The 56,687-nt window shown below is 72.0% G+C and carries 52 protein-coding genes (1 of these 52 running past the window's edge); 28 read left to right on the forward strand and 24 right to left on the reverse strand.

Annotation, left to right across the window (positions count from 1 at the left end; all coding sequences use genetic code 11):
• The coding region (locus AB0G20_RS00005; RefSeq protein ID WP_350710297.1) for a cbb3-type cytochrome c oxidase subunit I at positions 1–288 on the reverse strand (288 nt) is incomplete at its 3' end.
• Positions 285–1,250, reverse strand: coding sequence for a cytochrome c oxidase subunit II (gene coxB / locus AB0G20_RS00010; protein WP_107454510.1), 966 nt, complete (start codon positions 1,248–1,250; stop codon positions 285–287). The genes coxB and AB0G20_RS00005, both read right to left, overlap by 4 nt.
• A 264-nt stretch (positions 1,251–1,514) precedes the next feature.
• Here coxB and AB0G20_RS00015 point away from each other — a divergent pair, with 264 nt between their 5' ends.
• Entirely contained in the window at positions 1,515–2,894 is a 1,380-nt protein-coding gene (locus tag AB0G20_RS00015; RefSeq protein ID WP_361293303.1) for an aminotransferase class V-fold PLP-dependent enzyme, read from the forward strand.
• Between the two features lie 85 nt (positions 2,895–2,979).
• Here the strand turns inward: AB0G20_RS00015 and AB0G20_RS00020 are convergent, their stop codons facing one another.
• Positions 2,980–3,954, reverse strand: coding sequence for a carbohydrate kinase family protein (locus AB0G20_RS00020; protein ID WP_361293306.1), 975 nt, complete (start codon positions 3,952–3,954; stop codon positions 2,980–2,982).
• A gap of 132 nt (positions 3,955–4,086) precedes the next feature.
• Here AB0G20_RS00020 and AB0G20_RS00025 point away from each other — a divergent pair, with 132 nt between their 5' ends.
• The gene (locus AB0G20_RS00025; RefSeq protein WP_361293309.1) at positions 4,087–4,296 is read left to right on the forward strand and encodes a hypothetical protein; all 210 of its coding nucleotides are present in this window, start codon (positions 4,087–4,089) and stop codon (positions 4,294–4,296) included.
• Positions 4,297–4,442: 146 nt separating this feature from the next.
• Positions 4,443–6,476 (forward strand): hypothetical protein, encoded by a 2,034-nt coding sequence (locus AB0G20_RS00030; protein ID WP_361293312.1) that lies wholly within the window; start codon positions 4,443–4,445, stop codon positions 6,474–6,476.
• Positions 6,477–6,562: 86 nt separating this feature from the next.
• On the opposite strand, the gene AB0G20_RS00035 is transcribed toward AB0G20_RS00030, so the two are convergent.
• Positions 6,563–6,919, reverse strand: a complete 357-nt coding sequence (locus tag AB0G20_RS00035) for an iron-sulfur cluster assembly accessory protein (RefSeq protein ID WP_031109243.1) — start codon at positions 6,917–6,919, stop codon at positions 6,563–6,565.
• A gap of 283 nt (positions 6,920–7,202) precedes the next feature.
• On the opposite strand from AB0G20_RS00035, the gene nadA reads away from it, so the two are divergent.
• Positions 7,203–8,387 (forward strand): quinolinate synthase NadA, encoded by a 1,185-nt coding sequence (gene nadA / locus AB0G20_RS00040; protein ID WP_361293314.1) that lies wholly within the window; start codon positions 7,203–7,205, stop codon positions 8,385–8,387.
• A gap of 18 nt (positions 8,388–8,405) precedes the next feature.
• Here the strand turns inward: nadA and AB0G20_RS00045 are convergent, their stop codons facing one another.
• The 6 genes from AB0G20_RS00045 to AB0G20_RS00070 form a co-directional block, all read right to left on the reverse strand.
• Positions 8,406–10,610: a serine/threonine-protein kinase gene (locus AB0G20_RS00045; protein WP_361293317.1), complete on the reverse strand. Its 2,205-nt coding sequence runs from the start codon at positions 10,608–10,610 to the stop codon at positions 8,406–8,408.
• 115 nt (positions 10,611–10,725) lie between these two features.
• Positions 10,726–13,845, reverse strand: coding sequence for an efflux RND transporter permease subunit (locus AB0G20_RS00050; RefSeq protein WP_361293320.1), 3,120 nt, complete (start codon positions 13,843–13,845; stop codon positions 10,726–10,728).
• Between the two features lie 159 nt (positions 13,846–14,004).
• Entirely contained in the window at positions 14,005–14,688 is a 684-nt protein-coding gene (locus AB0G20_RS00055; RefSeq protein WP_361293323.1) for a response regulator transcription factor, read from the reverse strand.
• Positions 14,685–15,905, reverse strand: coding sequence for a sensor histidine kinase (locus tag AB0G20_RS00060; RefSeq protein ID WP_361293326.1), 1,221 nt, complete (start codon positions 15,903–15,905; stop codon positions 14,685–14,687). The genes AB0G20_RS00055 and AB0G20_RS00060 overlap by 4 nt, the downstream gene beginning before the upstream one ends.
• 73 nt (positions 15,906–15,978) lie before the next feature.
• Positions 15,979–16,257, reverse strand: a complete 279-nt coding sequence (locus tag AB0G20_RS00065; protein ID WP_361293329.1) for a hypothetical protein — start codon at positions 16,255–16,257, stop codon at positions 15,979–15,981.
• A 23-nt stretch (positions 16,258–16,280) separates the two neighbouring features.
• The gene (locus AB0G20_RS00070; protein WP_361293332.1) at positions 16,281–17,066 is read right to left on the reverse strand and encodes a PspA/IM30 family protein; all 786 of its coding nucleotides are present in this window, start codon (positions 17,064–17,066) and stop codon (positions 16,281–16,283) included.
• Between the two features lie 316 nt (positions 17,067–17,382).
• Here AB0G20_RS00070 and AB0G20_RS00075 point away from each other — a divergent pair, with 316 nt between their 5' ends.
• Positions 17,383–17,982, forward strand: a complete 600-nt coding sequence (locus AB0G20_RS00075) for a DUF3043 domain-containing protein (RefSeq protein WP_361293335.1) — start codon at positions 17,383–17,385, stop codon at positions 17,980–17,982.
• Positions 17,983–18,065: 83 nt separating this feature from the next.
• Positions 18,066–18,767: a methyltransferase domain-containing protein gene (locus AB0G20_RS00080; RefSeq protein ID WP_361293338.1), complete on the forward strand. Its 702-nt coding sequence runs from the start codon at positions 18,066–18,068 to the stop codon at positions 18,765–18,767.
• 81 nt (positions 18,768–18,848) lie between these two features.
• Here AB0G20_RS00080 and AB0G20_RS00085 read toward each other — a convergent pair whose 3' ends face one another.
• The gene (locus AB0G20_RS00085; RefSeq protein ID WP_248501155.1) at positions 18,849–19,061 is read right to left on the reverse strand and encodes a hypothetical protein; all 213 of its coding nucleotides are present in this window, start codon (positions 19,059–19,061) and stop codon (positions 18,849–18,851) included.
• A 219-nt stretch (positions 19,062–19,280) separates the two neighbouring features.
• On the opposite strand from AB0G20_RS00085, the gene AB0G20_RS00090 reads away from it, so the two are divergent.
• A complete protein-coding gene (locus tag AB0G20_RS00090) occupies positions 19,281–20,480 on the forward strand; it encodes a bifunctional adenosylcobinamide kinase/adenosylcobinamide-phosphate guanylyltransferase (protein ID WP_361293341.1) in 1,200 nt (399 codons plus the stop codon).
• A gap of 33 nt (positions 20,481–20,513) precedes the next feature.
• Here the strand turns inward: AB0G20_RS00090 and AB0G20_RS00095 are convergent, their stop codons facing one another.
• Positions 20,514–21,560, reverse strand: a complete 1,047-nt coding sequence (locus tag AB0G20_RS00095) for a class I SAM-dependent methyltransferase (protein ID WP_361293344.1) — start codon at positions 21,558–21,560, stop codon at positions 20,514–20,516.
• Positions 21,561–21,743: 183 nt separating this feature from the next.
• Between AB0G20_RS00095 and cobT the strand changes: the two genes are divergently transcribed.
• Positions 21,744–22,844, forward strand: a complete 1,101-nt coding sequence (gene cobT, locus AB0G20_RS00100) for a nicotinate-nucleotide--dimethylbenzimidazole phosphoribosyltransferase (protein WP_361293347.1) — start codon at positions 21,744–21,746, stop codon at positions 22,842–22,844.
• 134 nt (positions 22,845–22,978) lie between these two features.
• Positions 22,979–23,719, forward strand: coding sequence for a hypothetical protein (locus AB0G20_RS00105; protein WP_361293350.1), 741 nt, complete (start codon positions 22,979–22,981; stop codon positions 23,717–23,719).
• On the opposite strand, the gene AB0G20_RS00110 is transcribed toward AB0G20_RS00105, so the two are convergent.
• Positions 23,617–24,381, reverse strand: a complete 765-nt coding sequence (locus AB0G20_RS00110) for a hypothetical protein (RefSeq protein ID WP_361293353.1) — start codon at positions 24,379–24,381, stop codon at positions 23,617–23,619. The two genes, AB0G20_RS00105 and AB0G20_RS00110, sit on opposite strands and share 103 nt — an antisense overlap.
• Before the next feature lie 60 nt (positions 24,382–24,441).
• Here AB0G20_RS00110 and AB0G20_RS00115 point away from each other — a divergent pair, with 60 nt between their 5' ends.
• Positions 24,442–25,224: an adenosylcobinamide-GDP ribazoletransferase gene (locus AB0G20_RS00115; protein ID WP_361293356.1), complete on the forward strand. Its 783-nt coding sequence runs from the start codon at positions 24,442–24,444 to the stop codon at positions 25,222–25,224.
• Between the two features lie 82 nt (positions 25,225–25,306).
• On the forward strand, positions 25,307–25,927 hold the full coding sequence (locus tag AB0G20_RS00120) for an RDD family protein (protein WP_361293359.1): 621 nt from the start codon (positions 25,307–25,309) through the stop codon (positions 25,925–25,927).
• Here the strand turns inward: AB0G20_RS00120 and AB0G20_RS00125 are convergent.
• From AB0G20_RS00125 to AB0G20_RS00145, 5 genes are all read right to left on the reverse strand, one after another.
• Positions 25,887–26,711 (reverse strand): endo alpha-1,4 polygalactosaminidase, encoded by an 825-nt coding sequence (locus tag AB0G20_RS00125; protein ID WP_361293362.1) that lies wholly within the window; start codon positions 26,709–26,711, stop codon positions 25,887–25,889. The two genes, AB0G20_RS00120 and AB0G20_RS00125, sit on opposite strands and share 41 nt — an antisense overlap.
• Positions 26,663–27,322 carry a spherulation-specific family 4 protein gene (locus AB0G20_RS00130; protein WP_361293365.1) on the reverse strand — a complete coding sequence of 220 codons (660 nt, stop codon included), beginning with the start codon at positions 27,320–27,322 and terminating at the stop codon, positions 26,663–26,665. Before AB0G20_RS00130 ends, AB0G20_RS00125 begins: the two co-directional genes overlap by 49 nt.
• The gene (locus tag AB0G20_RS00135; protein WP_361293368.1) at positions 27,319–28,827 is read right to left on the reverse strand and encodes a hypothetical protein; all 1,509 of its coding nucleotides are present in this window, start codon (positions 28,825–28,827) and stop codon (positions 27,319–27,321) included. Before AB0G20_RS00135 ends, AB0G20_RS00130 begins: the two co-directional genes overlap by 4 nt.
• The gene (pelF, locus tag AB0G20_RS00140) at positions 28,824–30,347 is read right to left on the reverse strand and encodes a GT4 family glycosyltransferase PelF (RefSeq protein WP_361293371.1); all 1,524 of its coding nucleotides are present in this window, start codon (positions 30,345–30,347) and stop codon (positions 28,824–28,826) included. The genes AB0G20_RS00135 and pelF overlap by 4 nt, the downstream gene beginning before the upstream one ends.
• A gap of 264 nt (positions 30,348–30,611) precedes the next feature.
• On the reverse strand, positions 30,612–32,645 hold the full coding sequence (locus AB0G20_RS00145) for a hypothetical protein (RefSeq protein ID WP_361293374.1): 2,034 nt from the start codon (positions 32,643–32,645) through the stop codon (positions 30,612–30,614).
• A 56-nt stretch (positions 32,646–32,701) separates the two neighbouring features.
• Between AB0G20_RS00145 and AB0G20_RS00150 the strand changes: the two genes are divergently transcribed.
• From AB0G20_RS00150 to AB0G20_RS00185, 8 genes are all read left to right on the forward strand, one after another.
• Complete coding sequence (locus AB0G20_RS00150) at positions 32,702–32,827, forward strand: hypothetical protein (RefSeq protein ID WP_361293377.1); 126 nt, start codon at positions 32,702–32,704, stop codon at positions 32,825–32,827.
• A 164-nt stretch (positions 32,828–32,991) separates the two neighbouring features.
• Positions 32,992–34,518, forward strand: coding sequence for a leucyl aminopeptidase (locus AB0G20_RS00155; RefSeq protein WP_361293380.1), 1,527 nt, complete (start codon positions 32,992–32,994; stop codon positions 34,516–34,518).
• A gap of 286 nt (positions 34,519–34,804) precedes the next feature.
• A complete protein-coding gene (gene lpdA / locus AB0G20_RS00160; protein ID WP_361293383.1) occupies positions 34,805–36,193 on the forward strand; it encodes a dihydrolipoyl dehydrogenase in 1,389 nt (462 codons plus the stop codon).
• A 63-nt stretch (positions 36,194–36,256) separates the two neighbouring features.
• On the forward strand, positions 36,257–38,041 hold the full coding sequence (gene sucB, locus AB0G20_RS00165; protein WP_361293386.1) for a 2-oxoglutarate dehydrogenase, E2 component, dihydrolipoamide succinyltransferase: 1,785 nt from the start codon (positions 36,257–36,259) through the stop codon (positions 38,039–38,041).
• Between the two features lie 255 nt (positions 38,042–38,296).
• Positions 38,297–38,920: a GntR family transcriptional regulator gene (locus AB0G20_RS00170; RefSeq protein ID WP_248501128.1), complete on the forward strand. Its 624-nt coding sequence runs from the start codon at positions 38,297–38,299 to the stop codon at positions 38,918–38,920.
• A 269-nt stretch (positions 38,921–39,189) separates the two neighbouring features.
• Positions 39,190–41,892, forward strand: coding sequence for a pyruvate dehydrogenase (acetyl-transferring), homodimeric type (gene aceE / locus AB0G20_RS00175; RefSeq protein WP_361293390.1), 2,703 nt, complete (start codon positions 39,190–39,192; stop codon positions 41,890–41,892).
• 55 nt (positions 41,893–41,947) lie between these two features.
• Positions 41,948–42,934, forward strand: a complete 987-nt coding sequence (locus AB0G20_RS00180) for a WYL domain-containing protein (protein ID WP_361293393.1) — start codon at positions 41,948–41,950, stop codon at positions 42,932–42,934.
• A gap of 56 nt (positions 42,935–42,990) precedes the next feature.
• The gene (locus tag AB0G20_RS00185; protein ID WP_361295737.1) at positions 42,991–43,509 is read left to right on the forward strand and encodes a DUF4240 domain-containing protein; all 519 of its coding nucleotides are present in this window, start codon (positions 42,991–42,993) and stop codon (positions 43,507–43,509) included.
• Here AB0G20_RS00185 and AB0G20_RS00190 read toward each other — a convergent pair whose 3' ends face one another.
• Both AB0G20_RS00190 and AB0G20_RS00195 read right to left on the reverse strand, forming a co-directional pair.
• Positions 43,510–43,746: a hypothetical protein gene (locus AB0G20_RS00190; RefSeq protein ID WP_361293396.1), complete on the reverse strand. Its 237-nt coding sequence runs from the start codon at positions 43,744–43,746 to the stop codon at positions 43,510–43,512.
• Between the two features lie 53 nt (positions 43,747–43,799).
• Entirely contained in the window at positions 43,800–44,663 is an 864-nt protein-coding gene (locus AB0G20_RS00195; RefSeq protein ID WP_361293399.1) for a peptidoglycan recognition protein, read from the reverse strand.
• A 192-nt stretch (positions 44,664–44,855) separates the two neighbouring features.
• Between AB0G20_RS00195 and AB0G20_RS00200 the strand changes: the two genes are divergently transcribed.
• Complete coding sequence (locus tag AB0G20_RS00200; RefSeq protein ID WP_361293402.1) at positions 44,856–46,040, forward strand: MarP family serine protease; 1,185 nt, start codon at positions 44,856–44,858, stop codon at positions 46,038–46,040.
• A 7-nt stretch (positions 46,041–46,047) separates the two neighbouring features.
• Here AB0G20_RS00200 and AB0G20_RS00205 read toward each other — a convergent pair whose 3' ends face one another.
• Positions 46,048–46,545 carry a GNAT family N-acetyltransferase gene (locus AB0G20_RS00205; RefSeq protein WP_361293405.1) on the reverse strand — a complete coding sequence of 166 codons (498 nt, stop codon included), beginning with the start codon at positions 46,543–46,545 and terminating at the stop codon, positions 46,048–46,050.
• A gap of 72 nt (positions 46,546–46,617) precedes the next feature.
• Between AB0G20_RS00205 and AB0G20_RS00210 the strand changes: the two genes are divergently transcribed.
• Positions 46,618–47,520: a TIGR01777 family oxidoreductase gene (locus tag AB0G20_RS00210; RefSeq protein WP_361293408.1), complete on the forward strand. Its 903-nt coding sequence runs from the start codon at positions 46,618–46,620 to the stop codon at positions 47,518–47,520.
• Positions 47,521–47,803: 283 nt separating this feature from the next.
• The gene (locus AB0G20_RS00215; protein WP_361293411.1) at positions 47,804–49,210 is read left to right on the forward strand and encodes an NAD(P)/FAD-dependent oxidoreductase; all 1,407 of its coding nucleotides are present in this window, start codon (positions 47,804–47,806) and stop codon (positions 49,208–49,210) included.
• Positions 49,211–49,297: 87 nt separating this feature from the next.
• Here AB0G20_RS00215 and AB0G20_RS00220 read toward each other — a convergent pair whose 3' ends face one another.
• Entirely contained in the window at positions 49,298–50,776 is a 1,479-nt protein-coding gene (locus AB0G20_RS00220; RefSeq protein WP_361293414.1) for a regulator, read from the reverse strand.
• 237 nt (positions 50,777–51,013) lie between these two features.
• On the opposite strand from AB0G20_RS00220, the gene lipB reads away from it, so the two are divergent.
• The 4 genes from lipB (at position 51,014) to AB0G20_RS00240 (ending at position 54,141) form a co-directional block, all read left to right on the forward strand.
• Positions 51,014–51,832 (forward strand): lipoyl(octanoyl) transferase LipB, encoded by an 819-nt coding sequence (gene lipB, locus AB0G20_RS00225; RefSeq protein ID WP_361293417.1) that lies wholly within the window; start codon positions 51,014–51,016, stop codon positions 51,830–51,832.
• A 74-nt stretch (positions 51,833–51,906) separates the two neighbouring features.
• Positions 51,907–52,896, forward strand: coding sequence for a lipoyl synthase (gene lipA / locus AB0G20_RS00230; protein WP_361293420.1), 990 nt, complete (start codon positions 51,907–51,909; stop codon positions 52,894–52,896).
• A 263-nt stretch (positions 52,897–53,159) separates the two neighbouring features.
• A complete protein-coding gene (locus AB0G20_RS00235; RefSeq protein WP_361293423.1) occupies positions 53,160–53,363 on the forward strand; it encodes a hypothetical protein in 204 nt (67 codons plus the stop codon).
• Between the two features lie 76 nt (positions 53,364–53,439).
• A complete protein-coding gene (locus AB0G20_RS00240; protein ID WP_361293426.1) occupies positions 53,440–54,141 on the forward strand; it encodes a DUF4191 domain-containing protein in 702 nt (233 codons plus the stop codon).
• Positions 54,142–54,221: 80 nt separating this feature from the next.
• Here AB0G20_RS00240 and AB0G20_RS00245 read toward each other — a convergent pair whose 3' ends face one another.
• Complete coding sequence (locus AB0G20_RS00245) at positions 54,222–54,689, reverse strand: RDD family protein (protein WP_361293429.1); 468 nt, start codon at positions 54,687–54,689, stop codon at positions 54,222–54,224.
• Positions 54,690–54,899: 210 nt separating this feature from the next.
• Between AB0G20_RS00245 and glnA the strand changes: the two genes are divergently transcribed.
• Positions 54,900–56,309, forward strand: a complete 1,410-nt coding sequence (gene glnA, locus AB0G20_RS00250; protein ID WP_361293432.1) for a type I glutamate--ammonia ligase — start codon at positions 54,900–54,902, stop codon at positions 56,307–56,309.
• A gap of 111 nt (positions 56,310–56,420) precedes the next feature.
• On the forward strand, positions 56,421–56,687 hold the full coding sequence (locus AB0G20_RS00255) for a hypothetical protein (RefSeq protein WP_189594574.1): 267 nt from the start codon (positions 56,421–56,423) through the stop codon (positions 56,685–56,687).
• Positions 56,684–56,687 carry the end of a GNAT family N-acetyltransferase gene (locus AB0G20_RS00260; protein ID WP_361293435.1) on the reverse strand. The gene runs 866 nt beyond the window's last position, so 4 of the gene's 870 nt are visible here — the last part of the coding sequence; its start codon lies off the right edge, out of view — the gene reads right to left on this strand; its stop codon occupies positions 56,684–56,686. The genes AB0G20_RS00255 and AB0G20_RS00260 overlap by 4 nt on opposite strands.

Genomic DNA, 56,687 nt, shown 5'->3' on the forward strand with positions numbered 1-56,687 from the left:
CAGCAGCATGATCGTGCCGTGCATCGTGAACGCCTGGTTGAACTGCTCGTTCGACATGATCTGCAGACCCGGCCGGGCCAGCTCGGCGCGCATGAGCAGCGCCATCACGCCACCGATGACGAAGAACGCGAAAGACGTGGCCAGGTACATCGTGCCGATCGTCTTGTGGTCCGTCGTCGTCAGCCACTTGACCACGACACTGCCGCGGTTCTGGCGCCTGACCGGCAGCTCGTCCTGGTAGTGGGACCCTGCTGCCGCGGCACCCTGGGGTTCGTTGAGGATGCTCACAGGTTGTTCGTCTCCCGGTTCTTCTCGTGGCTCGTCTGCGCGATGCCGGCAGGAACGTAACCGTTCTGCTGCTTGTCCACGAGGTCCTTGAGGTGCTGCTCGTAGCGCTCGGGGGAGACGACCTTCACGTTGAACAGCATCCGAGAGTGGTCGACGCCGCAGAGCTCGGCGCACTTGCCGAGGAAGGTGCCCTCCTTGTTGGGGGTCACCTCGAAGGCGTTGGTGTGGCCCGGGATGACGTCCTGCTTCATCAGGAACGGCACCACCCAGAAGGAGTGGATGACGTCACGCGAGGTGAGGACGAAGCGGACCGTCTTGCCCTTGGGCAGCCAGAGCGTCGGGCCCGGGTTGTTGGTCTGCGGGTTCCGCGTACCGGGAGTGCCGCAGTCGTAGACGCCTCCGGCGTTCGCCGGGAAGTCCTCCTTGAAGCGGTCCGGGATCGCGTCCAGGTCCTTGGAGGTCTTGGCGTCACCGGTGGAACCGGCGACCGGCTCGATGTAGTTGAAGCACCAGCTCCACTGGAAGCCGACCACGTTGACCGTGACGTCGGGCTTCTTCTTGAGGCTGAGCAGCTCGGACTCGTCACGGGCGGTGAAGTAGAACAGCACCGAGACGATGATGAGCGGGACCACCGTGTACAGCGCCTCGATGGGCATGTTGTACCGGGTCTGCGGAGGAACTTCGACCTTGGTGCGGCTGCGCCGGTGGAAGAAAGCACTCCACAGGATCAGACCCCACACCAGCACGCCGACGGCGAGCGCAGCCGCCCAGGACCCCTGCCACAGGGAGAGGATCCGCGGAGCCTCTTCCGTGGTCGGGGTGGGCATACCAAGGCGGGGGAAGTCTTCCCAGTTGTACGAGCAACCGGTGGCTGTCGCCAAGACCAGGCCCGCGGTCAGTGCCTGCAGCAGCTTCCGCCGCATCGGGCGCCGCGGCGAGCGGTCGGAGCCGTTGGGACTCACGTAGCGCCTTCCCGAGAGTCTCGCCCGCGCGGATCGGCTGCGGCCTGGCCTTCTCGCTGGTCGGTCGCGGCCCTGCGTCGGGCAGGGGTTTGGATGTTTATGCGGACCAAACCCTAGCCGACGCCCTCCGGGGGTTCTCGGGGAGGGGTGCCTACTCACTCGGGTGGTTCGCTGAATTGGCGGCTGCGGGCTGTTTGTGGCTGTTCGCGCAGTTCCCCGCGCCCCTGAGGACCGCTGCCCCCCGGGACGTTCTAGCGTTGCTGTGTGCCCTACTTCGATGCTGCTTCCGGTGTTCCGCTTCATCCTGTCGCCCGGCAGGCTCTGCTTGCCTCACTCGACGAGGGGTGGGCGGATCCCGCACGTCTGTACAGGGAAGGACGCCGGGCCCGGATGCTGTTGGACGCGGCGCGGGAGGCCGCTGCAGAGGCGGTGGGGTGCCGGGCGGACGAGCTGGTGTTCACCTCGTCCGGAAGCCGTGCCGTGCATACGGGGGTTGCCGGGGCGCTGGCCGGGCGCAGACGCGTCGGGCGCCACCTGATCGTGTCAGCGGTCGAACACTCTTCTGTCCTCCATTCGGCCGAGCTGCACGAGGCGGACGGGGGGTCCGTCACCGAGGTGACCGTCGACCGGGGCGGGGCGGTGGATCCGGTCGCCTACGGGGATGCCCTGCGCGGGGACACGGCTCTGGCCTGTCTGCAGTCCGCCAATCACGAGGTCGGAACCGAGCAGCCGGTCGCTGCGGTGGCGGAGCTGTGCCGGGAGGCCGGGGTGCCGTTGCTGGTCGACGCGGCGCAGTCGCTCGGCTGGGGGCCGGTGGACGGGGGCTGGTCGCTGCTGACGGCCAGCGCGCACAAGTGGGGCGGGCCGTCCGGGGTCGGGCTGCTCGTGGTCCGCAAGGGTGTGCGGTTCGCGGCGCAAGGGCCGGTGGACGAGCGGGAGTCGGGGCGGGCGCCCGGTTTCGAGAACATCCCGGCGATCGTGGCGGCCGCCGCGTCGCTTCGGGCCGTACGGGCCGAGGCGGCCGAGGAGGCCGTACGCCTGCGGGAGCTGACGGACCGGATCCGGGCGCGGGTGCCGCGGCTGGTGCCCGACGTGGAGGTCGTGGGCGATCCGGTGCGCCGGCTGCCCGGGGTCGTCACCTTCTCCTGTCTCTACGTCGACGGCGAGGCGCTGCTGCACGAGCTGGACCGGGAGGGTTTCTCGGTCTCGTCCGGATCGTCCTGCACGAGCAGCACGCTGACGCCCAGCCATGTACTGCGGGCGATGGGCGTGCTGAGTGAGGGGAATGTGCGGGTTTCCCTGCCGCCGGGGGTGGCGGAGGAGGATGTGGAGAGGTTCCTGGCCGTCCTTCCCGGGGCTGTGACGGCCGTGCGGGAGAAGCTGGGCGCGCCGGTCGCCTCCCGGGTCGCCCGCGAGGAGGACGTCCTGGTCGTGGACTCCCTCGGCAAGCGCTGCCCGATTCCGGTGATCGAGCTGGCGAAGGTCATCGGTGACGTGCCCGTGGGCGGGCTGGTCCGGGTCCTGTCGGACGACGAGGCGGCCCGCCTGGACATCCCGGCGTGGTGCGAGATGCGAAGCCAGGAGTACCTGGGCGAGGAGCCGGCGGAACAGGGGACGGCGTACCTGGTCCGCCGGGCGAGCTGAGCGTCCCGGGGGCGCGGGGCTGTGCCGATGTGCGGCCCCGCCGCGTGCGCGCGACCAGCCCCCACGCACCCGTGGTCGGCGACGGTCAGGCGAGATGCCCTTGGACCTCCGTCGCCGCCTCGTCGCCGTACGCTTTGGTGAACCGCTCCATGAAGTGGCCCCGGCGCAGCTGGTACTCCTGCGTGCCCACCGTCTCGATGACGAGGGTCGCCAGCATGCAGCCGACCTGCGCGGCCCGCTCCAGGGAGACACCCCACGCCAGACCGGAGAGGAACCCGGCACGGAAGGCGTCGCCGACGCCCGTCGGGTCGGCCTTGCGCTCCTCGTCGGGCGTGCCGACCTCGATCGGGTCCTCACCGGTCCGCTCGATGCGTACGCCGCGCGCGCCCAGGGTGGTCACCCGGTGGCCCACGCGGGACAGGATCTCCGCGTCGTTCCAGCCGGTCTTGGTCTCGATGAGGCCCTTCTCGTACTCGTTGGAGAAGAGGTACGTCGCCCCGTCCAGCAGGATGCGGATCTCCTCGCCGTCCATCCGGGCGATCTGCTGGGAGAAGTCGGCGGCGAACGGGATGGACCGGGAGCGGCACTCCTCGGTGTGGCGGAGCATGGCCTCCGGGTCGTCGGCGCCGATGGAGACCAGGTCGAGGCCGCCGACGCGGTCGGCGACGGTCTTCAGCTCGATGAGGCGGGCCTCGCTCATGGCGCCGGTGTAGAAGGAGCCGATCTGGTTGTGGTCGGCGTCGGTCGTGCACACGAAGCGGGCGGTGTGCAGCGTGTCGGAGATGCGGACGGAGTCGGTGTCGACGCCGTGCCGCTCCAGCCAGGCCCGGTACTCGTCGAAGTCCGCGCCCGCGGCGCCGACCAGGATCGGCCGGGTGCCGAGCTGCCCCATGCCGAACGCGATGTTCGCGGCGACGCCGCCGCGGCGGACGTCGAGCTTGTCGACCAGGAACGACAGCGAGACCGTGTGCAGCTGGTCCGCTACGAGCTGGTCGGCGAAGCGGCCGGGGAAGGTCATGAGGTGGTCGGTGGCGATGGAGCCGGAGACTGCGATGCGCACGGCGTGGACTCTCCTGAGGGAGGCGGACCTTGACGGTTCACGCTATCGGGTGGGCGGGGCGGCTCTGACGGCATCAAAACTACCCGATAGTAGATCTTTCTCCGTGAGCTCGGCCGTGCCTACGGTGCCGCTATGACGAACCTCAAGGTCCATGCCCCCGCTCCGGTCGATCTGGAAGGCGAGCTGGCGTCGCTGCCGGGTGACGGGGCCCGGATGGCTCCGCACTGGGCGGCCCCCGACCGGATCGCCTCGCGGCCGGTCTCCCCGGCCCTGATCCACGGCGTCTCCGTACCCCTGGCGTCGGCGCGGCTGCTCGACGCCACGGAGGAGTACGGGGACTGAACGGCGCACTCGCGGGAACCGTGTGCTCCCCCGCTGCGTCCCATCGCTGTCCCCCGTAAAGGGGAGGCGGGATACGACCCACCAGCGGTCCGTGTGTGACCGGGCCGGGTCCCATGGGACAGCTGTGCAGCCGAAGGAGCGATGCGGTGAACACCGAGCGACCCGACAACGACGACGACGCCAGGGACGCGGGCGGCGCCACCGCCGACGCCCCGGAGGTCGAGGAGCCGGGTACGGCGGATGCCGGGACCCCGGCCGAAGCCGAGGTGCCGACGGAAACCGAGGCGTCGCCGGGTGCCGCTGAGTCCGAAGAGGCCGACGAGACCGGGGAAGCCGCCGAGGCCGAAGAGACCGCCGAGGCCGCTGAGGTCGCCGAGGTCGAAGACACCGCCATGGCTTCCGAGACTTCCGGGACTTCCGAATCTGAAGGTGAGGACACGCGGGCAGCCGAGGGCGGCGCAGGCGGGACGACGGTCCCCGCCGCCGAAGAGCCCGGTACGCCGGAGGCCTCGAAGACGGGCGCGCCCGAAGACCGGCGGGCCGGCGGCGAGCGGGCAGGCGCGGCCGGGGCCCCCGAAGCCGCCACGGAAGGCGCGGGCGACGAGGAAGCCCACGCCGGATCGGCACCGGCACCGGCACCGACCCGCGACGTCACGGCCGGCGACACCGGCGCCGAGAAGGCCCGCTCCGGTGCCACCCCGGCAGCGGACGGCGACCTCCCCCGCGACGAAGGGGACCTGGTCCACCACGGCGGAGGGCGCCCGCGTACGCCCGCGATCATCGCCTCCGTAGCCGCCGCCGTGCTGCTGATCGGCGGCGGCGGGGCCTGGCTCGCCTCCAACGCGTCCAATGGACCCGGCGGCGGCCAGACGTCCGGTGCGCCCGGCGGGGACGACACTCCCCCGCCGCTCGCGCTCGACGGCTACTCGGAGTCCACGGCGGGCGGCGGCAACGGCATCGCGCCCGGCGAGCCCAACCCCTACGGCGCCACCTACCGGGTCGACGGCACCCTCCCCGACGGCCCCGGCAAGGCGCCGGTGTACCGGGCGCGGGGCGAGGTCACCAAGGCGGACGTGGCCCGGCTGGCGAAGGCCCTCGGGATCGAGGGGGCGCCGGTGGCGCAGGGCGAGGCCTGGAAGATCGGGGGCCAGGACGGGTCGGGGCCGAACCTGCAGGTGAACCGGCAGGCGCCGGGGTCCTGGACGTTCAGCCGGTACGCCCCGGGCACCGACAACTGCAAGGGCACTGACACCTGCACCGCTCCGCAGTCCGGTGGCACACCGGTGAGCGAGGACGTGGCCGAGAAGGCCGCGGCGCCCGTACTGAAGGCGGTGGGTCAGGACGACGCGAAGCGCGACGCGAGCCAGGTCATGGGGGCCCAGCGGGTGGTGAACGCCGCTCCCGAGGTCGGCGGGCTGCCCACGCACGGCTGGACGACCGGGATCACGGTCGGTGCGGGCGGCGAGGTCGTGGGCGGCAGCGGTCAGCTGAAGACTCCGGTGAAGGGCGACACGTACCCCGTGGTCAGCGCCGGGAAGGCGCTGGAGCTGATGAACGGGCAGCCGAAGAGCGATCACCGGATGGGCATCGGCGGCTGCGCCAGCCCCGTGCCGCTCGAGGACAAGCTGGAGCAGCCGTGCGAGCAGCCGGCGAGCGGTGCTCCCGAGCAGGACACGGTCACGGTCGAGAACGCGGTGTTCGGGCTGGCCGCGCACGTCGTGGACGGGCGGCAGGCGCTGGTGCCGTCCTGGTTGTTCGAGGTGACGGCGCCGGGCGCGAAGGACCCGTTCACGGTGACGTACCCGGCGGTGGAGCCGAAGTACCTGGCCTCCCCCGAGCCGAGCGAGCCGAGTGATCAGCCGACGTCGGCTCCCGGTCCGCGCGAGGTGAAGGTGGACGGCTACCGGGCCGAGGGCTCGGAGCTGACGGTGACGTTCACGGGCGGGGTGTGCGCCGACTACGACGTGAAGGCGGACGAGAAGGGCGACGAGGTGACGGTCACGGTGACGTCGACACCGTGGCCGAAGGCGGTCTGCATCATGATCGCCAAGCAGTTCCAGGAGACCGTGCAGCTGGACGAGCCGCTCGGTGACCGAGCCGTCGTGAATGCGGACGGCAAGGCGGTACCGCTGGCCAAGGAGGGCGCGCGGCTGCCGGCTCCCCCCACGCAGGAGCGCTAGAGCCGCACAGCGCGAAGGCGGCGGCCCCGTCGGAGGGGGCCGCCGCCTTCGTCGTGTCCGCGGCCGCCGGTGGCGGCTCGGCAGGCTCAGCTGAAGGAGTCGCCGCAGGCGCAGGAGCCCGTCGCGTTCGGGTTGTCGATCGTGAAGCCCTGCTTCTCGATGGTGTCCACGAAGTCGATCGTGGCACCGCCCAGGTACGGGGCGCTCATGCGGTCGGTGACGACCTTCACACCGCCGAAGTCCTTCTCCACGTCGCCGTCGAGGGCGCGCTCGTCGAAGAAGAGCTGGTAGCGCAGGCCGGAGCAGCCGCCGGGCTGGACGGCGACGCGCAGCGCGAGGTCTTCGCGGCCTTCCTGGTCGAGCAGCGCCTTGACCTTGGACGCGGCGGCGTCGGTCAGGATGATGCCGTCGGTGACGGTGCTGGTCTCGTCCGATACGGACATCTACATCTCTCCCGGGTTGTACGGAGACTGCTTGCCGACGGTTGCAACCGGCGGGGCCTCGGATTCATTCCGGGGCCGGGCGCTCGATCTCGGCTCCTTTTCATGCTCGCACACGCGCCGGGAACCGGAAAACGGCTCTTTCCGGGTCTTCCCGGGAATGAACGGCGACTCACCGGGATTCACGTCACACCGACGCTATGGCCATCGTCAAAGTGACGTGAAGCGGTTATGATAGATAGCGTCAAATCGACGAAAAGTCGCAGAAACAGAAAAGGTGCGTGTCGTGACCACCGCCCAGACCCAGGAGCTCGACGTACAGCCGACGCCCCTCGCCCTGCTGCTCCTCGGCCGTGAGGCCGACCCGAAGAGCGAGCGCGGTGTGGAGTGCCCCGGCGACCTGCCCTCGCCGTCCGACCCGGACCTGGTGGAGCGCGCCCGCAAGGCGAAGGAGAAGCTCGGGGACAAGGTCTTCGTGCTCGGCCACCACTACCAGCGCGACGAGGTCATCCAGTTCGCCGACGTGACGGGTGACTCGTTCAAGCTGGCCCGCGACGCGGCCGCCCGCCCGGAGGCCGAGTACATCGTGTTCTGCGGCGTGCACTTCATGGCGGAGTCCGCGGACATCCTGACGTCCGACGACCAGAAGGTCGTCCTGCCCGACCTCGCCGCCGGCTGCTCGATGGCCGACATGGCGACGGCCGAGCAGGTCGCCGAGTGCTGGGACGTGCTGACCGAGGCCGGCATAGCCGAGCAGGTCGTGCCCGTCTCGTACATGAACTCCTCCGCCGACATCAAGGCGTTCACCGGGAAGCACGGTGGCACGATCTGCACCTCGTCCAACGCCAAGCGCGCCCTGGACTGGGCCTTCGAGCAGGGCGAGAAGGTGCTCTTCCTGCCGGACCAGCACCTGGGCCGCAACACCGCCGTGCGCGACATGGGCATGTCCCTGGAGGACTGCGTCCTCTACAACCCGCACAAGCCGAACGGCGGCCTGACGGCCGACGAGCTGCGCGCGGCGAAGATGATCCTGTGGCGCGGCCACTGCTCGGTGCACGGCCGCTTCAGCCTGGACTCGGTGAACGACGTGCGCGAGCGCATCCCGGGCGTGAACGTCCTGGTCCACCCCGAGTGCAAGCACGAGGTCGTGGCCGCTGCGGACTACGTCGGCTCCACGGAGTACATCATCAAGGCCCTGGAGGCCGCCCCGGCCGGCTCCAAGTGGGCCATCGGCACGGAGCTGAACCTGGTCCGCCGCCTGGCGAACCGATTCGCGCCCGAGGGCAAGGAGATCGTCTTCCTCGACAAGACGGTCTGCTTCTGCTCGACCATGAACCGCATCGACCTCCCCCACCTGGTCTGGGCCCTGGAGTCCCTGGCCGACGGCAAGCTCGTCAACCGCATCGAGGTGGACAAGGAGACGGAGGCCTTCGCGAAGCTGGCCCTGGAGCGGATGCTGGCGCTGCCGTAACCCGCCCCCTGCCCGTCGTCACCCCGAGTGCGGTTTCCGCTCGGGGTGCGCGGGGTCGAGGCTGAAGACGGTGCCGCCGGGGGTGGTCGCGACCAGGGCGCCTTCGAGGAGCCGCACCCTGCCGGCGCCCCAGTCGGTGTCGTTCCTCTGAGCCCGCGGCAGCGTCTCCCACAGCAGCGTGCCCTTCTTGGCGTCGAGCGCCCCGACGCGGCCGCTGGCACTGGCGAGGTACACGGCCCGGGTCCGCGGGTCGTACGTCGCCTCACTCGGTTGTTCCAGGCTGGTCGGGGTCTGCCACAGCGGTTGTCCCGTGCGGGCCGACACGGCGGTGACCCGTCCGCTGGAGGTGGCGAACCACAGGGTGCCGTTCGCCAGCGTCACCTGTCCCGCGTACTCCTCGGCCAGCTTCGTCGTGCTGTCCGCACCCGTGGCGGGGTCCACCAACCGGATTGCCGCATACGGCGCCTCCTCCCCGAGGCGTGTGTTTCCGTCCTCGTCCTGGGTCAGGTCCAGGAACAGGAGCCGGCCGTCGAAGGTGCCGAAGTAGATGGCCTTACCCGGTACGGGCAGCCGGCGTGCCGGGCCGGCGGCCGGGCGCAGTTCCATCACCAGGCTGTTCTGGGGTGTCTCCTCCGGGCTGCAGTGCAGGTACAGCTTCCTGGCGGCCTCCGCGATCCCGCAGGCGTGCCTCGCGGGCAGCCGTTCCTTCCAGCGCGAGGCGCCGGTGCGGGGCGAGCGGGCCGTCACCGAGGTGCCGTCGCCCTCCGGGATCACGACGAGGTCGCCGGAGACGAACACATCGGCCCACGCGTTGTTCACCGCGCGGTCCCAGAGCCGGTCGCCGGTCGCGGTGTCGAAGGCGAAGACCCGGGTCGCCCCTTCGCCCGGGGGCTCCTGCTGGACCAGGACCGCGTCGTCCCGGATGCCGATGACCTCGAACCTGGAAAAGTCGTCGCCGGTCACGGATGCCGGCGAGCCCGCACGCCAGACGGTCTCGCCCGTCCTCCCGTCCAGGCGTACGGGCAGGATCCCGTCGCCCGCGCAGTAGACGGCGCCTTGGTCGACCTGACACACCGGCCCGCCCCGCAACCCGTCGGCCTGCGCCTTCGGCGTCGTGCGCACACCGCGCCCGGCCGTCTCGTACACCGTCGTCTGCCAGGGCTTCCAGCCGGAGGGCGGTGCCCCCCATCGGTCCTCGCTCTGCGCCCAGCCGGGGCCGAGCGTCAGATAGGCCGTCAGGCCGAGGACGACCGCGCCGACCGTGCCCGTCGCGGCGAGCAGCGGGCGGACGCGGCGGGGGCGAGTGGGGCGGGTGGGGCCGGGCGGGTCCACCACCGTCACGGGGCGGGTGACCTCGACGGGCGGGAGCCGGTCCGCGCGCAGGGCCAGGGTGGCGGGATCGCCCTCGGCCGGCTCGGGCAGGACCGTCGTGAACTCCCGGGCCAGCTCGTCGAGTCCGGGCCGGTCCACGGGGTCCTTGGCCAGGCAGCGCTCCAGGAGTCCGCGCAGCGGCGGCGCGACCCCGTCCAGCACCGGTGCGTCGTGGACCACTCGGTAGGCCGTCAGATACGGGCTGTCCGTGTCGAAGGGGCCCCGGCCGGTGACCGCGTACACCAGCAGGGAGCCGAGGGAGAAGACGTCCGACGCCGGGCCGACCGTACGGGCGTCGACGAGCTGCTCCGGGGACATGAAGGGCGGGGTGCCGATCATCTGGCCGGTCTCGGTCAGCGTCTGGTGGTTCTCCGCCGCGCGGGAGATGCCGAAGTCGATGACGCGAGGCCCGTCCTCGGCCAGCAGGACGTTGGCCGGCTTCAGGTCCCGGTGCACCACCCCGGCCCGGTGGATGTCGCGCAGTGCCTCGACCAGGCCCAGGGCCAGCCGGCCCAGTTCGGCGTCGGGAAGGGCGCCCCGGTCGCGGATCCGCCGGGCGAGCGAGGGCCCGGGCACGTACTGGGTCGCCATCCAGGGCCGCGCCGCCTCGGGGTCCGCGTCCAGGACCGGCGCGGTGAAGGCACCGCTGACCTTGCGGACGGCCGCGATCTCCTGCCGGAACCGGGTGCGGAAGACGGCGTCCGCTGCGTACTGGGCGTGGACGACCTTGATGGCGACGTCCCTGCCCGAACGCGCCCTGGCCCGGTAGACGACGCCCATGCCCCCGGCCCCGAGCCGGTCGAGCAGCCTGTAGCCGCCGACCGACTTCGGGTCGTCGCTGTGCAGCGGCACGCCCGAATCCCCTTCCCCCGTGGAGCAGTTCGAGGCCACAGGATACGGAACGCACATGCAGGCGGCCGGGCCCGGCCGTGGAGGTCCGGTGCCCGGCCGCCGCCGGATCAGGCCGTCACACGCCCGCGTGCTCCGGCTCCTGCGCGGTCTTCTCCTGGGCCGACAGGCCCTTCTTCGCCGCGCGCTTCTTCGCCCGGCGCTCCTTGCGGAGCTCGACCATCGCGTAGAGCGTCGGGACGAGCAGGAGGGTGAGCAGGGTCGACGTGACCAGACCGCCGATCACGACCACGGCCAGCGGCTGGGCGATGAAGCCGCCCTCGCCGGTGATGCCGAGGGCCATGGGCAGCAGGGCGAAGATCGTCGCCAGGGCGGTCATGAGGATCGGGCGCAGCCGGTGCCGGCCGCCCTCGATCACGGCCTCGACGACGCCGTAGCCCTGCTTGCGGTACTGGTTGATCAGGTCGATCAGCACGATCGCGTTCGTCACCACGATGCCGATCAGCATCAGCATGCCGATCATGGCCGGTACGCCCATCGGGGTGCCGGTGGCGATCAGGAGGCCGATCGCGCCGGTGGCGGCGAACGGGATGGAGACGAGCAGGATCAGCGGCTGGACCAGGGACCGGAAGGTGCCGACCAGCAGCATGAAGACGATCGCGATGGCCGCCAGCATCGCCAGGCCCAGGTTGGCGAACGCCTCGTCCTGGTCCTCGGAGACACCGCCGATCGACGCCGTGGCGCCGTCCGGGAGCTTCAGCGCGTTGATCTCGGACTGGAGCTGGGTGCTGACCGCGCCGGTGTTGTCGCCGGTCGGCTTGGCGGTGATGGTGGCCGCCCGCTGGCCGTCGATGCGGGTCATGGAGACCGGGCCGTCGACCAGCTCGACAGTGGCGATGTCGCCGAGCTTCACCGCGCCGCCCAGGCGCATGTCCTGAAGCTGCTTCAGGGTCTTGGCGGGCTTCGCCGAGCGGATGACGATGTCGCGCTCGGTGTCGTCCAGGACCGCCTTGGCCGCGGTGGTGCCGCGGACGGCCTGGGCGACGGCCGCGCCGAGGGTCTGGTCGTTGAAACCGGCCGCGGCCGCCTTGTCGTCGGCCTTGACCGAGATGCGCGGCACGCTGGTCGCCAGGTCGCTGGAGACGTCCGTGACGTCGTCGAGGGAGGCGACCGCCTTGCGGACCTCCTCGGACGCCGTGCGCAGGACGTCGGCGTCGGCGGCCTTCACGACCACGCTGAGGTCCTGGCTGCCGAAGCCGTCACCGGCGGCGACGGTGGTCGTGCCGATGCCCTTGAGACCGGCCAGGCCCTTCTCGATGTCGTCCTGGACGTCCTCGTAGGACGCCGAGTCGTCCAGCATCACCTGGTACGAGGCCTGGTTGCTGTCCGTGCCGCCGCCGAAGGCCGCCATGAAGCCGGACGAGCCGATGGTGACCTGGTAGTCCTTCACGCCCTTGGTGCCGGAGAGCAGCTGCTCGACCTTCTTCGCCTGGGCGTTCGTCGCGGCCAGGCTGGTGCCGGGCTTCAGCTCCTGCTTGACGGTGAGGACTTCCTGCTCGCCCTGGTCGAAGAAGTTCGTCTTCAGCAGCGGCGCCATGCCGAACGTGCCGACCAGGACCACGATCGCGAGGGCCACGCTGGTGAGGCGGCGCCGGGTCGCGAAGCGCAGGACCGGGACGTAGAGGCGCTGCAGGCGGCTCTTGGCCTCCTTCTCCTCGGCGAGCCGGCGTGCCTCGTCCGCGTCCTCGGGGGTGCCCTTGGGCGGGCGCAGGAACCAGTACGACAGCACCGGCACGACGGTCAGGGAGACGAGGAGGGACGCCAGCAGCGCGGCCGTCACGGTCAGGCTGAACGAGCCGAACAGCTCGCCCACCATGCCGCCGACCAGGCCGATCGGCAGGAACACCGCGACCGTCGTGAGCGTCGAGGACGTCACCGCGCCCGCGACCTCGCGGACGGCGTTGAGGATGGCCGAGTGGCGCTCCTCGCCGTAGCCGAGGTGGCGCTTGATGTTCTCCAGGACCACGATCGAGTCGTCGACGACGCGGCCGATGGCGATGGTCAGCGCGCCCAGCGTGAGGACGTTCAGCGACAGGTCGCGGGTCCACAGCACGATCAGGGCGAGGACCACGGACAGCGGGATGGACACCGCCGTCACGAGGGTGGAGCGGATCGAGGCCAGGAAGACCAGGATCACCAGGACGGCGAAGAGCAGACCGAGCGCGCCCTCGGTGGTCAGGCCCTTGATGGACTTGGACACGGCCGGGCCCTGGTCGCTGACGACCGTGAGGGTCGCGCCGGAGCCCAGGTCCTGCCGCAGGTCCGGGAGCTTGTCCTGGACGGCGTCGGAGATGGCGACCGCGCTGCCGTCGCGGTCCATCGTCACGGCGACGGCGAGGCTGGGCTTGCCGTCGGTGCGGGTGATGGAGTCGGCCGTGGCCTCCTGCTGCTTCACCGTGGCGACGTCGCCGAGGCGCACCGGCTTGCCCTTGCCGGGCTCGCCCGTGACCCTCAGGTCCTTGATCTGCTCGATCGAGGTGAAGCCGCCGCCGACCTGGACGGTGCGGTTGGCGCCGTCCTCGTCGAAGGAGCCGGCCGGCACGGTCGCGCCGCCCGCCTGGAGCGCCTGGGAGAGGGACTGCGAGGTCAGGCCCGCCTTGGCGAGCTTGGCGTCGTCGGGCGTGACGGTGACCTGGAGGTCGCGCACACCGTCGACGGTGACCTGGCCGACGCCGTCGATGCTCTTCAGGTCCGGCACGACGGTCTTGTCGAGCTGGTCGGCCAGGGCCTGCTGGTCCCGGCCGGAGGTGACGGCGAGGACGACGGTCGGGATGTCGTCCGTGGAACCGGCGACGACCTGCGGGTCGACGTCGTCCGGGAGCTGGACGCGGGCCCGGTTGACGGCCTGCTGGACGTCGGCGACGAGCTGCTTGGTGTCGTTGCCGTAGTCGAAGGACGCCATGATCACGGCGTTGCCCTCGCTGGCGGTGGAGGTGACGCCGCTGATGCCGTCGACGGCTTCGAGGGTGTCCTCGATGGGCTCGACGACCTGCTTCTCGACCACGTCCGGCGACGCGCCCTGGTACGGCGCCAGCACGGACACCATGGGCAGTTCGATGGTGGGCAGCAGCTGCTGCTTGAGCTGGGGTATCGCGATCGCCCCGAAGACGAGCGCGATGATCGACATCAGCCCGATCAAGGCCCGTTGCGCGAGGCTGAACCTGGACAGCCAGGACATGGGTGAGGGTCTCTCTTCTGTTAGCGGCAGAAGCGGCATCGGACGCGCAGATGAGCGCCCGCCCTTACACCCTGAGCCATGGCGGAACGGGGTTCCGTAGGCCCCAGGTCCCAATCCTTATGCGGCGCATACTCCGGGCGCAGTACACCCGGGTCGAGCTCACTCCACCCTTGGACGGACCAGGCCGGACTCGTACGCGGTGACCACGAGCTGGGCGCGGTCCCGGGCGCCCAGCTTGGCCATGGCCCGGTTGACGTGCGTCTTCACCGTCAGCGGGCTGACTTCGAGGCGCTCGGCGATCTCGTCGTTGGAGTGCCCGCCGGCGACCTGGACCAGCACCTCGCGCTCCCGGACGGTGAGCGAGTCGAGCCGTTCGCCGCGGGCCGGGTCGCGGTCGCCGTCGGCCGGGTCCTCCGTGGCGAGGAACCGGGCGATCAGGCCCGTGGTGGCCGCCGGGGAGAGCAGGGCCTGGCCCCCGGCCGCGATGCGGATGGCGTTCAGCAGCTCCTCGGGCTCGGAGCCCTTGCCGAGGAAGCCGGAGGCGCCGGCGCGCAGCGACTGCACGACGTAGTCGTCGACCTCGAACGTCGTCAGGATGACCACCCGGACGTCGGCCAGGTCGGGGTCGGCGCTGATCATGCGGGTCGCGGCGAGACCGTCGGTGCCGGGCATGCGGATGTCCATGAGCACGACGTCGGCGTGCTGCTCCTTCGCCATCCGGACCGCCTCCGCGCCGTCGGAGGCCTCGCCGACCACCTCCATGTCGGGCTCGGAGTCGACGAGCACGCGAAAGGCGCTGCGCAGCAGCGCCTGGTCGTCGGCGAGCAGGACACGGATGGTCATGCGGGGTCCTCCCCGGTCGGTGTGCGGTTCTTGACCGGCAGGATCGCATGGACGCGGAAGCCGCCGCCGTAGCGGGGACCGGTGGTGAGGGTGCCGCGCAGGGCGGTGACGCGCTCGCGCATGCCGAGCAGTCCGTGGCCGCCGCCGGTGTCCTGGCTCTCGTGCTCGCCGCTGCCGTCGTCGAGCACGGTGATCTCGATGTGCGGTCCGACGCGTACGACGCTGACCTCCGCCTTGGCCCGGGGCCCGGCGTGCTTCTGCACGTTGGTGAGGGCCTCCTGGATGATCCGGTAGGCGGCCAGGTCGACGGCCGCGGGGAGGGTGGTCTCCTGGTCGGCACGTGCGACCTCGACGTGCAGGCCGGCACTGCGGAAGGTGCCGGTGAGTTCGTCGAGGCGGTCCAGGCCCGGGGCGGGTTCGGTGGGGGCCTCCGGGTCGCCGGACTGCCGGAGCAGGCCGACGGTGGCGCGGAGCTCGTTGAGCGCGGAGCGGCTGGCCTCGCGGACGTGCGCGAGGGCCTCCTTGGCCTGGTCGGGGCGTTTGTCCATGACGTGGGCGGCGACACCGGCCTGCACGTTGACCAGGGCGATGTGGTGGGCGACGACGTCGTGCAGGTCCCGGGCGATCCGCAGGCGTTCCTCGGCGACCCGGCGGCGGGCCTCCTCCTCGCGGGTGCGCTCGGCCCGTTCGGCGCGCTCCCGGATGGCCTGGACGAAGGCGCGGCGGCTGCGGACGGCGTCGCCGGCGGTGGCGCCGATGCCGGTCCAGGCGAAGATCGCGAGGTTCTCCTGGGCGTACCAGGGCAGGGAGCCGGCCGACATGGCGGCGCCGGTCAGCACGGTCATGGTGAGCAGGCCGACGCGCCAGGTGGTGGGGCGGTCCGTGGTGGAGGCGACGGTGTACAGGGCGACGACGGCGGACATGGCGACCGGTGCGCGGGGATCGCCGGTGACGGATTCGATCACGGAGACCGTGCCGGTGAGGGCGAGGACGGTCATCGGGGCGCGGCGGCGGAAGACCAGGGCGGCGGCGCCGAGGGCCATGAGGACGAGGCTGAGGGAATCGGGGGTGCGCAGGGCCCAGCTGACGCTGTCCTGGTGCCGGGGCTCCACGAAGGAGCCGGCGACCATGCAGACCAGGACGGCCGCGGCCAGAACGGCGTCCATGGCGAGAGGATGTGCTTCGGCCTGGCATTTGGCCCGCGCGAGGGTGCTCACGGCTGTTCACGGTAGCTGGGCCGGGGGCTGTGCCCCCAGCCCCTCGTCGGCCCGGCCATGGTGTGCGCGGCGCTCAGCCCGGGATCAGACCGTCGTCGCTCAGGAGCTCCCTGACGTCCTGCAGCGTCGCGTCCGGAGACGGCAGGATCAGTTCCGACGGTTCCAGGGAGTCGTCCGGGAGGGGGTCGCCCAGGTCGCGGACCCTGGTCAGGAGTGCCTGGAGGGTGCGGCGGAAGCCGGGGCCGTCGCCGTTCTGCATTTCCGCCAGGAGCTCGTCGTCCAGCTTGCTCAGCTCGGCGAGGTGGCCGTCGGCCAGCCTCACCTGGCCCTCCCCCATGATCCGTACGATCATGTCGCCCTCCTAGGCGTGGACCCCTACTGCTTGTCGAAGCGCGGAGTGTCCTGCGGCTGCTGCTGGGACTGCTGCCCGTTCGTGCCGCCTTCGAGGGCCTGCTGCCCGCTGCTCGAGCCCCCGGCCAGTTCGGCCTTCATGCGCTGCAGTTCAAGCTCTACATCCGTACCACCGGAGAGCCGGTCCAGCTCGGCCTGGATGTCGTCCTTGTGCATGCCGGAGGGGTCGTCGAGGGCACCGGAGGCGAGCAGCTCGTCGATCGCGCCGGCGCGGGCCTGGAGCTGGGCCGTCTTGTCCTCGGCGCGCTGGATCGCCAGGCCGACGTCGCCCATCTCCTCGGAGATGCCGGAGAAGGCCTCGCCGATCCGGGTCTGCGCCTGGGCCGCCGTGTACGTCGCCTTGATGGTCTCCTTCTTCGTACGGAAGGCGTCGACCTTGGCCTGGAGCCGCTGGGCCGCGAGGGTGAGCTTCTCCTCCTCGCCCTGGAGCGTCGCGTGCTGGGTCTCCAGGTCGGTCACCTGCTGCTGGAGCGCGGCGCGGCGGGAGAGCGCTTCGCGGGCCAGGTCCTCACGGCCCAGCGCGAGCGCCTTGCGGCCCTGGTCCTCCAGCTTGCCGGACTGCGACTGCAGCTGGTTCAGCTGGAGCTCCAGGCGCTTGCGGGAGGTCGCCACGTCGGCGACGCCGCGGCGGACCTTCTGCAGCAGCTCCAGCTGCTTCTGGTACGAGTAATCGAGGGTCTCGCGCGGGTCCTCGGCCCGGTCAAGGGCCTTGTTCGCCTTCGCGCGGAAGATCATCCCCATACGCTTCATGACACCGCTCATGGGCTTCGCGCGCCCCCTTCTGACCGACTCCGGCTCCAGCACCTGCGACAGAACCCACAGTACGGGCCCTGCATCCATTACCGCACTGTTCGGGGACGGATGCGCTCATCCCCAAGGACGACTGCGTGCGCTCCTGCTCCGGCGTAGGGAGTAGGTGGTCCCCGGGGTTACCGGAGCCTTACCCCCGGGCAACATCCGGAGGCGTACACAACGTCCCCTCTGTCCCCTTACTGACGACTGGTGTTGCCGGATCGTTCCCCACAGGGCTGGGGTCCATGCCCGGAAGCCCTTACCCTTGGGTTTTGTGTTCCGTAGCCGTGCGAAGGATGAGAAGGCCCAGGACGCCGACAAGGCGCCGGTGACCGACTCCAGTCAGCCCCGTCACCCCGAGGCCCCCAAGGGCCGCCCCACGCCCAAGCGCAGCCAGGCCCAGTCCTCGCGCCGCAGCGTGGCCAACACGTCGATGACGCGCAAGGAGGCCGCCAAGCGACAGCGCGAGGAGCGCCGTACCGCGATGGAGCGGCAGCGCCAGGCGCTGGCGAGCGGTGACGAGCGGTATCTGCCCGCGCGTGACAAGGGGCCGGTCCGCCGGTTCGCGCGCGACTTCGTCGACTCCCGGTTCAACATCGCGGAGTTCTTCCTGCCGATGGCCGTGGTCATCCTCGTGCTGAGCATGGTGCGGGTGGCCTCGCTGCAGAACGTCGCGCTGCTGCTGTGGCTCGTGGTGATCGTGCTGATCGTGCTCGACTCGTTCGTCACGGCCTTCCGTCTGAAGAAGCAGCTGAACGAGCGCTTCGCGGGTGAGAACAAGCGCGGCGCCGTCGCCTACGCCCTGATGCGCTCGCTCCAGATGCGTCGACTCCGGCTGCCGAAGCCGCAGGTCAAGCGCGGAGAGCGGCCCTGACCACGACGCCGTTCTCCGGGGGTGCGGCGGATGCCTGGCTGGACCGGCTGGGCGGGCTGCGCGATGTCGTCCGGCAGGAGCTGGTGGCCCGCCAGCTGGACGAGCAGATAGTCGGCCGGTTCCCGGTCGGTCAGCGCCTGCGGGTGCTCGACGTGGGGATGGGCCAGGGCACCCAGGCGCTGCGGCTGGCCCGGGCCGGGCACCAGGTGACCGGTCTGGAGCAGGACTCGACGATGGTCGCCGTGGCCCGGGAGGCCCTCTCCGGGGAACCGGAGGGCATCCGGGCGCGGATGCGGATCATCGAGGGCGACGGCCGGGACACCGGCGTGCACTTCCTGCCGGGCAGTTTCGACGTGGTGCTGTGCCACGGCGTCCTGATGTACGTCGAGGAGCCCGACCCGCTGCTGGCGGGCCTCGCCCGGATGCTGGCGCCCGGCGGGCTGCTGTCGCTGCTCGTGCGCAACGGGGACGCGCTCGCGATCCGGCCGGGCCTGTCCGGCGACTGGTCCAGGGCGCTGGCGGCCTTCGACACGACCGCCTACCGCAACCGGCTGGGCCTCGACGTGCGGGCCGACCGGCTGAAGGACCTGACGTCGACGCTCGCGGGGATCGGGGCGCCGCTGCACGCCTGGTACGGGGTGCGGGTGTTCACCGACACGGCGGCGGACGGCGCCGAGGCCCCGGCCGACGTGGAGACGCTGCTCGCGGTGGAGGAGAAGGCCGGGCGGACGGATCCGTACCGCGGGGTGGCCGCACTGCTGCACCTGTGCGGCGTGCGCGGCTGACACCCAGAAGAGCTGACACCCGGAAGAGCTGACACCCCGAAGAGGGGGGTGGGCGAGGGCCGGCGGCCCTCGCCCCCGGGCTCACGCCTCGGCCGCGTGCAGGCTCATCGGCCCGTAGATCTCCGAGGCGTCCTCGAACAGCCGCACCTGATCGGCACCGCCCTCCTGCAGGGCCTTCCAGTGCTCCCCGATCCAGGACTCGGCGTCCCCCTGGGTGGGGAACTCCTCCGGCGGCACCGCGGGCTGGACCTCCGTCCCGTCGGTCTTCTCGAACCGCCACGTCCATGCCGCCATGTACGCCTCCCATGTGTGTGAGCACAGTGCACAGCAAGAGCCGGATCTTGGTCCGGCTCTTTCCCAGAGCCTATGCGCTGCGCCGGGTGTGCCGTCATAGGACTGCGGGTGACCGGTTGCGCGCGGGTTGTCACCCACGCGTCCCCGACGGGGTCGCGCGGGGGCTCCATACGGGGTGCCAGGCGCGCAGGAGCCGGGTGGGCAGGCGAAAATCGGTGCGTGGAACTCACTCTGCTCGGCACCGGCGCCCCCGCGGGTCTCCCCCGCCCCGACTGTCCCTGCGCGGCCTGTGCCGCCGCCCTCGGCCCGGACGCGCGGGCGGCCACCGCGCTGCTCCTGGACGGGGCGCTGCTGCTCGACCTGACGCCGGGCGCGGCGTTCGCGGCGGCGCGGGCGGGCCGTTCCCTGACCGGCGTACGGCAGGTGCTGCTGTCGCATCCGCACGACGGGCCGGCGGTCGAGGTGCCCGCGGGCCTGCCGCAGCCCGGACGGGTGCCGGACGGGCGGGAGTTGACGCTGCTGACGGGGCACCGGGTGCGGGCCGTGGCGCTGGACGCGCCGGGCACCGGGTACGCGGTGACCGGGCCGGAGGGGCAGCGGCTGCTGTACCTGCCGCCGGGCGGGGCGCCCGCGGGCCTGGAGGAGCCGGCCGAGTCGTACGACATGGTCCTCGCGGATGTCGTCGGGCGGCCGGACGCGCTGGCGAAGCTGCGGGCGGTGAGGGCGGTCGGGCCGACGACCGATGTTGTCGCCGTCCACCTGGACCACGACGTGCCGCCCGGCCCCGAGCTCGGGCGGCGGCTCGCGGCGGCCGGGGCGCGGGCGGTGCCGGACGGGGTGACGCTGGTGGTGGGGGCGTACGAGGAGGTGCCGGACGTGCCGCGGCGGACCCTGGTGCTGGGCGGGGCGCGGTCGGGCAAGTCGGTGGAGGCCGAGCGACGGCTGGAGGCCTTTCCGGACGTGCTGTACGTGGCGACGGGCGGGTCGCGCAACGGGGACACGGAGTGGTCTTCACGGGTGGCGGCGCACCGGGAGCGGCGGCCGGGGTCGTGGCAGACGGTCGAGACCTGCGATCTGGTGCCGCTGCTGGAGGAGGAGGGGCCGCCGCTGCTGGTCGACTGCCTGTCGTTGTGGCTGACGGACGCGATGGACTCCGTCGGGGCGTGGGACGACGCGGTGTGGGCGGAGCGGGGGGAGAAGGCGCTGCGGGAGCGGGTGCGGGAGCTCACGGAGGCGGTGCGGGTGACCCGGCGGACCGTGGTCGCCGTGTCGAACGAGGTGGGGTCGGGGATCGTGCCGTCGACGGCGTCGGGGCGCCGCTACCGGGATGAACTGGGGCGGCTGAACGCGGGGTTCGCGGTCGAGTGCGAGCACGTGCTGCTGGTGGTGGCGGGGCAGGCGGTGGTGCTCCGGGGCTGACCGGCGCCGGCAGCGCCACCGCCCGCCCGCGGGCTACGGAGCTTTCCGGGCGATCACCCGGTAGGTGTTCGCGAAGCGCGTGCGGCGGGTCACCGGGGCGATGAGGTGGTCCGCCAGCGCCGCCAGAGCCACCAGGGGGACGCCCGCGCGGAGCAGGGCCGTGCGGGTGTGCCGGTGGACGGGGGGCGGGGGGATCGCCCGCCAGGGGGTGTCCGGGGCGGGCAGGGCGTGGGAGAGGGCCAGGGACGTGGCGCCCGCGAGGTCGTGGGGGACGTGGACCGGGCGGTGGTCGAGCGTCAGGATCGTGCAGCCGGCCGATTCCAGTTCCGCGCGGACGTTCTGCGGGGGCAGGAGGTGGAGGTGGCGCGGCTGGTCGTAGGGGAGCCACCAGCGGCCCAGCAGTGCCGCGAAGACGCTGCGGGGGCTCAGGGTCTCGATGAGCAGGTGGCCGCCGGGGCGCAGGACGCAGAGGGCGGCCCGGAGTTCCGCCCGGGGGTCCGGCGTGCCCTCCAGGTGGTGGAGCATGCTGACCACGTCGTAGCGGGCGCGCAGCGGGCCGGCGATCCGGGGGTCCGTCAGGCGGCCGACGTGGGCCTCCTCGACGCGGTCGGCGGTGCGGGCGCGGACCACGCGCGGGGTGGGGTCCAGGCCGTCGAAGGCGGTGTAGGGGAAGAACTGCCGGGCCGTGGCGGGGAATCGGGCGTGGCCCGTCCCGACGTCGAGCCAGCTCTCCGGCTCGCCGCAGAGCAGCATCGCGCGGGCGGCCGAGCGGTGGCGGCGCGGGCTGCCGCGCAGGGCGAGGAGGCCGTCGCTCGCCGGGTCCCTGGGCGCCCCGCGCACGGTCCGGTGGTAGAGGGCGAGGCCCTCCAGCGTGAGGCGGGGGTTCTGGAAGGTGTGGCCGCAGTCCCGGCACGCGTCGACGGTGAAGCTGCCCGGCTTGTACTGCCGCAGGTCACCGGTGCGCAGCCGGTTCCGCAGCCGGGCGGAGCCGCACCAGGGGCAGTCCTCCCGGCGCGGTTCGTGGACCCGCGTGGTCGCCTGGGGGGCTGGGGGTGCTGAGGAGGTGGGGTGTGCGGGCATGGGCGGCTCCCGGGCGCGACGGCGTACGGCAAGGACGTACGGCGGGGACATCGCACGAACACGTACGACAATCCGCTGCAAAACGGAACGTATGGGATGCCGATCTTGGGTGCAACGACGTCGCCGTGACGGAGTGGTGATGTGGCGCCGTGCTGTTCGAGCGGGGCCGGTACTGTTCGGCGAATGAGCTCGCTTAATCTCGACGACTTCTCCGATCTGATCGAGCGTCCGGACGGCGGGATCCGCCGTGACGCCGAGGCGCGCCGGGAGCGCCAGATCGTGCCGCCCGGGTCGCTGGGCCGCCTCGACGAACTCGGTGAGTGGCTGGCGGCGGCGCAGTCGGCCGTGCCGGTGCGGCCGGTCGAACGGCCGCGGGTGGTGCTCTTCGCCGGTGACCACGGCATCGCCGAGCTGGGCGTCTCGGCCCGGCCGGCGGGCAGCGCCGGGGAGTTGGTGCGCGAGGTGCTGGAGGGCGGCCGGCCCGTGTCGGTGCTGGCGCGGCGGCTGGGCGTGCCGGTGCGGATCGTCGACATGGCCCTGGACTGCGACCCCGAGACCCTGCCCGAGGACGTCGTACGGCACCGGGTGCGGCGCGGCAGCGGGCGGATCGACATCGAGGACGCGCTGACGCTGGAGGAGGCCGAGGCGGCCTTCCGGGCCGGGATCGCGGTGGCCGACGAGGAGGCTGACTCCGGTACGGACCTGGTGGTGCTCGGCGATGTGAGCGTCGGCGGGACGACGGTGGCGGGCGTGTTGGTCGCGGCGCTGTGCGGGGTGGACGCGTCGGTCGTCACCGGGCGCGGCGGGCTGGCGATCGACGACCTGGCGTGGATGCGCAAGTGCGCGGCGATCCGGGACGCGCTGCGCCGGGCGCGGCCGGTGCTCGGGGACCAGTTGCAGTTGCTGGCGTCGGTGGGCGGGGCCGACCTGGCCGCGATGACGGGCTTCCTGCTGCAGAGCGCGGTGCGCAAGCTGCCGGTGGTGCTCGACGGGGTCGTGACGGCCGCGTGCGCGCTGGTCGGGCAGCGGATCGCGTTCCGGGCGCCGGACTGGTGGCTGGCCGCGCACGACAGCGAGGAGCCCGGGCAGGCGAAGGCGCTGGACCGGATGGCCCTGGAGCCGCTGCTGACCCACGGGGTGACCGTCGGGGAGGGTGCGGGCGGTCTGCTGGCGCTGCCGCTCGTGCAGGCCGCGGCCGCGCTGGCGGCGGAGCTGCCCGAGAAGCCGAAGGAGTCCGAGGAGCCGGCCGGGCCCGAGGCCTCGGAGGCGCCCGCCGAGCAGTAGCAGCCCCGAGACCCAGGTCACTCACGCCTGGCTCAACTTCGTCCCGTTCCGGTCGGTCTTGGAACGTGGTGTCGGTTTGACTGAGTCGCAGACACCCTCAGACGTAACCACGCACGGACGAGGACGACCGCCGGATGACCACGCTCGCCCGCTGGGCCCGCGCCGAATGGGGTCCGCTGTACGCCGCGGTGCGCGGGCCGTTGGCCGGGCGGCGGTGGCGGGCCGTGCCGATGGCGGTCGCGGCCGTGTGCCTGACGGCCGCGCTGCACTTCGTGCACAGCCAGGCGTGGGGTTACCGGTTCGTGCAGAACGTCGGCGGCGTGCGGGCCGAGGACCCGTTGTGGCTGGCGCTGCTGCGGACGCCGCTGTCGCTGTTCGTGCCCGCGCTGGATCTGCCGGTGTGGGGTGCGCTGGCGCAGATCCTGCTGGTGTTCGGCCTCGCCGAGCTGTGCCTGGGCCGGTGGCGGACGCTGGCCCTCGCCTATGTCGCGACGCTCGCGGGCACGCTGTACGCGCGCCTGGGCATCTGGCTGGGGCCGGAATCGTGGCCGGGTCTGCCGGCCTCGGATAGGTGGGTCGTGGACACCGGGCCGTCGGCGGCGGTGGTCGGGCTGGCCGTCTTCCTGGGCCTGCGCCACCGCGCACACGTGACGGCCTCGGTGGTGATCGCGGCGATGGTGGTCGAGGTCGTGGTCAAGGAGAACCTCGCGGGCAAGGAGCACCTCGCGGCGATCGTCGCGGTGCTGGTGCTGTGCGCGGTCGGCGAGCTGCGTCAGCGGCGTTCGAGGGAGCGGGCCGGCTCGGGGTCGGGCGCGCCGCCGATCCAGTCCTGGAAGGCGCGCCGGGGGCCGACCCAGCGGCGGTCGTGGTGGTAGGCCCGCAGGCCGGATTTCGCACGGGCCCGGGGGCGGTTCCGGTAGAACCGCTTGGCCCACGGGGAGGTGGGGCGGGCCAGCCGTACGGCGCCGATCAGGGCGATCAGGGGGACGATCAAGCCCAAGACGGCGATGCGGACCTTGCCCTTGAACAGGGCGATGAGGGCGAACGCGAAGTTCACGAGGACGTTCGCGAGGACGGCGGCGCGGTTCTGCTGCTGGTCCTCGGAGAGGTCGTCGACGCCCAGCGGCGAGAAGCCGATCAGGAGCAGGCCGACGAGGGAGGCCGTGAGGACGACCATCTCCACGCTCTTGCGGCCGTCCGGGGTCCAGTAGACGTCGGCGAGGTGCAGGACCAGGGCGAACTCGTCGAGGACGAGGCCCGCGCCGATGCCGAAGATCACCGCGGCCAGCGCCGAGCCGAAGCCGTACTGGCCGCCGGCGACCGCGCCGAAGCCGCCGATGATCGTCAGGATGACGCCGGGAACCACGTGGTGGACGTGGACACCGCCGCTGCCGCTGATGTTGCGGAAGGGGCCCTTGCCCGCCCGGATGAGACGGGTGATGCCCCGGGTGATCACGAAGGTCAGGACGAAGGAGACGAGAGCGAGAAGCAACGGCAGCTTGCCGGGTTCCATGATGTTCCGCTCGAACCATCCCATATGCGAACTTTATCCTCGGCCACCGTTCCCGCTCTCCTGACCGGCCGGTAGCCTGCGCCGGTGCCCAGAACCTCGCCCCTCGACGGCCTCCGCTTCGCCTTCGGCACCCTCACGGTGATCCCCGTCCGGGTGACCCGGTGGGACCGGGAGGCCGCACGCGGCGGGATGCTGTGCGCTCCGCTGGCCGGGCTCGCGGTGGGTGCCGCTGCCGCCGGGCTCGGCTTGGTGCTGCTGTTCCTCGGTGCGGGCGCCCCGCTCGCCGCGGTGGCGACCGTCGCCGTGCCGGCCGTCCTCACCCGGGGGCTGCATCTCGACGGGCTCGCGGACACCGCCGACGGGCTGGGCAGCGGGAAGCCCGCCGAGGACGCGCTGCGGATCATGAAGCAGTCGGACATCGGGCCGTTCGGGGTCATCACCCTCGTTCTCGCGCTGCTCGCGCAGGTCGCCGCGCTCGCCCAGGCGTACGACGCCTCCTGGGCTCAGGGCGCGTGCGCCGCAGTCGTCTCCGCGACGGTCGCCCGGCTGGCCCTGACCCTGGCGGCCCGGGCCGGGGTGCCGGCGGCACGGCCGGAGGGGCTGGGGGCGGCGGTCGCGGGCGTGGTACCGCTGCGGGGGGCGGTGGTCGCCGCCGTGGCGGTCACGGGAGCCGCTGCGGCGGCCGGTGCCCTCTTCGGGCCGTACGACATGGTCCGGACGGTGCTCGCGGTCGTTCTCGCACTGGCCGCCGCCGAGGCGCTGCTGCGCCACTGCACGCGGCGCTTCGGCGGGGTCACGGGGGATGTCTTCGGCGGACTGGCGGAGACCGCGGCGGCCACCGCGCTGGTCGTTCTGTCACTGGGCTGAAACGATCTCCTCGTCCCTCTCCTGCACGGGCCGCTCAGCCGCTAGCTTCCTGCCCCGACACACAAGTGATCGGGGGATGTTCATGCCGAACCTGCGCCGTGCCATGGCCTGGTGCGTCGATTTCGCGCTGGTGGTGGCGCTGGCCTCGGCGCTCGCCGTGCTCACCTTCCACCGGGTCTCCGCGCTCGTCACCGACGTGCCCGAGCTGGCCACCCGTGGCGGTTTCGACCTGCTGACCTCGCGCGGTGACGTGCTAGACGCCTCCCAGGACCTCGGGCTCTCGCTGTGGAACAAGTCGGTGCTGTACGTCGAGCAGGCCTTCGGGCTGCTGGTGCTGACGGTGTTCCTCTACCAGTGGGTGTGCCTGGCCGTGGCCGGGCGCACGGTCGGCAAGGCCCTGGCCGGGCTGAAGGTCACCTCGAACCTCCCGCGCAGGGTCAGGGCGGCGCGGCGGGCCGCGGTCACCACCGCCGCGGACGTCGCCGTGTACGCCGTGGCCTGCGTGCTGCTGGTCGAGGGGCAGATCGTACTGTCGGTCCTGGTGTGGGCCGTCGCGGTGGTGCTGTTCCTGCTGAACGCGCTGCCGGTCCTCTCCCCCGGCCGCCGGTCCCTCGCCGACCGGGTCGCGGGCACCGCGGTCACCGCGGTCACCGGGATCGGGCTCAGCAGGCCCGTCGCCACGCCCCCAGTTCGTACTTCTTGAGCAGCGAACTGAGCTTCAGCCGGCGCGAGTCGGCGCAGAAGCGGCCGGTGGGGACCTCGTACTCGACGTGGAAGACCGCCTTGCCCGCGGCGACGAACGGCTTCAGGGCCGCGCACTCGCCGTACTGGGCGCACTGTTCGTTGACCGCGAAGTCGAAATCCCCGACCAGTTCCGGGATCTGGTCCAGGTCGTTCTTCAGGCCGACGGCCAAGCCCCGGTCGTGGGCCAGCCGGGCGATGAGGCGGTTGTAGCGCAGCTGGTCGGTGGCCGTGAGCGGGAAGCCCGTTTCGTTGCGGTAGCCGTCCATGTTGTCGGGCTCCACCGCGTCGAAGCCCTTGTCGCGGCACATGTCGATGCGGGCCGCCATGAGCGGCTCCAGGACGTCGGTGCGGCGGATGTCGAGCCAGCGCTCGCCCTTCCAGCCGTTGCCGCGGCCCAGGACGGCCTTGGGGAACTTCCCCGCGTCCGGCCGAAACTCCTCCCAGGCACCGGTGGACAGGTAGCAGATGACCTTGCGTCCGTCGTCGTGCAGCCCGGCGACCGTGTCCTCGGAGTGGTCGAAGCCGTCGATGTCGTAGACCGGCACGTCGACGGAGGTGTCCAGGCGCCCGCTGAGCTGCCACTGCCAGGCGGTGCCGGGGCGGGGTTGCCAGCGGGGGCCGGGTTTGTCGTCGGGGGCCCGGGTGCAGCCCGCGAGCAGCACGAGGAGCAGGGCGACGAGCAGGGGCAGGCGTCTCACGGGGAGTTCTCCGGGTGGTGCAGGGTGTACGGCAGGGTGCCCCATGGATGATCTCCGGTTCCGGGCACCGCGCAGTGCAGCGCCGCACCCCGCTCCCGGGCCAGGCCCTCCGGGTCGGCGTCGGGCGGGACGCCGTACACCAGGTGGCACAGCCGTACGTCCGAGCCGCCGGTCCAGGGCTGCGGGGGCTGCGCGCGGTACGAGGCCCAGGTGCCCTCGAAGGTGACGAGGACGTCGGCGATGCGGGCGTAGCAGGGGTGCGGTGCCGTGCCGTGGTTGAGGACGAGGGTGCCGCAGCCGACGCCCCAGGCGGCCACGGCCAGCTTCTGGTAGTGCTCGAACTCCTCGGGCCCGGAGGGGACCTGGTCGAGGAAGGCGCCGTCGGTGCCGTACCAGTCGCGGTGCCGGGTGAGGTCGCTGACGACGTCGTGGGCGGCGCGGCGGCCGTAGTCGGTGTCGGCGTACCCGAGGACGCGCACTCCCGCGGCCCGCAGCCGGGCGGCGACCTCGGCGAAGGCCTCGTCGGGGCGGTCGCCGGGGCCGCTGGCCGGGTTGAGGACGACTCCGTAGAGGCGGGGCGCCGCCGCGACGATCGCGTCCCATTCGGCGAGGCGGACGGACGGGTGCTCGTAGTACGGGACCAGGAGAGTGCTCATCGGTGGGCGGTTGCCCTCCCCAGCAGGGCGCACACCAGGGCGGCCTGGACGGCGGCCGCCGTGCCGTACACGACCGCTCCCGCCAGATGCGGATCGCCGGTGCGGGTGACGAGGAGCAGCGTCTGGACGAGGGCCGCGGCGCAGCACACCGCCGTCGCGCCGGTCACCGCGCCGAACGACTGGAGCAGCAGGCCCGTCCACAGGACCACGCCCAGCAGGAGCAGCCCGGCCAGTTGGACACCGCCCGGGACCGGGGCGTGCGGCCACAGGGCGGAGACGGCGAGACTCAGCGCGAGCAGGACGGCGAGGTAGGCGGCCAGGCACCGCACGACCGTCAGGAGCGTGGTCCGGCGGAAGTCCCCGGCGGTGCTGCTGGCGCGCAGTCCGGCGAGGCTGTCGCTGCGGAAGCGGTACAGCAGCCACTCGGCGGGGCCCATGCTGAGGGTGAGTGCCACGGCGGCGGGCGCGGCGACCGCGCTCGACGACTCGCCGGCGAGGACGTCGCCGAGTGCCGCGTACAGCACGAGGACGCCGGTGGCGAGCCCGAACAGGGCGTACGGCAGGGAGCCGGTGAGCCGGGGTGCGGCGGGGCGGCGGTGGGCGGGGAGGGTGCCGAACGCGCCGAACGGGAGCAGGGCGGCGAGGCCGGCCGTCCAGCCCTGCTCGTCCTTGAGGGCGGGCGCCACCTCGCGCAGTCCGAGCGCGGCGACCGCCGCGAGGGAGCCGAGCAGCAGGGCCTGGCTCGCGGCCTCGGGGAGCGGGGCGACGAGGGACAGGACCGCGCCCATCGCCATCGGGGCGAGGGCGGCCAGCAGGAGCCGTTCGCGGCCCATCACCAGCAGGACGGTCGCCGCGGCCAGATAGCAGGACTGCCCGGCGGCGAAGGCGACCACGGCCGGGGCGGCACCGCCCGCGCACGAGACGGCGACCAGGGAGCCGAGCAGTGCGCCCGCCGGGGCGCCGAGCAGCAGGGCGCGCCGGGCGGCGGGCCGGTCGCCCAGCCCCAGCCACGCGTACGCCCGGTGGGCGAGGCCCTGGTTCCAGGTCCAGCCGCACAGGGCGCCGGCGAGGAGCGGCACCGTGCCCGCGGGGAGGCCGAAGTCGCCGGGGCCGGCGAACAGGGGCGCTCCGAGGACGTAGGCGAGGCCGGGCAGGGCGAAGACGACGCCGCGCAGCAGACAGCCGAGCAGGCCGGTCCGCCAGGGGTCGGGGGCCGGGCCGTCGGGCTCGGGGTAGCGGCGTTCGACGCGCTCGTAGAGGGTCTCGGCGAGCGCGAAGGAGTTCTTCACGCCGTACCGCTCGCGTATCTGGTCGTCGGAGAGGCCGTCGGACTCCAGCAGGGCGGCGATCTCGTCCGGGTGGACGGCCGCGGCTATGAAGTCCTCCAGTCTGCCGACGAGTTCGTCGACCGGGTCGGGCCGGGCCCAGCTGGGGGTGCGCTGCCGGGGAATCGCCGGGAGGGTGTCCGGGCGGGAGCCCGGGGGGAGCCAGACGCTTCCGCTCACCAGCCGGCCCCGTCCGTCGCGACGGCCGCGTACCAGGGGTCGCGCAGTTCCAGGGTCCAGTCGGCGACGGTCTCCAGGGTCGGCTCGTACACCTCGTCCTCGCCCGCGAGTTCCTTGTAGATGGTGCGGAAGGCGTCCACCGAGCGGCGCAGCGTGAACCGGTCGATGACGCGCTGGCGCGACAACTCGCCGAGCTCCAGGCGCCGTCGGTCGTCCTTCAGCAGGGTGAGCGCGGCGGCGGCCATCTTCTCCGGCTCGCGCGGGGGCACCACCAGGCCCGTGTCGCCGACGGCCTCGCGCACCCCGCCGACGTCCGTCGACACCGTCGTACGGCCGCAGGACATGGCCTCGATGATGGAGAACGGGAAGCCCTCGGAGATCGACGACAGCATGACGACGTGCCCGGCCGCGTACGCCCGCCAGACCTCGGTGATGCGGCCCTCGAAGATCAGGCCGTCGGTGACGCCCAGTTCGGCGGCGAGCTTCTCCAGGCGGGTGCGGTAGGCCTCGCCGCCGGGCGGGACCGGGCCGAAGAGCCTCAGCCTGGTCGCCGGGATCTCGGCGCGCACCATGGCGTAGGCGCGGAGCAGGGTCTCCAGGTCCTTGATGGGGTCGATCCGGCCGCACCAGGACAGGGTGGGGACCTCCGGCTCGGGGCCGGCGTGCGGGAAGGCGGCCGGGTCGACGCCGTTGTAGACCGTGCGGATCTTGTCGGCGTCGGCGCCGCCGCGCTCCTCCCAGCGGCGGTTGTACTGGTTGCACGGGGTGACGAGGTCGGCGGCGCGATAGCCGTAGGAGTTCAGCTCGCGGTAGAAGCCGAGCATGAAGGCCTTCACGGGCCAGCGCTGGGCGCCCTGGCGGTAGCCGAGGTAGCGCTCGCGCAGGTAGATGCCGTGCTCGGTGAGCAGGAACGGCACGCCGTCCAGATGGCGCGCGGCGAGCGCGGGCAGGGTCGCGAGGCCGCTGCTGACGGCGTGCGCCACGGAGTCCTCGGGGATGCGGACGCCCAGCGGGCGCAGCGCGTGCTCCAGCAGGTCCGTCGCGGTCAGCGCGTCGTGCACGGTGGGGCGGGCGGCGGCCGTCGGCAGATGCGGCATGGTCCAGATCCACATCAGCGACCGCAGCGCCGACTCGGTGCGCAGTGCGGCCGACAGGCCCCCGTCCCGGGCGAGTTCGGCCAGCTCGTTCAGGGAATCGCCGAAGTCGGCGTGCGAGCCGGGGTCCAGGAAGGAGAGCAGGAACCGCTCGTAGTTCTCGGTGAAGCGGCGGCGGGCCCTGCCGTACGGGGGTCTCGTGCGGCCGGGGCGCGGGCCCCAGGTCGGGACCGAGGTGTGCTCGTAGACGTTGGGCGGCAGTTCCCACGTGACGGGTTCGCGGCCGTTGCCGGTGAGCGAGACGATGTGGAAGTCGACCTCCGGCATGCCCTTGACGAGCTGGTCGCACCAGGTGCTGACGCCGCCGTGGACGTGCGGGTAGGTGCCTTCCGTGAGCATGGTGACATGACGGCCTGTTCGCCTCATGCGGTGTTTCCCCCTGTGGTGCGGATGGTGTGCGGGGAACTGCTGCCGGATCCCGAGTGCGGGACCGTGGTGGCTGGTCGCGCAGTTCCCCGCGCCCCTTTAGGGGTCCTTGCACTATGAGCGCCCGATCAGGTCGCGTGGTCTGGTGCCGTGCATCGCAAGGCGCCGAAGCGCCCTCGTGGCGGAGCCACGTGGGCGTTTCGGCAACGCGGCGAGGTGCGGTGCCAGGCCGCGCGACCCGGGCGGGCATAGTGCAAGGACCCCTTAGGGCAACTTGAGCGTGAGAGCCGACTGGAGCGCCGCCGGGGTCGTCCAGGCCGAGCGGGCTCCCGCGTACGGGGTGCCGAAGGCGCTGGTCCCCAGCAGGAGTTGCTTCTTCGTGCCCTCCGGGGCGGTCACCGGGATCTGCGTCCCCGACGGGGCGCTGACCGTGACCGTGTTGCCGATGCGGTACGCCGTCACCCGGTTGTTCACCAGGGCGGTCTGCCAGGCGGCGCGGCGCTGCACCTCCGTGCCGATGGCGCTCTGCCGAGGGTTCTCCAGCGGGGTGCTGTCGGTGAACAGTGCCCGGTAGTCGGCGAGCACCTTCTCCATGACCGGGTAGAGCAGCCGGTCCTCGGCCAGGTTGGACTGGTGCGCGTAGTGCGGCCGGGGGTCGCCCGCGAGGACGTGCCCGAGGGCGATGCGCGCCTCCTGCGGGACGATGTGCCCGGCGTAGCCGGTGGCCGGGTCGAGCGGCTCGTCCAGACACGTCGACGTGGGGTTGTCCTCGCAGACACCGCTGCCGCCGTCGGCCCGCGAGGTGTAGACCCAGTTGTACTCGTCGGCCATCTCGGCCGCCGTGCCCACGTTGTAGTACACGTTCATCGGGTGGCGCGGGACGGTCAGGGCGTTGCCGACCGCCCGCTGCTCGGGCTCGCGGGAGTTGTCCGAGGCGATCCACTTGACACCGGTGTCGGCGAGGGCGCCGGCCAGGTTGGGGTTGTCGTTCGGCTGCTGCGGCAGGGTCTTCAGGCCCGAGTGCTCCCCGGTGACCAGCTCGGTGCGGTCGATGGGAAGGCCCTTGTTCACCGCCCAGTTGTGGTTGTCGCGGATCTGCCCGGCGATCTCGGCGCGGCTCATGTACTTCGTCGAGCCGTCGGCGTTCTTCGCGCAGCTCCACGGCACGCTGGAGGTGTCCTGGACGCAGCCGAGGAACGGGTGCGTGTAGGTGTGGTTGACCCAGCGGTACTGGGCCTTGTCCGCGAGCAGCCGGGCGGCGAGGGCGTCGGTACCGCCGTGCTCGGTCTTCCACTCCTCGCCGGAGCCGGCGTTGAAGACCATGTCCATGGTGAAGCCGTGCTCGCGCTGCCACTGGGCGGCGTAGGCGGCGTCGTCCGCGGTCATGCGGATCGGCGTGGTGCCCTCGCCGTCACCGCCCGCGCAGTCGAAGTCGCCCGGGGTGCAGTTGCGTTCGGTGTCCCAGCGGCTGTCCGGGGCGAACACGTCGTCGACGTGTACCGCGAAGGAGTTGCGGGTCTGCCCGAGGTGCACGCCCTGGGTGAGCCACTCGACGATGCCGCGGGCCAGCAGGCGGAACTGCTGCTGGCTGTTGTTGTAGGCGAAGGTCACCACGAGTTCGCGGCGGCCGTCGTGGGCGTACTCGCCGACGAGGCTGCCGCGGCCGGTGCCGCCGGGCACGGGGATGTCGACGTAGCTGGTGAAGCCGGTGCGGGGCCGGGCGGCGTAGCCGTAACTCTCCTGCACGGCCGGGGAGTTGTCCTCGAAGCGGAACGCGCCGTCGAGGTAGCCGAACCAGCCGGCCTTCCCGGCCGCGGTGACGGATGCCTCGCGCCCGTCAAGAGTGCCCGCCCAGCCACCCTCGCTGGTGTAGTCGAGTCCGACCTCCGGGTGCGCCCAGGTGTAGGCGTCGACCTGCGGGATGCCGTAGGTCCGCTCGTAGGTCTCCAGCGCGGTCTGCTCCGCGGAGCCCGCGCCGAACGGGGCCTCGTTCGGCAGGACGACGCCCTGGAACTTGGCGCGGGGCCGGCCGCTCACGGTGTCGCTCAGGAACGAGGCGGTGATCTTCGGCCGTCCGGAGTCGTTCAGGTCGATGGTCGTGTACGGGATGCCCGTGCTCTTCAGCTGGGCGGTGACGGCCTTGACGGGGCCGTCGCCGTTGTCCACCACCAGCACCTTCAGATCGATGCGTGGTTCCGCCGCGGCCGCCGCCCCGGGCGCTGTCGCCCCGGCCGTGATCATGCCGGCCGCCGTCATCGCGGCGGCCGTGTTCTTCCATCTGCGCGCACGCTGCGCCATGGTTCCTCCCCCAGAAGATCCCAGGAATCCCCTTGCGGTCGAACAGAGGAGGATCCGTGGAAATCATGCAAAGCGGCGAGCACGGCGCTCACCGGATCGCGACGAGTGTGACTCAGTTCACCGACATGGAGGATCAAGAAATGGCCACTACGCCACCGACAGGTGAACGTCCGCAGGAATGAGCGAACCGGGCCACGCGCGTAGTCTCGTCGTCGAGTGTTCGCCGCACCGGGAAAGGCCCCGCGGATCCCGGACCCTGAGGTCGGAATAGGGTCGGCTGTCGGGCCCGGTCGACCCACACCGTTCGACCACAGCAACTTCACATCGGAAGCGAGATTTCACCACCGTGACTGCTCTCACTCTCAGCACCGCCGCGGCGCCCGGCCTGCGGGCCGACGCGATCGTGATCGGTGTCGCCAAGGGTGCCAAGGGGCCGGTCGTCGCACCGGGCGCCGAGGCCGTGGACAAGGCGTACGACGGCAGGCTCGCCGGCGTTCTGGAGACTCTCGGCGCCTCCGGCGGCGAGGGCGAGGTGACGAAGCTGCCGGCGCCGTCCGGCTTCAAGGCACCGCTCGTCCTGGCGGTCGGACTGGGCGCGGTCCCGGAGAAGGACGCCGAGTACGGCACCGAGGCCCTGCGCAAGGCCGCCGGCGTCGCCGCCCGCGCCCTGGCCGGTTCGAAGAAGGCCGCCTTCGCACTGCCTCTGGGCGACGCCGCCGACGCCGGCGCGATCGGAGAGGGCGCGCTGCTCGGCGCGTACTCCTTCGACGCCTACAAGGACAACGGCAAGGACCCCAAGGCGAAGAACGGCAAGGCTCCCCTCGCCGAGATCGCCCTGCTCGGCGGCAAGCCCCGCGACAAGGCGTACAAGGCCGCCGTCGAGCGTGCCGCCGCCGTGTCCGAGGAGCTCAACCGCGCCCGCGACCTGGTCAACACCCCGCCGAACGACCTGAACCCCGAGTCGTTCGCCGCGATCGCCCAGGCCGCGGCGAAGGAGCACGGCATCAAGGTGCAGGTGCTCGACGAGAAGGCCCTGGTCAAGGGCGGCTACGGCGGCATCCTCGGCGTCGGGGCCGGCTCGGCGGCGGGACCGCGCCTGGTCAAGCTGTCGTACACCTCCTCCAAGGCGAAGAAGCACCTCGCCTTCGTCGGCAAGGGCATCACCTACGACTCGGGCGGCATCTCGCTGAAGCCGGCCGGTCACAACGAGACGATGAAGTGCGACATGAGCGGTGCGGCCTCGGTGTTCGCCGCGGTCGTCGCCGCCGCGCGTCTCGGCCTGGAGGTCAACGTCACCGGCTGGCTCGCCCTGGCCGAGAACATGCCGTCCGGGTCCGCGACCCGTCCGGGTGACGTGCTGCGGATGTACAGCGGCAAGACGGTCGAGGTGCTCAACACCGACGCCGAGGGCCGGCTGGTGCTGGCCGACGCGCTGTGGGCGGCGTCGCAGGAGAAGCCCGACGCGATCGTGGACGTGGCGACGCTGACCGGGGCGATGGTGCTGGCGCTGGGCAACCGGACGTTCGGGATCATGGGCAACGACGACGCGTTCCGCGCCGCGCTGTGCGAGGCCGCCGAGGAGGTCGGGGAGCCGGCGTGGCCGATGCCGCTGCCGGAGCACCTGCGCAAGGGGATGGACTCCCCCACGGCCGACATCGCGAACATGGGCGAGCGGATGGGCGGCGGCCTGGTCGCCGGTCTCTTCCTGCGCGAGTTCGTGGGCGAGGGCATCACCTGGGCGCACCTGGACATCGCCGGGCCGGCCTTCAACGAGGGCGGGCCTTTCGGGTACACGCCGAAGGGCGGCACGGGGACGGCCGTGCGGACGCTGGTGCGGCTCGCGGAGCTGACCGCCGCCGGGGATCTGGGCTGACCTGCGCCTGAGAGCTCGGTCTCGTCCGCTGTGTGGCGAGTGCGGGGGTGTGGGGGCTGCTCGCGCAGTTCCCCGCGCCCCTGCGGGCCGCTCCTTCGGGCGCGGCTCATCTGAACGTGGGGCGTCTCACACCGCAGCCCGGCGTCTCCTTGTGTGCTGACAAGTGCGAAGATGGGGCTCGGCAGGACAGGGCCCCACCGAAGGGCCGAAGAACGAGCGGCCGGACACCAGCCGCCTGCCGGTCTCTGAAGACCGGCTCACGGCGCACATGCATGGAGGACGTGACGTGGCGAACGACGCCAGCACCGTTTTCGACCTAGTGATCCTCGGCGGTGGCAGCGGTGGTTACGCCGCCGCACTGCGCGGGGCGCAGCTGGGCCTGGACGTCGCCCTGATCGAGAAGGACAAGGTCGGCGGCACCTGCCTGCACCGGGGATGCATCCCCACCAAGGCCCTGCTGCACGCGGGCGAGATCGCCGACCAGGCCCGCGAGAGCGAGCAGTTCGGTGTCAAGGCCTCCTTCGAGGGCATCGACATCGCCGGGGTCCACAAGTACAAGGACGGCGTGATCGCCGGCCTGTACAAGGGCCTGCAGGGGCTCGTCGCCTCCCGGAAGGTGACGTACATCGAGGGTGAGGGACGACTGTCCTCCCCCACGTCCGTCGACGTGAACGGCCGCCGCGTCGAGGGCCGCCACATCCTGCTCGCGACCGGCTCCGTGCCGAAGTCGCTGCCCGGCCTGGACATCGACGGCAACCGGATCATCTCCTCCGACCACGCCCTCGTCCTGGACCGCGTGCCGAAGTCCGCGATCATCCTGGGCGGCGGTGTCATCGGCGTCGAGTTCGCCTCCGCGTGGAAGTCCTTCGGCACCGAGGTCACGATCGTCGAGGGTCTGAAGCACCTCGTCCCGGTCGAGGACGAGAACTCCTCCAAGCTGCTGGAGCGCTCGTTCCGCAAGCGCGGCATCAAGTTCAACCTGGGCACCTTCTTCCAGAAGGCCGAGTACACCCAGGACGGCGTCAAGGTCACCCTCGCCGACGGCAAGGAGTTCGAGGCCGAGGTCCTGCTGGTGGCCATCGGCCGCGGCCCGGTCTCCCAGGGCCTGGGCTACGAGGAGCAGGGCGTCGCCATGGACCGCGGCTACGTCCTGGTCGACGAGTACATGCGCACGAACGTGCCGACCATCTCCGCCGTCGGTGACCTCGTCCCGACCCTCCAGCTCGCGCACGTCGGCTTCGCCGAGGGCATCCTGGTGGCGGAGCGCCTGGCCGGCCTGAAGACCGTTCCGATCGACTACGACGGTGTCCCGCGGGTGACGTACTGCCACCCCGAGGTCGCCTCCGTGGGCATCACCGAGGCCAAGGCCAAGGAGATCTACGGTGCGGACAAGGTCGTCGCTCTGAAGTACAACCTCGCGGGCAACGGCAGGAGCAAGATCCTGGGCACCGCGGGCGAGATCAAGCTCGTCCAGGTCAAGGACGGTGCCGTCGTCGGCGTCCACATGGTCGGCGACCGCATGGGCGAGCAGGTCGGCGAAGCCCAGCTGATCTACAACTGGGAGGCGCTGCCCGCCGAGGTCGCGCAGCTCATCCACGCCCACCCCACCCAGAGCGAGGCGCTCGGCGAGGCCCACCTGGCCCTGGCCGGCAAGCCCCTCCACGCGCACGACTGACCCCTCGGTCGACGAACGCGACGACACAGACTTCCGCACTTTCCGTAAGGAGCAACCGAAACCATGGCGGTTTCCGTAACCCTTCCGGCGCTCGGCGAGAGCGTCACCGAGGGCACTGTCACCCGTTGGCTGAAGGCCGAGGGTGAGCGCGTCGAGGCCGACGAGCCGCTGCTCGAGGTCTCCACCGACAAGGTCGACACCGAGATCCCCTCCCCCGCCTCCGGCGTGCTGTCCTCCATCAAGGTCGCCGAGGACGAGACGGTCGAGGTCGGCGCCGAGCTGGCCCTGATCGACGACGGCAGCGGCGCGCCCGCCGCCGCCCCGGCCCCCGCCGCGGAGCAGGCCGCCGAGCCCGCTCCCGAGCCGGCCGCGGCCGCCCCGTCCACCGAGCAGGCCGCCCCGGCGCCCGCTCCCTCCGCCGACGCCGCTGCCGGCGGCGGCTCCGCCGAGGGCACGGACGTCGTCCTGCCCGCGCTCGGCGAGTCCGTCACCGAGGGCACCGTCACCCGCTGGCTGAAGCAGGTCGGTGACAGCGTCGAGGCCGACGAGCCGCTGCTCGAGGTCTCCACCGACAAGGTCGACACCGAGATTCCGGCGCCCACCTCGGGCACGCTGCTGGAGATCGTGGTCGGCGAGGACGAGACCGCCGAGGTCGGCGCCAAGCTCGCCGTCATCGGTGTCGCGGGTGCGGCTCCGGCCGCCGCCCCGGCCCAGGAGGCCCCGGCCGCCCCGGCCCAGCCCGAGCCCACCCCGGCTCCGGCCCCGGCGCAGCCCACCCCGGCCCCGCAGGCCCCGTCGGCTCCGGCCCCGCAGCAGCAGACCACCCCGGCTCCCGAGCCGGCTCCGTCCGCTCCCGCGCCGGCCCCGGCTCCGGCCCAGGCCCCGGCCGCTCCGGCCGCCGCCAAGCCGGCCGACGACGGCGCCTACGTCACCCCGCTGGTGCGCAAGCTCGCCGCCGAGCAGGGCGTCGACCTGTCCGCCGTCAAGGGCACCGGCGTCGGCGGCCGTATCCGCAAGCAGGACGTCGTCGCCGCCGCCGAGGCCGCGAAGGCCGCCACCGCTGCCCCGGCTCCGGCCGCCGCCGCTCCGTCGGCCGCGAAGAAGGCCCCGGTGCTGGAGGCGTCCCCGCTGCGCGGCCAGACCATCAAGATGCCGCGGATCCGCAAGGTCATCGGCGACAACATGGTCAAGGCCCTGCACGAGCAGGCCCAGCTGTCGTCGGTCGTCGAGGTCGACGTCACGCGCCTGATGAAGCTGCGCGCCCGTGCCAAGGACGCGTTCGCGGCCCGTGAGGGCGTCAAGCTCTCCCCGATGCCGTTCTTCGTCAAGGCCGCGGCCCAGGCGCTGAAGGCGCACGCGCCGATCAACGCCAAGATCAACGAGGCCGAGGGGACCATCACCTACTTCGACACCGAGAACGTCGGTATCGCGGTGGACTCCGAGAAGGGCCTGATGACCCCGGTCATCAAGAACGCCGGTGACCTCAACCTCGCCGGTATCGCCAAGGCCACGGCCGACCTGGCGGGCAAGGTCCGCGCCAACAAGATCACCCCGGACGAGCTGTCCGGTGCGACCTTCACCATCTCCAACACCGGGTCGCGCGGCGCGCTCTTCGACACGATCATCGTGCCGCCGGGCCAGGTCGCGATCCTCGGCATCGGTGCGACGGTCAAGCGCCCCGCCGTCATCGAGACGGAGGAGGGCACGGTCATCGGCGTCCGCGACATGACGTACCTGACCCTGTCCTACGACCACCGCCTGGTGGACGGCGCCGACGCCGCCCGTTACCTGACGGCGGTCAAGGCCATCCTGGAGGCCGGCGAGTTCGAGGTCGAGCTGGGTCTCTGACCTGCTGGTCCACGGCTGATCGGTGCCCCGTCCGGATCTTCCGGGCGGGGCACCGTCGTACCCCGAGGGCGCGGGGAACTGCGCGATCGAGCACCCACGGCCCGCAGCCGCCCGCGGACCGTCCGGTCCGAGCTCACCTACGTCGCAAACACCATGTGCGCCTCGTCTCACCTGCGCGACAGCGCCCACGTCGGCCCCACCAGCGGAGCGAACCGGCCGTATTGTCTAAACGTCAATCCCGCGTAAGGAGCCCTCATGACCGCGCCCGTCATCCACTCGCTCCGCGAGCAGATCCGCGAGCACATCCTGGAGGGGATCATCAGCGGACGCTGGCAGCCGGGCGAGCGGATCGTGGAGCGCCGGATCGCCACCGAGCTGGAGGTCAGCCAGACCCCGGTCCGCGAGGCCCTGCGCGAGCTGGAGTCCCTGCGCCTGATCGAGTCCGCTCCGAACAAGGGCGTGCGCGTCCGCAACCTCACGGCCGCCGACCTGGAGGAGAGCTACCCGGTCCGGGCCGGCCTGGAGGCCATCGCCGCGGAACTGGCCTCCCCGGGCCTCGCGGAGGACTGCTCGGCACTGGAGCCCCACGTGAGCGCCCTGTACGAGGCGGACCGCGTCTCCGACGGCACGGCCCAGGTCCGTCACACCGTCGCCTTCCACCGCGAACTGGTCCGCGCCGCGGGCAACTCCGTCCTGCTGCACACCTGGGAAGGCCTCGGCATCGAGGTGTTCACGGCCCTGTCGATCCGCTGGCTGGGCACCCAGCAGCAGTCGTACGCCGAGGAGCACGAGGAGCTCGTCGCCGCCTTCAAGCGCCGCGACCCCCGGATCGCCGAACTCGTGAAGGCGCACGTCCTGGGCTGCGCGCCCCGGGCGTGACACTCGAGCACATCCCCGCTCAAACGCCTCCGACCTGCGAAAACCGTTCGAAAACCAGTCACCGCGTGCCACTGCCGGAGGCACCCCGTGCCTACTTTCTCGTGATCAAGAGGTTTTGCCTCTCAACCCTTTGATCGATCATCGATCAGCAAGTTACAGTCGCCGACGGGCTTGCCACCCAAGCCCCGCGCCCTGTCCTGCCAAAGACAAAGGGCACCCCCGAACCCTTACCGATGAGGGAACCCCCTTCGACTGAGGAAGGCGGCGACATGACCGACCCCAACGCCATCCAGCCGAGCGAGCTCGACCAGCTCCCGGACCGGGACCCGGAGGAGACCGCCGAATGGCAGGCCTCCCTGGACGCGGTCGCCGAGGCGGCCGGGCCGCACCGTGCCGCGTACTTGATGCGGCGCACGCTGGAGCGTGCCGAGGGCGCCGGCATCGCGCTGCCGAAGCTCCTCGAGACCGACTACGTCAACTCCATCCCCACCGCCGCCGAGCCGGCCGTGCCCGGTGACGAGGCGATGGAGCAGCGGATCACCGCGTGGAACCGCTGGAACGCGGCCGCGATGGTGACCCGGGGCAGCAAGTACGGCGTCGGCGGCCACATCGCCACCTTCGCCTCCGCCGCCTGGCTGTACGAGACCGGCTTCAACCACTTCTTCAAGGGCAAAGAGGCCGACGGCTCCGGCGACCAGCTCTACATCCAGGGCCACGCCTCCCCCGGCATCTACGCCCGCGCGTTCCTCGACGGCCGTCTGAACGAGGAGCAGCTCGACAACTTCCGCCGGGAGGCGGGCGGCAACGGCCTGCCCTCCTACCCGCACCCGCGCCGGCTGCCCTGGCTGTGGGAGTTCCCGACGGTCTCCATGGGTCTCGGCCCGCTGTCGGCGATCTACCAGGCGCGCTTCAACCGCTACCTGGCCAACCGCGGCATCAAGGACACCGCCGGTTCGCACGTGTGGGCGTTCCTCGGCGACGGCGAGATGGACGAGCCCGAGTCGACGGCGGCCCTCGCGCTGGCGGCCCGTGAGGAGCTCGACAACCTCACGTTCGTCATCAACTGCAACCTGCAGCGCCTCGACGGCCCGGTCCGCGCGAACTTCAAGATCGTGCAGGAGCTGGAGGCCCAGTTCCGCGGCGCCGGGTGGAACGTGGTCAAGACGCTGTGGGGCACGGCCTGGGACGAGCTGTTCCGGCTCGACACCACGGGCGCGCTCGTACGCCGCCTGCGCCAGGTACCGGACGCGCAGATCCAGACGTACCAGACCCGCGACGCGGCCTACATCCGCCAGGACTTCTTCGGCGGCGACCCGGCGCTCGTGGAGATGGCGAAGCTGCTGAGCGACGACAAGATCCTCGAGTGTTTCCACCTCTCGCGCGGTGGTCACGAGGCGCGCAAGGTGTTCGCCGCGTACAAGGCCGCCGTCGAGCACAAGGGCGCGCCGACCGTGATCCTGGCCCAGACGGTCAAGGGCCACACCCTCGGCGAGGGCTTCGCGTCGAAGAACGCCAACCACCAGATGAAGAAGCTGACGGTGGACGAGTTCAAGAACATGCGCGACCTGCTGGAGCTGCCGATCAAGGACAGCGACTTCGTCGACGGCGTGGTGCCCTACGGCCACCCGGGCGCCGACTCCCCCGAGGTCCGCTACCTCCAGGAGCGGCGTGCCGCCCTGGGCGGTCCGGCCCCGGCCCGCCGCGTGCACCCGGTCGCCCCGCTGCCCGCCCCGGCGGAGAAGGCGTTCGCCTCCTTCGACAAGGGCTCCGGTTCGCAGAACGTGGCCACCACCATGGCGTTCGTCCGCCTGGTGAAGGACCTGGTCCGCGACAAGGAGACGGGCAAGCGCTGGGTGCCGATCGTCCCCGACGAGGCGCGCACCTTCGGTATGGAGTCGCTGTTCCCGTCGCTCGGCATCTACTCGCCCAAGGGCCAGACGTACGAGCCGGTCGACCGCGACCAGCTGATGTACTACAAGGAGGCCCAGAACGGCCAGATCCTCAACGAGGGGATCACCGAGGCCGGTTCGATGGCCGACTTCATCGCCGCTTCGACGTCGTACGCGACGCACGGCGAGGCGATGATCCCGTTCTACATCTTCTACTCGATGTTCGGCTGGCAGCGCACGGCCGACCAGATGTGGCAGCTCGGCGACCAGCTCGGCCGCGGCTTCCTCGTCGGCGCCACGGCCGGCCGTACGACGCTGACGGGCGAGGGCCTGCAGCACGCCGACGGGCACTCCCCCGTCATCGCGGCGACGAACCCGGCGGCGCTGTCGTACGACCCGGCGTTCGCCTACGAGGTCGCGACGATCGTCAAGGACGGTCTGCGCCGGATGTACGGCGAGGCGGCCCCGGGTGAGGACCAGAACGTCTTCTACTACCTGACCGTCTACAACGAGCCGCTGCCGCAGCCCGCGAAGCCGTCCGTCGACGGCATCGACGAGGGCATCGTCAAGGGCCTGTACCGCTTCAACACGGCGGAGTCGGCGGGCATCACGCCCCCGGCGAACGCCCCGCGGATCCAGCTGCTCGGCTCCGGTACGGCGATCCACTGGGCGCTCAAGGCGCAGCAGCTGCTCGCCGAGGAGTGGGACGTGGCGGCCGACGTGTGGTCGGCGACGTCCTGGAGCGAGCTGCGCCGGGACGCCCTGGAGGCGGACGAGGCGCTGCTGCGCGGCGAGGAGCGGGTGCCGTTCGTGCGGCAGGCGCTCCAGGGTGCCGAGGGCCCGGTGCTGGCGGTCTCCGACTACATGCGCCAGGTCCCGGACCAGATCGCGCAGTGGGTCGAGCAGGACTGGTCCTCGCTGGGCGCCGACGGCTTCGGCCTCTCGGACACCCGTGAGGCGGCCCGCCGCCACTTCGGCGTCGACGCCGAGTCGATCGTCGTCGCGGCCCTGGCCCAGCTCGCCAAGCGCGGCGAGGTGAAGGCCACGGCCGTGAAGGAAGCGCGCGCGAAGTACGGTCTGTAAGGACCGGTGATCGGCAGGCCCCCGCCGCGGCGGGGGCCTGCTGCATGATGTGGCCATGCGTGCTGCCCGGCTGATCAAGATGGTGCTGCTGCTCCAGTCCCGGCCTTCCATGACCGCCGCCGAACTCGCCCGTGAGCTGGAGGTGTCGGAGCGGACGGTCACCCGGGACGCGCAGGCGCTGTCGGAGGCGGGCGTGCCGGTGTACGCGGACCGGGGCCGGGCCGGTGGCTACCGGCTGGTCGGCGGGTATCGGACGCGGCTGACCGGGCTGCACCGCGGCGAGGCCGAGGCGCTGTTCCTGTCCGGGGTGCCGGGGGCGCTGCGCGAGATGGGCCTGGAGGACGCCGCCTCGGCGGCCCGGCTGAAGGTGTCGGCGGCGCTGCTGCCCTCCCTGCGGGACGCTTCCAGGACGGCCTCCCAGCGGTTCCATCTGGACGCGCCGAACTGGTTCAAGGAGCCGGAGACGCCCGCGCTGCTGCCGGCGGTCGCCGACGCGGTGTGGGACGACCGGCGGATCGGCGCCCGCTACCGGCGCGGGGAGGACGAGGTCGTCCGGGAGCTGGAGCCGTACGGGCTCGTGCTGAAGGCGGGCGTCTGGTACCTGTGCGCCCGGGTGGCCGGGAGTGCGTCCTTCCGGGTGTACCGGATCGACCGGTTCACGGCGGTGGACGCGGACGGCGAGCGCTTCGAGCGGGACCCGGACTTCGACCTGCCCGCGTTCTGGGAGGAACGGGCGGAGCAGTTCGCGCGCTCCATCCTGCGGACGCGGGTCGTGGTGCGGCTGTCCCCCGACGGCGTGCGCGCACTGCCGTACGCCCTGGACGCGCTGACCGCCCGGGAGGCCCTGGCGGACGCGGGCGCCCCCGACGAGGGCGGCTGGGTGACGGTGGACCTCCCGGTGGAGTCCGAGGAGGTCGCACACACCCAGCTGGCGGCGCTGGGCCCGGAGGTGGAGGTGCTGGCGCCGGAGAGCCTGCGCGAGCGGTTCGCCGCGGACGCGGCGCGGCTGGCCCGGCTCTACCGGCCTGAGGGCGGCGCATAACGATCCCGCGCACTCCGGGTGCGCCCCTGTGTCCCAGGGCCGATGCTTGACCCGTGATGGACGAGACGGAGTTCTGGGAGCTGGTGGACGACACCCGGGAGGCCGCCGAGGGCGACCCGGAGGAGCAGGCCGACCTGCTCGTGGACCGGCTCGCCCAGCTGGACCCGGACTCGGTCCTGGACTTCGCCCGGCACTTCGAGTCCCGTTACAACCGCGCCTACCGCTGGGATCTGTGGGGCGCCGCCTGGGTGCTGCTCGACGGGGCGAGCGACGACGCCTTCGACTTCTTCCGGTGCTGGCTGATCGGCCAGGGCCGCGAGGTGTTCGAGGGCGCCGTGCACGACCCGGACGCGCTCGCCGATCTGCTGGGCGAGTTCGACGAGGAGATCGACGGCGACGGCGAGGAGCTCGGTTACGCGGCGGACGAGGCCTACGAGCAGCTCACCGGCGTCGTCGCCCCCGACCTGGCGATCGCGCCGCCGCCCCCGGAACCGGAGGGCACGCCGCTCGACTTCGAGAACGAGGGCCTGCTCGCCGAGCGCTACCCCCGGCTGTGGGAGCGCTTCAGGGGCTGATCAGGCGACCCGGCGGCGGCTCGTGTCGGACGGGATGCACGCGTGCGTCTGATCGGCCCGCACCACGTGGTGCATCGGAGCGGCGTTGGCCTGGTCGAGGGCGGACGCGGTGACCGCTGCCGGGCCCAGGACGACGGTCACGACCGCGCAGAGCACCGCCCAGGGGCCGCGTGTGGCCCCCGTCCGCAGTTCCGGGCCCGCCGCGTTCGCCGTGTCCTTCGTACGACCGTCGTTCATCGTCCCCACCTCCGGTCGGGTGTCTGTGGGGACGACCGTAGGGGGCGTTGATCTCAGGACGCTGCGCGTTCGCTGTGGCCTTCCTGTGCACCGTCCGGCCGGCCCTGGAGCCGGGCCGCGAGCTGTCTGATCTCGGGCAGGCGGGCGTGCAGGGCGGCGCCGGGGCAGCTGGTCATGTAGCCGTCGTTGTGGCCGGCGAGGGCGGGGAGCCTGGCGGTGGAGCCGGCCGCGTAGCGGCTCAGGCCGTTGCTGGAGACCAGGCGGACGTCCGAGCGCGGGTCGGTGCCGGTCATGCCCAGCTTCCAGGCGGACAGCGCGGCGATCGCGCGGATCATGGGCTGCGGGACCGGCATGCCCTCGGTGAAGGTGCCGAGGGCGGCGATGCCGGCGGTGCGGTGGTTGAAGCCCTGGGTGTGGGCGCCGGTGACGGCGCGCTCCACACCGCCGGCGCGGCCCTCGTAGATGGTGCCGCAGCGGTCGACGACGAAGTTGTAGCCGATGTCGTCCCAGTCGCGGGTGCCGGTCTGGCCGGTGTAGAGGTCCCGGAGGATGCGGGGCGCGTCGGCGCAGTCGTAGCCGTTGGGCGAGTCGGTGTGGTGGACGAACACGGCGGCGACCCGGTCGTCGTAGCGCGGGCGGGGCTGCGCGCGGGCGGCGTCGCCCAGCCAGTGCGTTCTGGGCACGATGGGCGGGCGCGGGGCGGCGTAGGAAGTGGTCCGGGCAGAGGGCGGAGCGGCGCGGGAGCCGGTCTCGGCGGCGTTCTCGACGCCGTGGGCGCACAGGACCAGCGCCACGACGGCGGCGACGCCCGGCAGGCAGCCGAGCACCGCCCGGGCCGCGCGCGGCAGGCCGGCTATGCCGGGTGTCCCGTCGGCGGAGTGCCTGCGTGCGCCCCGCCGTCTTCGGAAGACACGCATGGTTCCCACTGTCGGCCTGATCCGGTCCGTCCGCGATGTGTGATGTGCCACCCGGTGGAACCATCGTCACGGTCCGCGACGTTTTTCCGTGTGCACGCCCGCGTGGCCGATTCCGATCAACCCGTGCGCGTGTGACTGATCACCGGGCCCTCCCCCCGCGTATTAAGGGGTTCCGAGAGAAAGGCGGCGTGCGTGGACCTGCTCGACATCCTGCTGTTGCTGGTCGTCCTGGCCTACGCGGCGTCCGGGTACCGGCGCGGGCTGGTGGCCGGCTGTGTGTCGCTGGCGGGCTTCGTGGGCGGCGCGGTCGTCGGCGTGTGGATCCTGCCGTGGGTCATGGACCTGGTGGAGCCGGGGACGACGCGGGCGACGGTGGCGGCGGTGTTCACGGTGCTGCTCCCGGCGGTGGTGGGGCACGAGCTGGCGGGGCGCCTCGCGCTGCGGCTGCGGCGGGAGCTGGACCGGGGGCCGCTCAGGGTGGCGGACGGGATCGGCGGGGCCGTGGCCAACGCGGTGGCCGTGCTGATCGTGGCGTGGGTGGCCGCGAGCGTCCTGGGCGCGTCCTCGTCACCGCTGGTCACCTCGGCGATCCGGGACTCGCGGCTGCTCGGCACGGTGCAGCGGACGATGCCCGACACGACGCCGGCCTGGTTCTCGGGGGCCACCTCCGCGCTGACCCAGGCGGGCTTCCCGCAGGTCTTCAACCCCTTCGAGAACGAGTCGACGGCCGAGGTCGCGAGGCCCACCGGCGACAGCGTCACGGCGGCGGCCACCGATGCGGCCAAGCGGAGCACGGTGAAGGTCGAGGGCGTCGCGGGCACGCAGGGCCGCGAGGGCAGCGGGTTCGTGTACGCGCGCGAACACGTGATGACCAACGCCCATGTCGTGGCGGGCATCGACGAGCCGACCGTGCAGATCGGCGGGGTCGGGCGGACGTACGAGGCGCGGGTGGTGCTCTTCGACCCGCAGAAGGACGTGGCCGTGCTCTACGTGCCGGGTCTCAGGGCGCCCGTGCTGCGGTTCGACGACGACGCCGAGCGCGGCGACTCGGCGGTCGTCGCGGGCTATCCGCAGGACGGCGACCTGAACCTCCAGGCGGCGACGGTCGCGAACCGGGTGCAGGCGAGGGGCCAGAACATCTACAACGACGGGACGGCCACCCGGGAGATCTACTCGATCCGCTCCACGGTCCGCCCGGGCAACTCCGGCGGCCCGCTGCTCACCACGGACGGCCGGGTCTTCGGCGTGGTCTTCGCCCGCTCCACCTCGGACGCGGAGACGGGCTACGTCCTGACGGCGGACGAGGTCGCCTCCGACGCCCGGCGCGCGTCGGCCGCGACGGCCCCGGTGGACACGGGCGAGCCGGCCCCGTCCTAGCCCGGCCTCACAGGAAGCGCCCCATGAACACGTCGTCGACGTACGCCCCGTCGAGCAGGAACTCCTCGGGCAGGATCCCCTCGACCACGAACCCCTCGGCCTCGTAGAGCGCCCGGGCCGGTTTGTTGTGCCCGAGGACCCGCAGGCTGATGCGGCGGGCGCCGCGCCGGCGGGCCTCGTCGACGGCGGCCCGGACCAGTGCCCGGCCGACCCCCAGGCCGCGCGCCTCCTCGGCGACGGCGAGGCCCTGGATCTGGCGGACGTGCCGGTTCGAGTCGAGCGGGGTGGGGAAACCGAGGTGGACATAGCCCGCGAGACGGCCGCCGAGCTCGGCGACCAGGCAGTCCTCGGGGGCGTGCCGCTCGCTGAAGAACGGAGGGTACGGCGGCTGCGGCTCGGGCATCACCGCGTGCAGGTGCGACCAGGTGAGCCGGTCGAGCAGGGCCAGTTCCCCGTCGTCCTCGGGCCGGGCGGCGCGGATGCGCGGTGCGGGGAGTTCGGGCATGGGCGTCACCCTATGGCGAGCGGATCAATGCCTTGCAAGGGTTTTACGGTTGCCACCCGGCAGGATGGATTTATGGAACATTCAAGGATTGCGGTGGCGGGTGCGTCCGGTCTCATCGGCGGCGCACTGGTGCGGTCCCTGACCGCCGAGGGTCACGAGGTGCACCGCCTGGTGCGCGGCACGCCCGGCGAGGCCGGAGAGATTCGCTGGGACCCCGAGGGCGGGCACGTGGACGCGGCCGGGCTCGCCGGGTGCCACGCGGTGGTGAACCTGGCGGGGGCCGGCGTCGGCAACCGGCGCTGGACGGAGGCCTACAAGCAGCGGATCCGCGACAGCCGGGTGAAGGGCACGGCGGCCCTCGCCGAGGCGGTCGCCTCGCTGGACGCGAAGGACCGGCCGCGGGTCTTCGTGAACGGCAGCGCCATCGGCTACTACGGCGAGACCGGGGAGCGGACGGTCGACGAGAGCGCACCCGCGGGAGAGGGCTTCCTGCCCTCGCTGTGCGTGGAGTGGGAGGGGGCCGCCGCACCCGCCCAGGAGGCCGGTGTCCGCACGGTGTTCACGCGGACCGGGCTGGTCGTCTCCCGCAAGGGCGGCGCCTGGGGGCGGCTGTTCCCGCTGTTCCAGGCCGGGGCCGGCGGGCGGATGGGCGACGGGCGGCAGTACTGGTCGTTCGTCGCGCTGCACGACGAGGTCGCCGCGATCCGGCATCTGATCGAGACCGACGGCCTGTCCGGGCCGTTCAACGTCACCGCCCCGAACCCCGTGACGAACCGTGAGATCACGGCGGCGATGGGACGTGTGCTGCACCGCCCGACGTTGTTCCCGGTGCCCGCGGCCGTGCTGCGGACCGTGCTCGGCGAGATGGCCGGGGACGTCCTCGGCAGCGTCCGGGTGCTGCCGACGCGCCTTCTGGAGTCGGGCTTCCGGTTCGCCTTCCCGGAGATCGAGGGGGCGATCCGGGCGGCGCTGTGACGGCTGCCGGCCCTGGCGGACCGGGCCCTCAGTGGCGCACACCGGCCGCCTGTCCGGGATCCGACCGGCTTTTCCGAGACAGCTCCTCGAGGCGCACACCAGTCCCCTGCGACCACTTCATGCCCACCAGGCGTCCGTATGCGACCGCCGTGCGACCGTGCCCTGTCGATGCGCGACTCCCCCTGACCGATCACGGTCCTACCCTCGACCAGAACTCGCGTATCCCTGCGGCCTGTTGAGGGCATGACGTCTCCAGCGCCCGCGCAACCTCGAGGAGGGGCACGTGCTTGAGCCCGCGTACCAGGCGGACGTGGTCGTCGTGGGAGCCGGGGTCGCCGGACTCTCGGCCGCGCACCGGCTGACCAGCGCAGGAGTGACGACCATGGTCCTGGAGGCCGCCCACGGGGTCGGCGGCCGCATGGCGACGGAGAAGGTCGACGGCTTCCGGCTCGACAGGGTCGGCCAGTTGCTGTCCACGGCATATCCCGAACTACGTCTGACACCCGGTCTGGACGGGCTGGTGCTGCGGCCCTTCGCGCCGGGTGTCCTGCTGCACGGCGACGGACGCCACCACCGCGCCGGCGTCCAGCCGGGCGCAGGGGGCGCACGGGGCGCACTGCACGCGGTACGCGCGCTGGCGAGTGCTCCCCGGCCGCCGTCCGCGCCGCGGCCGCCCAGGCGGCCGGTGGCCGTGCCCGGCCGGCAGGTCTCCGTCCCCCGGAGCCGGTCCGGCGCCCCACTCGGCACCGCCGTCGACCAGGCCCGGCTGGGCGCCGCCCTGACCCGGCTGGCGGGCACACCGGCCGAACGGCTGCTGGCCCGGCCGGAGTTGCCCGCCGGTGAGGCCCTGGCGGCGCGCGGGCTGCCCGCCCGTACGATCGACGGCTTCCTGCGTCCACTGCTCGCGGCGCTGCTCTGCGACCCGGACCTGACGACATCCAGCCGGTGCGCGGACCTCGCGCTGCGCGCCTTCGCACGGGGCCGGCTGTGTCTGCCGGAGGGCGGCGCGGAGGCCCTGCCGGAGCTGCTGGCGCGCATGCTGCCGCCGGGCACGGTGCACACCGGCGTGCGCGTCACCTCCGTCTCGACGACGTCGGTGACCACCGCGGAGCACGGAGAGATCCGGTGCCGGGCGGTTCTGGTGGCGACGGGTGCGCGCGCCGCCGCCGAGCTGCTGCCCGGGTTGCGGGTGCCGGAGTTCCATCCGGTGACGGTGGTGCACCACACGACGGACGAGCCGCCGGGGACGGGGGCGTCCCTGCTGCTCGACGCGGACCTGGGCGGGCCGGTCGCGCACACGGCGGTGGTCAGTCATGTCGATCCGTCCCGGGCACCGGCGGGGCGGGCGCTGGTGTCGTCGACGGTTCTCGGGCGGCCGCCGGGGGACGTCGACACGGCGGTGCGGATGCATCTGGCGCGGTTGTACGGGGTGTCGACGGCGCGGTGGGAGACGCTGGCCGTGCACCAGACGGCCGAGGCCGTGCCCGCGATGCGGCCGCCGCATGATCTGCGGCGGCCGGTGCGGTTGCTTGCGGGCCTGTATGTGTGCGGGGATCACCGGGACACCAGTACGGTCCAGGGCGCTTTGCACTCCGGGCATCGGGCGTCGGCGGCGATCTTGGCGGACTTGGGGGCGGGGCGGTCGATGCATGTCGCCGATCCGCTGCCGACTGTGCCGAGGGCTGCTTAGGTGGTTCGTCGGCCGCGGGTGCGTGGGGGTTGATCGCGCCCACGCGGCGGAGCCGCACATCGCCACAGCCCCGCGCCCCTCAGAACCTCACCCCAAGGCCGATACCTTGTCACGGTAAGTACGCACCGGCGCCGCGTCCTTGTACGGCTCCAAGCGGCGCTCGAAGTCCCGCACGTACTCCACCGCCCGCACCGAGCGCATCTCCGCCGCCTGGCCAGCCGCTTCCGCCGCGAGTTGGCAGGCCTGGTCGAGTTCGCCGAGGCCCAGGCGGGCGGTGGCGAGGACCACCCGGCAGAAGAGTCGGCTGCGGGCGTAGGAGGGGGCCCGGAGCTGGAGTGAGCGTTCCGCGTGCTGGGCGGCGGCGCGGAACTGCTGCAGGTCGCGGTGGCAGTGGCCGAACTCGTCGGCGAGCTGGGCCTCGTCGAAGAACTTCGCCCAGTGCGGGACGTCGTCCCCGGGCCGGGCCGTCTCCAGGGCGCGTTCGGCCCGGACGAGGGCCGCGGTGCAGGCCCGGACCTCGCCGAGCACCCCGTGCCCGCGCGCCTCGGAGGCGTGCAGCAGGGCCTGGACGACGGGCGGTCCTGAGGTGCCGGCGCCCTGCTGCGCCACGCGGGCGAGCTGGACGGCCTCCCGCCCGTGCCCGAGGTAGACGGCCTGGCGGCTCATGGTGACCAGCACATAGGCCCCGTACGTCCGGTCCCCTGCCGCCTGGGCCAGCCGCAGCGCCTGGACGAAGTAGCGCTGGGCGAGTCCGTGCGCGGCGATGTCGTACGACGTCCAGCCCGCGAGCCGGGTCAGGTCGGCGGCGGCCGCGAACAGCCGGCGGCCGGTCTGCTCGCCGTAGGTGCCGCGCAGCATGGGCTCGCACTCGTGCTCCAGGTAGCGCACGAGGGCCTGGCGGGCGTGACCGCCGCCGTAGGCGTCGTCGAGGGTGCGGAACAGCTCGCCGACCGAGCGCAGGGCCGCGATGTCGCCCGCGGTGACCTTCTGGCCGGGTCCGCGCTCGGCCCCGCCGCGCTGGCGCGGCAGGGACGGCACGCCCTGCTCGGCCGTGGCCGTGGGGCGCAGCGCGAGGCGGCCCTGCACCGGAACACGGGCGGCGGCCGGCTCGCCCCGGGCGACCTTCTCGTCGGCCCGGCCGATCAGCCAGTCGCGGCTGGGCACGACGAGCCCCGCCGGGGTGAAGGCGATCTTGCGGAGCTCGGCGTGGCTGCCGGAGTCCTTGCGCCACAGCCCGCTGACGATGTCGACGGCCTCCTCCGGGGTGGCGGCGAACTCCAGCCCCGCGTAGACCGGGGCGCAGGCGTCCAGGCCGAGGTCCTGGGCGGTGAGGCGGCGGCCCAGGCGCCGGGTGAAGACCTCGGCGATCAGGGCGGGCGTGGTACCCCTGGGCTGCTGACCGCGCAGCCACCGGGTGACGGATGTCTTGTCGTATCTCAGATCAAGCCCGTGTTCGAGACCGAGCTGGTCCACGCGACGGGCGAGTCCCGCGTTGGAGAACCCCGCTTCTGCGATGAGCGCGGCGAGCTGTCGGTTGGGGGTGCGCTGCGCGGGTCGTTCCGTCATGGTGCGGTGCGGTCTCCTGCCTTCCGGTGCTGGTGATGTGCCGGATTGCCTGTGAGCAGGCCTTTTGGCTTGCTGGACGGCGCGAATGTAGCGGAGAGTAAGCACGCCATCACACATTTTCACGGACATTCATCCGATCGTGTGAGGATTGCCCCCGGGACTGACGTGTCCGGGCCGGACGTACAGTGGCTTGGGCGCGTTACGTGCCTGACAACCCGTCCGAGGGAGGCGCTTGCCGTGAGTGAGTTGCGGTTCGTCCGCATGGGGTTCGGTGACGAGGCCGTCGAGTACCAGGAGGCGTGGGACGAGCAGCGCCGGGTGCACGCGGCGCGTTTCGCCGACGAGGTCCCCGACACCGTGCTGCTCCTGGAGCACCCTCCGGTCTACACGGCCGGACGGCGCACGGCGGACGACGAACGGCCCCTCGACGGCACGCCGGTCATCGACGTGGACCGCGGCGGCAAGATCACCTGGCACGGCCCCGGCCAGCTGGTGGGCTACCCGATCCAGAAGCTCCCGCGCCCGGTGGACGTCGTGGCGCACGTGCGCCGCCTGGAGGAGGCCCTCATCCGCGCCTGCGCGGAGTTCGGCCTGGAGACGAGCCGGGTCGAGGGCCGCAGCGGCGTGTGGATCCTGGGCGACCCGGTCGAGCAGCGCCCCGCACTCGGCGGGCTGGCGCTGGACTTCGACCCCCGGCTGCACGACGAGGAGTTCGACCCGCGCATGAACGGCCCGGAGTACGCGCCGTCCAACGCGGGCCAGCGCCGGGAGGACCGCAAGATCGCCGCGATCGGCATCCGCGTGGCCAAGGGCGTCACCATGCACGGCTTCGCCCTCAACGTGAACCCCGACAACAAGTGGTTCGACCGGATCATCCCGTGCGGCATCCGCGACGCGGGCGTCGCCTCCCTGGCGGGCGAGCTCGGCCGGGACGTGACGATCGAGGAGGTCCTGCCGGTCGTCGAGCGGCATCTGCGGGAGGTCCTGGAGAGCGCGGAACCCAAGCCGCGGGAGATCGAGAAGGCACCGGCGACCGCCAGCCCGTCCGGCGTGTAGGACGAGCCGCCGGGTTTCAAATCAACGGGCGTACCCTTGAGGACGCCGAAGAATCAATCGCTAGGGAGCCGGTCGTGTCCGCAGTCGCACCCGACGGACGCAAGATGCTGCGCCTGGAGGTCCGCAACAGCCAGACCCCCATCGAGCGCAAGCCCGAGTGGATCAAGACCCGGGCGAAAATGGGTCCCGAGTACACCGCGATGCAGAAGCTCGTGAAGAGCGAGGGCCTGCACACGGTCTGCCAGGAAGCCGGCTGCCCCAACATCTACGAGTGCTGGGAGGACCGCGAGGCGACCTTCCTCATCGGCGGTGACCAGTGCACCCGGCGCTGCGACTTCTGCCAGATCGACACCGGCAAGCCCGAGGCGCTCGACCGCGACGAGCCCCGCCGTGTCGGCGAGTCCGTGGTCACGATGGACCTGAACTACGCCACGATCACCGGCGTCGCCCGCGACGACCTGGAGGACGGCGGCGCCTGGCTGTACGCCGAGACCGTGCGCCAGATCCACCAGCAGACCGCCGGACGCGAGGCCGGACGTACGAAGGTCGAGCTGCTGGCCCCCGACTTCAACGCGGTCCCCGAGCAGCTGGAGGAAGTCTTCTCCTCCCGGCCCGAGGTGTTCGCGCACAACGTCGAGACGGTCCCGCGGATCTTCAAGCGCATCCGCCCCGGCTTCCGCTACGAGCGCTCCCTGAAGGTGATCACCGAGGCGCGCGACTACGGCCTGGTCACCAAGTCGAACCTGATCCTCGGCATGGGCGAGACCCGCGAGGAGGTCAGCGACGCGCTGAAGCAGCTGCACGAGGCGGGCTGCGAGCTGGTCACCATCACGCAGTACCTGCGGCCCTCCGTGCGCCACCACCCGGTGGAGCGCTGGGTCAAGCCCCACGAGTTCGTCGAGCTGAAGGAAGAGGCCGAGCAGATCGGCTTCTCCGGCGTGATGTCCGGGCCGCTGGTGCGCTCCTCGTACCGCGCCGGGCGGCTCTACCAGATGGCCGTGGAGCAGCGTCATTCGGCCGCTCCGCGGCAGGGGGACGGGCACATCGCGGCGCAGGCCGTCTGACGAACCGTCACCACCCCTTCCCGTCGAGGGGCGAGACAAGCGTGTGAATTCGCGCACAAGAGACTACCCGCCGGTAGTGACCGATTTGACGCGGTCCTGACCGTCCTCGCAGATGAGGGCACATGTCAGGACCGCGTCGGCGTTCCACCACTCCCCGCCGGGGCTTCATGGGTGTTTGACCGGCCGGTCACGCCCTGGTAACACCAATCAGTGACGCTGAACTCACAGCACGTACACCACGTACCCGAGGGGGGACCTCACCCATGCAGGCCGCGCCGCCCGTCCGCGCCACCGCGATTCCGTCCTTCACGACCGCACTGCGTGCCGTCGAGTCGCTGCTGATGAGCAGCGGTCAGCGCACCGCCCGCCGCAACGCCTGGAACTCCGTGCTCGAGGACCGTCGTCGCGCCAAGGACCGGGTCGAGACGCAGCGCGTCGTCGAGCAGTCCCTGTCCGTCCGTCCCTGACCCTCCGGCCCTCCCCCAGGGGCCCCCGCGGGCACTGCCGTCGTCGGCGCTTGTGGGGCCACGTAGACTTCGGGGCATGGCGAGGAAGGAACCTGCAGCGGACGCTGCGAACCCCGGGCGACTGAAGCAGATCGCTCTGACCTACAAGATGACCCGCAAGGCCGACAAGAAGATCGGCCTTGTACTCGCGGCAGTCGGAATCGTCACCTTCGGTGTCTTCCTCGCGATCGGTTTCTTGATCGGTCACCCCATCTATCTCGGCATCCTGGGCCTCCTGCTCGCCTTCCTCGCGTCGGCGATCGTGTTCGGGCGCCGGGCCGAGCGGGCCGCCTTCGGGCAGATGGAGGGACAGCCCGGCGCCGCGGCGGCGGTGCTCGACAACATCGGCCGGGGCTGGACGACGACCCCCGCGGTGGCGATGAACCGCAGCCAGGACGTGGTGCACCGGGCGGTCGGCAAGGCCGGCATCGTCCTGGTCGCCGAGGGCAACCCGAACCGGGTGAAGTCCCTGCTGGCCGCCGAGAAGAAGAAGATGAACCGCATCGTCGCGGACGTCCCGGTGCACGACCTGGTCGTGGGCACGGGCGAGGGCCAGGTCGAACTGAAGAAGCTGCGGACGACCATGCTGAAGCTCCCGCGGGTGCTGACCGGCCCGCAGGTCACGGCCACCAACGACCGGCTGCGCGCCCTCGGTGACCTGATGAGCAACATGCCGCTGCCGAAGGGTCCGATGCCGAAGGGCATGCGGCTGCCGAAGGGCGGGCCGAAGGCTCGCTGACACCCCGCACACGACATGAACGAGGGGCGCCCGGTGTGACCGGACGCCCCTCGTTCATGTCGGTCGGTTCGTTCCTCGGGTCAGATGCGGACCTCGACCGTGCCGGCCAGCCGGTCGTGCAGGCCGCGGCCGTCGCGGTCCCAGATCAGGGCGGGGATCGCGAGGAAGAGCAGGACCGTGCGCAGGGCGGCGCGCCACGGGCTGACCCGGCCGGTGTCCAGGGCGAGCACCCGCAGGCCGAGCAGACGCTTGCCCGGGGTGAACCCGACCGTACCGACCGTGAGGACCATCAGCGCGAACATGATGAGCGGCGCCCAGATCTGGGCCGCGTCGTTGTAGCGCTGGGTGATGAGACCGTATGCGATCAGGAGGCACAGACCCCAGTCGACGGCGAGGGCGCCGAGCCGGCGGCCCGGGCGGGCGATCGAGCCGGGTCCCTCCTCGGGCAGACCGAGCTGCTCGCCCCGGTATCCGAAGTCGACACCGGCCTCTTCCGCGGCCGCGCGGGGCCCGGAAAGCCACGATCCGAGTGCTTGCCTGTTGTCCACCCGTCCACGGTACTGCGCCCGTAAATGACCAGGGCACGGCGGGGTGTGTCCGGGCTACGGTGGAGGGTGAGCCGGTTAACTTGTGCGAAACAAATGAGTCACGCCCGAGAAACCACCCGTCCCTAGGGTCGAGGTCAGCGTGTGCCACCCGCACTGGCCGCACGAACGAACTACCACCCCGGCGGGACGGTCGGGAGTAGGAGGAGCTGGATGTTCCAGAACGCCGACGAGGCCAAGAAGTACATCGCGGACGAGGGCGTCAAGTTCATCGACGTCCGCTTCTGCGACCTGCCGGGCGTGATGCAGCACTTCACGATCCCTGCCGAGGCCTTCGACCCGGCCGAGGAGCTCGCCTTCGACGGCTCCTCGATCCGCGGCTTCCAGGCCATCCACGAGTCCGACATGGCGCTCCGCGCGGACCTGTCGACCGCCCGGGTCGACCCGTTCCGCCGCGACAAGACCGTCAACATCAACTTCTTCATCCACGACCCGATCACGGGCGAGCAGTACTCCCGTGACCCGCGCAACGTGGCGAAGAAGGCCGAGGCCTACCTCGCGTCGACCGGTATCGCCGACACGGCGTACTTCGGCCCCGAGGCCGAGTTCTACGTCTTCGACTCGGTCCGCTTCTCCACCTCGGCGAACGAGAGCTTCTACCACATCGACTCCGAGGCCGGCGCCTGGAACACCGGTGCGGTCGAGAACAACCGTGGTTACAAGGTCCGCTACAAGGGCGGCTACTTCCCGACCCCGCCGGTCGACCACTTCGCCGACCTGCGTGCCGAGATCTCCCTCCAGCTGGCCGCCTCCGGCCTCCAGGTCGAGCGCCAGCACCACGAGGTGGGCACCGCCGGCCAGGCGGAGATCAACTACAAGTTCAACACGCTGCTCGCCGCGGCCGACGACCTCCAGCTCTTCAAGTACATCGTGAAGAACGTGGCCTGGCAGAACGGCAAGACCGCGACCTTCATGCCGAAGCCGATCTTCGGTGACAACGGCTCGGGCATGCACGTGCACCAGTCGCTGTGGACCGGCGGCCAGCCGCTCTTCTACGACGAGGCGGGCTACGCGGGTCTGTCCGACACCGCCCGCTACTACATCGGCGGCATCCTCAAGCACGCCCCGTCGCTGCTGGCCTTCACCAACCCGACGGTGAACTCCTACCACCGTCTGGTCCCGGGCTTCGAGGCGCCGATCAACCTGGTGTACTCGCAGCGCAACCGCTCCGCGGCCATGCGTATCCCGATCACGGGCTCCAACCCGAAGGCGAAGCGCGTCGAGTTCCGCGCGCCCGACTCCTCCGGCAACCCGTACCTCGCCTTCTCGGCCCTCCTCCTCGCGGGCCTCGACGGCATCAAGAACAAGATCGAGCCGGCCGAGCCGATCGACAAGGACCTCTACGAGCTGGCTCCCGAGGAGCACGCGAGCGTCGCGCAGGTGCCGACCTCCCTCCCGGCCGTCCTCGACCGCCTGGAGGCCGACCACGAGTTCCTGCTCCAGGGTGACGTGTTCACCCCGGACCTGATCGAGACGTGGATCGACTACAAGCGCACGAACGAGATCGCGCCGCTTCAGCTGCGTCCGCACCCGCACGAGTTCGAGCTGTACTTCGACGTGTGATCGACGCCTGACCGAGGCATCGCGCCCGCGCCCCCGCTGTCGTTTCCGACGGCGGGGGCGCGGGCGTTTGTTCTATTCTTGGGTCAAGGACCACACGGGGGTGGAGTGGGAATGCCCGAGCACGAACAGGACGACCAGGAGCGCGAGTTCGACCTCAGATGGGCGGACGGAGCCGAGCACAAGGAGCCCTCGGCCAGGGCCCGGATGCTCGCCGCCCGCTGGAAGCACAACCCGCCCGGGCCCGTGCCGTTCCGGGCCGACCCGGAGCACGTCGGCTCCCGCCGCCGCTCCTCGTGGATCTCGACCGCCGTGGTGCTCGGGTGCGTGGCGGCGGTGATCGTGCTGCTGGGGTACATCAACTTCAGGGCGCCGTACTAA

It is taken from the genome of Streptomyces sp. NPDC024017, assembly GCF_040638895.1.
Classification (GTDB): domain Bacteria; phylum Actinomycetota; class Actinomycetes; order Streptomycetales; family Streptomycetaceae; genus Streptomyces.

What these genes read in the sequence shown, in the direction of transcription:
- AB0G20_RS00220 (WP_361293414.1), bottom strand. Translation starts at nt 50,776, where the DNA reads ATGACGGAACGACCCGCGCAGCGCACCCCCAACCGACAGCTCGCCGCG.
- cobT (WP_361293347.1), top strand. Translation starts at nt 21,744, where the DNA reads ATGAGCTCGCTTAATCTCGACGACTTCTCCGATCTGATCGAGCGTCCG.
- AB0G20_RS00240 (WP_361293426.1), top strand. Translation starts at nt 53,440, where the DNA reads ATGGCGAGGAAGGAACCTGCAGCGGACGCTGCGAACCCCGGGCGACTG.
- AB0G20_RS00255 (WP_189594574.1), top strand. Translation starts at nt 56,421, where the DNA reads ATGCCCGAGCACGAACAGGACGACCAGGAGCGCGAGTTCGACCTCAGA.
- pelF (WP_361293371.1), bottom strand. Translation starts at nt 30,347, where the DNA reads ATGAGGCGAACAGGCCGTCATGTCACCATGCTCACGGAAGGCACCTAC.
- AB0G20_RS00235 (WP_361293423.1), top strand. Translation starts at nt 53,160, where the DNA reads ATGCAGGCCGCGCCGCCCGTCCGCGCCACCGCGATTCCGTCCTTCACG.
- AB0G20_RS00185 (WP_361295737.1), top strand. Translation starts at nt 42,991, where the DNA reads ATGGACGAGACGGAGTTCTGGGAGCTGGTGGACGACACCCGGGAGGCC.
- sucB (WP_361293386.1), top strand. Translation starts at nt 36,257, where the DNA reads ATGGCGGTTTCCGTAACCCTTCCGGCGCTCGGCGAGAGCGTCACCGAG.
- AB0G20_RS00210 (WP_361293408.1), top strand. Translation starts at nt 46,618, where the DNA reads ATGGAACATTCAAGGATTGCGGTGGCGGGTGCGTCCGGTCTCATCGGC.
- AB0G20_RS00025 (WP_361293309.1), top strand. Translation starts at nt 4,087, where the DNA reads ATGACGAACCTCAAGGTCCATGCCCCCGCTCCGGTCGATCTGGAAGGC.
- AB0G20_RS00085 (WP_248501155.1), bottom strand. Translation starts at nt 19,061, where the DNA reads ATGGCGGCATGGACGTGGCGGTTCGAGAAGACCGACGGGACGGAGGTC.
- AB0G20_RS00065 (WP_361293329.1), bottom strand. Translation starts at nt 16,257, where the DNA reads ATGATCGTACGGATCATGGGGGAGGGCCAGGTGAGGCTGGCCGACGGC.
- AB0G20_RS00195 (WP_361293399.1), bottom strand. Translation starts at nt 44,663, where the DNA reads ATGCGTGTCTTCCGAAGACGGCGGGGCGCACGCAGGCACTCCGCCGAC.
- AB0G20_RS00180 (WP_361293393.1), top strand. Translation starts at nt 41,948, where the DNA reads ATGCGTGCTGCCCGGCTGATCAAGATGGTGCTGCTGCTCCAGTCCCGG.
- aceE (WP_361293390.1), top strand. Translation starts at nt 39,190, where the DNA reads ATGACCGACCCCAACGCCATCCAGCCGAGCGAGCTCGACCAGCTCCCG.
- AB0G20_RS00070 (WP_361293332.1), bottom strand. Translation starts at nt 17,066, where the DNA reads ATGAAGCGTATGGGGATGATCTTCCGCGCGAAGGCGAACAAGGCCCTT.
- AB0G20_RS00035 (WP_031109243.1), bottom strand. Translation starts at nt 6,919, where the DNA reads ATGTCCGTATCGGACGAGACCAGCACCGTCACCGACGGCATCATCCTG.
- AB0G20_RS00105 (WP_361293350.1), top strand. Translation starts at nt 22,979, where the DNA reads ATGACCACGCTCGCCCGCTGGGCCCGCGCCGAATGGGGTCCGCTGTAC.
- AB0G20_RS00205 (WP_361293405.1), bottom strand. Translation starts at nt 46,545, where the DNA reads ATGCCCGAACTCCCCGCACCGCGCATCCGCGCCGCCCGGCCCGAGGAC.
- AB0G20_RS00055 (WP_361293323.1), bottom strand. Translation starts at nt 14,688, where the DNA reads ATGACCATCCGTGTCCTGCTCGCCGACGACCAGGCGCTGCTGCGCAGC.
- AB0G20_RS00170 (WP_248501128.1), top strand. Translation starts at nt 38,297, where the DNA reads ATGACCGCGCCCGTCATCCACTCGCTCCGCGAGCAGATCCGCGAGCAC.
- AB0G20_RS00145 (WP_361293374.1), bottom strand. Translation starts at nt 32,645, where the DNA reads ATGGCGCAGCGTGCGCGCAGATGGAAGAACACGGCCGCCGCGATGACG.
- AB0G20_RS00050 (WP_361293320.1), bottom strand. Translation starts at nt 13,845, where the DNA reads ATGTCCTGGCTGTCCAGGTTCAGCCTCGCGCAACGGGCCTTGATCGGG.
- AB0G20_RS00120 (WP_361293359.1), top strand. Translation starts at nt 25,307, where the DNA reads ATGCCGAACCTGCGCCGTGCCATGGCCTGGTGCGTCGATTTCGCGCTG.
- glnA (WP_361293432.1), top strand. Translation starts at nt 54,900, where the DNA reads ATGTTCCAGAACGCCGACGAGGCCAAGAAGTACATCGCGGACGAGGGC.
- AB0G20_RS00110 (WP_361293353.1), bottom strand. Translation starts at nt 24,381, where the DNA reads ATGGGATGGTTCGAGCGGAACATCATGGAACCCGGCAAGCTGCCGTTG.
- AB0G20_RS00190 (WP_361293396.1), bottom strand. Translation starts at nt 43,746, where the DNA reads ATGAACGACGGTCGTACGAAGGACACGGCGAACGCGGCGGGCCCGGAA.
- AB0G20_RS00125 (WP_361293362.1), bottom strand. Translation starts at nt 26,711, where the DNA reads ATGGGGCACCCTGCCGTACACCCTGCACCACCCGGAGAACTCCCCGTG.
- AB0G20_RS00130 (WP_361293365.1), bottom strand. Translation starts at nt 27,322, where the DNA reads ATGAGCACTCTCCTGGTCCCGTACTACGAGCACCCGTCCGTCCGCCTC.
- AB0G20_RS00095 (WP_361293344.1), bottom strand. Translation starts at nt 21,560, where the DNA reads ATGCCCGCACACCCCACCTCCTCAGCACCCCCAGCCCCCCAGGCGACC.